The organism is Gallibacterium genomosp. 1, from assembly GCF_001678575.1.
Taxonomy (GTDB): Bacteria; Pseudomonadota; Gammaproteobacteria; order Enterobacterales; family Pasteurellaceae; genus Gallibacterium.
In genome coordinates this window covers 1-53,795 of record NZ_JTJP01000033.1, presented here as the reverse complement: position 1 = coordinate 53,795, position 53,795 = coordinate 1, and the positions used below count along the sequence as shown (strand labels likewise).

Below are 53,795 nucleotides of genomic sequence, written 5' to 3'. Positions count from 1 at the left end.
CGGTAATGCCCAGGTGTACGGTAATGCCGAGGTGTACGGTAATGCCGAGGTGTACGGTAATGCCGGGGTGTACGGTAATGCCGAGGTGTGCGGTAATGCCGAGGTGTGCGGTAATGCCGAGGTGTGCGATGATGCCGAGGTGTACGGTAATGCCAAGGTGTGCGGTAATGCCAAGGTGTACGGTAATGCCGAGGTGTTCGATGATGCCGAGGTGTGCGGTAATGCCAAGGTGTGCGGTAATGCCGAGGTGTGCGATGATGCCGAGGTGTACGGTAATGCCAAGGTGTGCGGTAATGCCAAGGTGTACGGTAATGCCAGGGTGTGCGAGAGATCTGATATTGTATGGTTTTCGAATGTTGGTACGGAGTACGGCACATTAACCGTATTTAAAACTAAGCAAGGAGTATTGTGGGTCACTAGAGGCTGTTTTAGTGGTTCTGTTGAAGAGTTTTTGAAAAAATCCGCAGAAGTACACGATGAAAAAACCAAAAGAGAATATCAGCTTTTGATCGAAGTGGCTAAATCCAGATTGGAGGAAACACAATGAGCACCTGGAAATACGACAGTGATGAAGATTACTATGAATCGCTCTCCATTAACCACGACGATCAAGAATATGACGGCGATGATGATGATTTTGATCCACGAGAATGTGATCGAGCAGCTGAGATGTGGGAAAGACAGTTTTTAGATAATTTTTATTACAGATAAGCCTAGATTTTTCTAGGCTTTTATTTTAGGAGCAAAAATGTGTGAATGTATTGATAGTTACAAGTTAAAACTAACTGAATATTTGATTCAACAAGGTGTTGAATTGATTGGAGGAATATCTCTTAACACAGTATTCCCAACCAAAAACTGGGAAATCATTGGAGAAAGAACGGTAGTGGAAGTTGAGTATGTTGAGAAAGTAACTTCAAAAAATGGGAAAGTGCGTGAAGTAAAACGCAAAACAAGAGTCATTAATGATTACTGCCCATTTTGTGGTAGCAAATACGAATAAAGGAGCAAAAAATGAAATTCACACTAGAGCCGATTTACCTTATTGCCGCATTAATCATCGCCGTTGTCTTAGGCATTAGTTGCCAACCGCAACCCGTCAAAGCACTGGAAAAAGACACGGATTATTACGACCACACGCTCAACCTTGAAACTACCTTAAGCGAGGAACAGCAACAATGGCAACAATGGGCAAAAGAAGAATGGGAAAAGGAACACGGCAATTTACAAACACCGCTCACACCGGCACACGAAGCGGAAATTAGAGTGCGATTAGCGGAGGGGGTGAGATGATGGATATTTTTGAACAGCTTAATCAACAAGCGAAACAGCTTAACCGCCAACGGCTTGAAATGTTATTTCATCAACTCACGTTAGCTTTGCATCAGTATAAAACGGATCCACAGTGGAATAACTACTTTACTGAGCTTTTAGCTCATTACGAATATAACGACATTGTCAACGCAATACACCACTTACCAATTGATGAACAAGAGCGAGAGGGATTGTTACATCTACTAGAGATTAATCAATTCCACCTCGTGCAAGAAAACGAAATCGCAGACCACAGAACCTTTAACCAATTCAAATAAGAGGATAATAATATGGCACTTAAAATCATTTCATCAAAACAATCTATCGAAGTAAAAAACATCACTATCTGTATCTATGCTCCCCCAGCTTATGGAAAAACATCAACCGCATTTACAGCAAAAAATCCACTGCTGCTAGACTTCGATAATGGAGCATATCGTTCTCAATTCCGTAAAGATACGGTACAGATTGAATCTTGGCAAGATATTACAGGCTTAACAGAAGAGGATTTAAAGCCTTACGATACCATTATTATTGATACCGTAGGTCGTGCGTTAGATATGATTACGGTTGATATTCTAAGAAGTAATCAAAAAGGAACAACTAGAAATGGTGGAACTGAATTAAGTCAACAAGGCTATGGCACACTTAAAAATAGGTTTATTTCGTGGTTAAAACTTCTCCGCTCTTTCGGTAAAGATGTCGTTTTACTTTCACATATGACTGAGGAAAGAAAAAATGATGAGTTTGTAGAACGTTTGGATATTCAAGGCGGAGCGAAAAACGAAGTTTATAAAGTGGCAGATTTAATGGGAAGATTAGTCTTAAATGGCAATCAAAAAGTTCTCGATTTTAACCCTAGCTCAACAGGCTTTGGTAAGAACCCAATAGGCTTACCTGTGATTGCTGTACCTAACTTTAAAGTTGAGCCTTTGTTCTTAGCGAATATTATCGAGCAAGTGAAAGCAGAATTAAATAAACAATCTGATGAAGCTATCAAGGAACAACAAGAACTTGATGAGGTGCACGCTAAATTCAGCGTTTTGTTAAATCCTGAAGAGTTTAACGAAATGATAGATCCAGATATGCCAACTTTACATAAGCAGCTATTAATGGATTATGCGAAAAAACAAGGAATTACTTTCAATAAAGAAAGCAAACAATTTGAAAAGGTCGCCGCATGATAAGAATCTCCGCAACAACATTAGAAGCCTACCGAAGATGGCTTGATAACGAAGATGCAACCATAGAAGATATGGTTGCTTATCTTGATAGAAAAATAGAACCTACTAAAGCAATGATGGCTGGCACTGCTTTTCATAAACTGCTTGAAACAAAACAGGGTAATCTAACAGTAGAAACAGTTGATGGTTTTACTTTTGATTTTAGCGAAATTGATAGTGATGTTTATATTCCAAAAATCAAAGAGTTTAAATTCACGGTTATGAGAAGAATTCTTGATGAAGATGTGACATTTGTTGGTGTTGTTGATGCGATGGATAGCAACACTGTTTTCGATCACAAGCTAACCTCATCAATAGATGTCGAAAAGAATTATGAGCCATCAATGCAATGGCGAGCGTATCTATCTTGGCTTAATTTAGATCATTTTACCTACAATCTTTTTAGACAGTATAACCCTGCTGCTACTCCTGATACCTTTCTGATTAAAGAAGCTGTTACTGTATCATTTCACAGATATGAAGATATGGATCTAGATGTTGAGAATATGGCAAAAAGTTTAATAATTTTTATTAAGGAGTACGCTCCACACCTAATTAATAGGGGGTAAATAATGGCAGGCGTAAATCGTGCAATTATATTAGGGAATTTAGGACAAAACCCTGAAATCCGCACAATGCAAAACGGCGATCTAGTAGCTAATATCAGCGTAGCAACTAGTGAGCGTTGGCAAGATAAACAGAGCGGAGAATGGCGTGAGAATGTGGAATGGCACAGGATTATATTATTTAGACGATTAGCGGAAATCGCCGAGCAATACCTTAAAAAAGGTTCAAAAGTCTATATTGAGGGCAAGCTCAAAACCCGAAAATGGCAAGACAAAAATGGGCAAGAACGCTACATCACAGAAATTCAAGGCGACAGCTTGCAGATGCTAGATAGCCGTCAAGAGGGGCAAAACGCACAGGCTAACGCACCGACACAACAAGCACAAGCCAACAAGCCGAATGCTTACGCACAAGCAAAAAACGGCACTTACACCCCACCGCCACCAGCTGATTTTGATGATGAGATGCCTTTTTAATGGAGGATAAAAATGAACACATTAAAGTTTTGTGACGTGACTTTAATTGATGGACATAGAGCGTGGATTAATTTTCATGAAATTGAATGTATTGAAGATTGCTATATTCGCTATGACGAAGAAACAGATAGTTTTATAGAAGGTCTTGACCGTACGTTTAAAAAAATAACTAAAGTTATAATGAAAAGTGGTCGTATCTATTATGTGGAATTTACTTTAGATAGTTTTGACGATAAGTTTTATATTTCAAAACATTACAATCATTTCAACCTAGATTTAGACAAAAGCGCCCTCAAATGAGGGCTTTTTTACGAGGAGAAAATGAACACAGACCTACTCAACGAGCGAGCAAAAACGCACGGCGATTTTACCAGCGGTGCAGAAACCTTTTATCACCTGATAAAACCGATCATCGAAAGCCAGCTTTTTGAACGCAACAAAGTCAAAGCCTACGCCGCCACAATGATTGCCGCCAAACTCACCCGAATTTGCAACGGTGATGAAACCTTCCCCGACCACTGGGACGACATTATCGGCTACGCTCAATTAGCCACCGGTAAGCAATTTGAACCACAGCAAGTGGTAAGTGTGCCGGTTGTGGATTATATAGAAAAGCCTAACCCAAACAGTTAGGCTTTTCCGAACAGTTGAGAAGTTATGAATGGGCTTGTTTAAGTAACAAAATTGCTTGTTCTAATATCTTTCCTTTTGAAATACCAAGCTCAACAGCAAGCCTATCTATTTCATCTGAAACAGATTGTGGAATTTTAAAAGACTTCGTTACAATGCCCCGCTTTGCCTCGCTACGAGCATTTATTTCGGTTCTTGACAATGCCATAATTATTCCCTATGATTTGAAGAACTGGGGGACTGGTACTCCCCCAGTAAGTTATCAGATTAATAAACTGGCAAAGACCAGAGTAATAAAACGATAACTAGGATAATACGGATTAACATATTATTATCCTCTTCGTTATCGTGAGGATTAAGCCTCACACTCACTTTCAAGCTATCCCTTGAAAGTGAGATTATTATAATGTATGTTTACATACAAGACAAGTAATATTTTAAGAAAGCCTGCAATGTTTATTGTGGGCTTTTTATTTGACACCGCCCAAACTTCGGATTAAGATAACCGTACTTACAACGTTCAGCGGTTTTCCGCACCCGATAGCATAGCGGTTTTTTTATCCCTAAAATCTACCTATACAGATCTGTATAGCTAGAAATTCAATATGATCGGGGCGAGAGAGCGATATACAATACATCTGAATAAGCTCCGCCGTCTGAACGCGGTAAGTTGACCCCCGATCACCCTACTTATTGATCGGAATAATTTAACTTAAATTCGTTCAGAGGCATAAAATGTCAAACTTACAAATCTTATCAAATCAAATTCGTAAAAATGGAAATCTATATTCATTAAACGATCTTCATATTGCTAGTGGTAGTGAAAACAAACATCGTCCAGCTTTATTCATTCGACTAGAAACAACCAAAGAACTCATTGCGGAAATGGAAAATGAAAACCAACCACGCAATACTATTTTGGTTGTAAAAAATGGCTTAGGTTCATACGCTTGCAAAGAGCTAGTTATCGCTTACGCTGCTTGGATAAGCCCAGCTTTTCATTTAGTTGTATTACGAGCTTTCTTAAACCAAATTGAATGTAAACCACAACAGATTGCGTTACCAGAACCAGAAAAAACAATCACCCTAAACTGGACGGAAAACGAACTTAAACGATTAGCCTCATTTTGGTGTGCCGCCTTTGAAATGCACCAAATGCTAAAACACATTGAACCAGGATTACGTACGATTGGTTCAAGTTTTGCCTCAACCGTTTATACTCAAGTTAGCGAATATCAATCTACACTTGACCTTATTCACGCACGACTTCAAGTAGATATTGATCCTTTGCAATATACAGACCCACAGAACGCACATTGGCAATATTGCTTAAACACAATCAATAACTACAAGCCGAGAGCGAAACTAATACCAGTTCGTAAATACAACTTCTAACTTAACCAACCGCCTTACCTTACTTTTTAGTGAGGCGGTTTATTGCACCCTAAATTCAGTAAATTGATTAAAGTTTAGTCATTGATTTGACAAAATTATCAAATCAAAAGGTGAAATTATGTTCAGAATTTTAATGATTATCGGCTTATTGTGGTGTGCGTATGAACTCGATTTAGGTTCAGACTGCGACGGGCATTATTGTGGAACAACTACGGATTTAATCACAAAAAACTAGGAGAAAAGAAAATGTTTTGGTTTAAAAATGCAATGATTTACCGCTTAACAAAAGCGATCGACTTCAGCAATCTATCGGCTCAGCTTGGCACTTGCGAATTTACGCCTTGCGGTAGTAGTGAGGCAAGTAAATTTGGCTGGATTGCACCACTTAGCACGAGTGAACAGCTCTGCTTTGAGGCTAACGGACAAATTTTACTTGTCGCCCAGCGAGAAGAAAAAATCTTGCCAAATTATGTGATAACCAAAGAACTTGCTAACCGAGTAAAAGCACTAGAAGAAAAAGAAGGGCGTAAACTCAAAAAAGTCGAAAGGCTGTCTATTAAAGATGATGTGGTTGCCTCTCTTTTGCCTCAAGCCTTTACCCGTAGCACCTACACCGCACTTTGGATTGATACGCAAAACCAGTTGATTTATGTGGACGCAGGATCAGCCAAAAAGGCAGAAGATGCGTTAGCGTTACTGCGCAAATCCCTAGGTTCTTTGCCTGTTATTCCACTTGCTTTTGCAAACGACCCAGCACTCACGATGACAAACTGGCTCAATGAAGCACCAGATTGGCTAACCGTGCTAGAAGAAGCGGAATTGATAGGAATAAAAGAAGATAGCGTAGCGAAATTTAAACGGCAAGATTTAGACAGCGAAGAAATTCGCGCTTTGCTTGAGGCGGGCAAATTGGTAACGAAAATCGCCCTAGAATGGGAAAATAATTTGAGTTTTGTGCTTTGTAATGACGACACACTAAAGCGCCTAAAATTTGCTGATGAAATCAAAGAGAAAAATGATGACATTGCAAAAGAAGACATCGCTCAACGCTTTGATGCGGATTTTTTATTGATGACGACAACGTTATCAACACTCACACAACGTTTGCTTGGTGAATTTGGTGGGGAAAAGGAAAAGATATGAATAAGGAAACCTTACACGTACGATACTTTATTTATCACGGCTTACGTTTTATTTCGGAAGATTGTCCCCTACTAAAAGAGCCGGGAGATATTAATTATGCACGTTGGGTTATGTTAATGCACGATGTTCCCGCCACCTTAAGTTTTGATATTGAAGAATATGTTAAACAATTCCCTTTGTATTGTATGTATGAGGGGATTAAACACAAGTTTATTAATGTTTCAAGATTAGGAGATGTATTTATTACTGATAATCTAGAAAGTACATCTTATAACAAACGAGTGTTAATTACCGATTTATATCAATTTTCAAAGGAGAAGTAATTATGTATTTAGACAGTTTTGGTACTGCAATAATGGCAGTATGTATTTTCATAGCAGTTGTTGCTTTTGGTCTAGGTGTGTTAGTAGGTTGGTTATTTTTGTAAGGATAAAGATATGAAACCATTTGATTTAGAAAAAGCATTAGCAGGTGATCCTGTTAAATTGAGAAATGGAAAAAAAGCACTTGTAGTAAATAAAGTCCCTACTTATATTGATGCAAATAATCCTTTAATAGGATATGTAGTAAATAAAGAACATGACAAAATTGAACCAATTACTTGGACATTAGAGGGGCGTTTTCATTCTCAATCAATTATTGATGCTTTTGACATCGTTGAGATGTGGGAAAAGCCAAGAATTATAAATGGGATTGAAGTTCCTCGAGCCGTAACCTTAGATACAGTGGAAAACGCTCAGCTATATTATTTTATTAGTCTTATTTCAAAAGATTTAGTATCTCAAATGGGTGTAGATACTTTTAACGAGCATTGCCGAGAGGCGATTAAACGAGGGTTAGTTTTTAAAACAAAAGAAGATGCTCAAAAAATGGCGAAAGCCCTATTAAACTACAAAGAGGGAAAGAAAATTGAGTGGTTTAATGCAAATGAAAAACAACCTGAACTTGATTCTAAAATTTTATATTATTCTGCAGAAAACGGAATGGGTGTCGGTATAGTTAAAGAAATTAACTATGACTTTATCAATGACGAAGGCAAACCATACAAATTACTTCTCATCTATGATGTAAGCGATGAGACAGAATTTATTACTTCTGCTGAATATTGGATACCAGTACCTCAGCCACCACAAGCCTAACCTAACCAGTTAGGCTTTTTTTTGGAATAAATTATGCAAAAACTCACCAAATCCAAAGCGAGGGTAAGAGCGTTTGGCGAGGTGTACACACCTCAAAAACTGGTGCAAAAAATGACCGCACTTTTACCCAAAGAGAGCTTTGAGCCTGAAAAGAAAATTCTCGAACCCAGCTGTGGCACGGGGAATTTTTTATATGACATCCTCAACCGCAAGCTATGCAAAATCCTCGTAGGCCCAAAGCGTCCTTATTACAAGGTGCTAAATATGTATCAAGCACTAGCGAGCGTGTATGGCGTAGATATTCAACTAGACAACGTGATCGAATGCCAACTTCGCCTCAAATCCCTATTTTACGAACGCCTCGCAATGCTGCACGTTAAGCCTTTTGAATATTTTGTCGATCACGTCTTAATTAACAACATCAGACGAGAAAACGCCCTTGAGGACGCATTCACCTTTATTGATGTCGAGATCGTTTTCAAAGATCGTGATATTGGTATTAAGGTAGAGAAAAATAGCTTTTTGCTTAGCGAATATGAATGCCATTTGCAACAGAACACCTTTCAACTTCAAGCCGTGCGATTGCTGGCGTTTGAAGATGATATTGGCATTACTCATAACACGCAATAATCTAACGCCCACTAGTGGGGCTTTTTGTTGGAAGGAATATAAATAACGATGAAAAACATATGCTATTGGTTATAGCAATGCTTTACCTATTGACACTAGTTGCCATTGTAGGACTGCCAGTAGCAATAGTTGTGTGGGTGATCAAATGGGTATGGGTAAGTTAATTGAAAAGTTTAAATGGAGATAATATGGATAGAATATTAAGACTAAAAGAAGTTAGCCAAAAAACAGGCTTACCAAGATCAACCATCTATGCAAAAATAAAGCAAGGGACTTTCCCGTCACAATTAAAACTAGGGCCTAGAGCGTCTGGGTGGCGAGAAAGCGAATTAGATTTATGGATTGAACAACGGCAATCAAATTTCTCTTGCTCCTAATAAACACGGCCTCACGGAAGCCTTTTCTACAAAATCCCCCCACCACTCAATATATTGACGCTTTTGCTTTTCGTACGTACTGCGATCATAAGCCGTACGGACTTTGTCGCCTTTAACGTGCGAAAGCAAAGCCTCAATAATTTCCACATTAAATTCATTTTCATTTAATGCCGTGCTGGCTATCGATCTAAATCCGTGAGCACATAAAATCCCTTGATAGCCCATTTTCCGCAACGCTTTATTAATGGTTTCACTACTCATATTTGTTGTTAAATTCCCGTTTTTAGGGAATACAAAATCACAATGCCCCGTAATTGGGCGCATTATGTTCAGAACATTTATTGCTTGTTTCGACAATGGAACAAGATGAGGGCGTTTCTTACCTTTCATCCTTTCTTTTGGAATAGCCCAAACTGCATTATCAAAATCGATTTCCTTCCACATTGTGCCTGCCGCCTCACTTGGTCTTACCATTGTGAGCAATTGCCATTCTAATAAGCAACGTGTTTGTAACTGGATATTGGCTTTATTGACAGCCTCTAAAAATTGAGGCAATTTATCAGGGTGAATAGAGGGGCGATGCTGTACCTCCCCACTAGGGAACAACTCTTGAATATTCGCTGTTGGATTAAACTGAATTAAGCCACCATTTACCGCAAAACGCATAATTTCATTCAGACCTCTAATGACCTTTTTTAACATCTCAAATTTCTTCTCATCAGCTAATTTTTGCAATTTCATTCTTGTAAAAGGTGCTGTGATTTCTGATATAGGCATATTCCCTAAGTGAGGAAATAAATGTAGCTCCAGCAATCGCCACTGATCTCTCATCGTGTCCGCTTCAACTTTAGACGATTTCATCTTTCGCCAATCTTGAGCCACACTGATTAACGTATTACTTTGATTAAAAACGGCTTGCTCTTTCTGCTTAAAAATATAATCCTGCGGATCTATACCTTTTGCTAGTAACGAGCGATATTCATCTCGCTTAGTACGAGCTTCTAACAATGATATTTCCGGATAACTTCCCAACGATATTAACTTACGCTTTTTAAGTAAATCGTAATAATTAAATCGCCATAGTTTAGAACCGTTAGTTTTAATCAACAAATACAGCCCCTGCCCATCTGATAGTGTATAATCCTTTTCTTTAGGTTTTGCCGTTGAAATTTTAGTATTATTTAACTGTATGATTTGTCTAGCCATTTTTGCCCTATAGTTATACAACTAAAAACTAAGTTATACGATATAAGCTCATTTTAGTTATATCGTAGTTATACGGTATAACTAATCGATAAAATCGGTATAACTAAATGTATAACTAAAATAGCTAGATTTCAATAGACATTTTTAGACCTTATTAGACACTAATTTTAAAATTAGTATTGAAAAATAAGGATTTTTAGACATTTTGGGATATTATCAGAGTATAGAATGGCGGTGAGAGAGGGATTCGAACCCTCGATAGAGTTTCCCCTATACACACTTTCCAGGCGTGCTCCTTCAACCACTCGGACATCTCACCATTTTGAGGATTTCATTCAGAAATTAGGTGCGCAATATATTCACTTTCCGACAAATCGTCAAGCATTTTCGGCAAAAATGACGACAACTGCTTAAAAAAGGGGCTGATTTTACTCAGCCCAAATGCTCTACTTATCTTTACTAGCAAAAAATCGAATAATTACAAACTCTTTTGCGAATTGAAATGATCAACCGCAACATCAAACCGTTCCGCAACATCTTTCGCCACCGGAGAAAATAATGATGAAGTAACGGTAACAACTGAGCAGGCTAAAAAGCCTGGAATAATTTCATAAAGATTGGCAATATCCGTCCAATTTAAAGTTTGCATTAATGGTTTCCACGCCACCACCGTTACTGCGCCGGCAATCATTCCCCATAATGCCGCATTGGAAGTGATATTACGGTTAAATAAAGACATTATCACCAATGGCCCGAATGAAGCCCCAAATCCTGCCCACGCATAGGAAACCAAGCCCATCACACGTGAATTCGGATCTTGAGCAATCGCAATCGCAATCACGGCAATAATTAACACCATAATACGCCCAACCCAAACCAGCTCTTTACTGGAAGCATTTTTGCGTAAAAAACCGTGATAAAAATCTTCGGTGAGTGCCGCCGAACACATTAAAAATTGAGCGGACAAAGTACTCATAATTGCGGCTAAAATGGCGGATAAGACAATGCCGACAATCCACGGATTAAAAATGGCTTTGGAAACTTCAATGAAAACGGACTCCGCAGAATCCAACATTACACCTTTCACTTCAAAATAAGCCAAACCGAAATAGCCCACTGCACAAGCACCGCCTAAACAAAGTAGCATCCACGTAATACCTATTACTCTTGCTTTTTCTAAGGCTTGTACAGAATTTGCAGCCATAAAACGCGCTAAAATATGTGGTTGTCCAAAATACCCTAATCCCCAAGAAAGTGCTGAAATTACACCAATACCAGAAACATTATACAACCAATTTGAATAAGGAATGCCTGTCTGCTCTGATTTTAATGTTAACGCTGCCGAAATTTCATTCCAACTGATATTCAGCAAAACGATAACTGGAGCCAGTAACAATGCAAAGATCATTAATGAAGCTTGAATTGTATCACTCCAAGAGATGGCTAAATATCCTCCGATAAAAGTATATGCAATAGTAGCTATAGCCCCAAAAATTAATGCCGTACCATAATCAATACCAAGCAGACTTTGGAACAATTTTGCACCCGCTACCACCCCCGAAGCGCAATAAATAGTAAAGAAAAAAAGAATAACAGATGAAGAGATGATTTTTAATGATTTAGCACGATAAGGAAAACGTGCTGCAAAAAACTCAGGCAACGTTAACGCATTACCATAATGTTCAGTGAAAACACGCAACCGTCCTGCGACAATACGATAGTTAAAATAAGCCCCTACCGTTAAACCAACAGCAATCCACGCTTCCGACAAACCAGTAATGAAAATAGCGCCGGGTAATCCGAGCAACAGCCAACCAGACATATCAGATGCACCAGCGGACATTGCTGTTACAAAACTTCCCATTTTGCGTCCACCCAAAATATAATCATTAAAATTTTTTGTCGAGTAATAAGCGTAAATGCCAATACCTAAAATTACAAACAGATATAAACCAAAAGCTGTGTAGATTTGATAATTCTGCATACTTTCCCCCTACTAATAGTGGTTATTGTTCTTCAATAGCCATCAGTGTCGCATTTCCACCTGCGGCTGCAATATTCTCACTATGTGAAAATTCGTGATATAACAACGTGATATCTTGATGTTGTGTCCAGTCATATAGACAGAAAATAAATGGATTATGCTCTGCTAATGCCACTCGTTTTTCTAGACTAATCGGCGAAACAAACACACCTTTTTGATAATATTCGTTCGGTTTACGTGCAGTTAAATCTGGTAAACTATATGTTAACAATAGATTATCTTCTTCCACTACCACTTTAAAACCGGAGCGTTGTAAATACTGATATGCCGACATCAAACGTGCGACATCGTCACCCAACAACAACACTGATGTTGTTTTATAATTAATTATATTCAATTCACCGGTAATGCTTGGCAATGTTTTCGGTACTTCAGCCAACGAAGAATAATATTGTGCGGTTCGAGTCAAACGCTGAACATATAATTCACCACCAGCTTTCGGCCCAGTTCCAGATAAACCGTGTCCACCAAATGGCTGCACACCAACTACCGCACCAACGATATTACGATTGATATAGAAATTACCGCATTGTAGATTGTCTTCGACCATTTTTATTGATTGCTGGATACGGCTATGGCAACCGCCGGTCAGCGCATAACCTTTCGCATTAATCTCTTGTAACAAAGCGGCAAGATCCTGCGGTTTATAACGTACAAAATGCAAAATCGGCCCGAAAACTTCGTGTGTAATCTGTTGCAATGAGCCAATCTCATAAATTGACGGCGCCACAAAATAGCCAGATGTCGGTGCAAACAATTCAAAATGGCGACGTGCGATTTTACGCACACTTGCTTGATAATCAAGTAGTTTTTGTTGAGCTTCTTGATCTATCACTGGTCCAATATCAGTATTAAGATATCTTGGATCGCCTATTACCAGTTCTTGCATTGCTTCTGTAAGCATTTGATATAAACGGTCGGCAATATCTTCTTGCACCAACAAAATACGCAAAGCGGAACAACGTTGCCCTGCTGAATCAAATGCTGAACTAAGTACATCTGTAATCACCTGTTCTAATAATGCAGAAGAATCTACTACCATCGTATTTAATCCACCAGTTTCTGCGATAAATACCGGATGATTTTCACGGGTAATCAACTGTTTATTAATTAAATGTGCTACCTCTGTTGAGCCGGTGAACATTACCCCGTTAAACGGCTGTGCAACCAATGCCGCACCTAAATCACCATTGCCCAATGTTAATTGTAATGCATCACGAGGAACGCCCGCTTGATGCAACAATCTCACCGCATAATAGGCAATAATTGAGGTTTGTTCAGCCGGCTTAGCCACTACACTATTTCCAGCAGCTAACGCTGCCGCGATTTGTCCTGTAAAAATTGCTAATGGGAAATTCCAAGGTGAAATACATAAAATAGTACCCAATGGCGGAGCTAACATCTTATTTTCTGATAATAATCGAATTTGCTCTGCATAGTAACGCAAGAAATCTATCGCCTCTCTTAACTCTCCTATCGCATTCGGCAACGTTTTACCGGCTTCCTCAATTGCTAATTTAATCAATAATCCGAAATTCTGTTGATAAAGATCAGCTGCTTTTTCTAAAATTTCAGCTCTTTCTTGTGCTGTTTTTTCGTTCCATTTACTCTGTTGTGCTGCACAGAAAACCTCTGTAGCGGATGAAGTGGACATAAAATCAGCTGTTGCTAATCTATCCGCTAATAGTGCTGGGTTAGTAACTTTATAGCTCTGTGAAACATCCGTATCTATTGCACAAAGAGAATGAACATCATCATATTCAGCTTTATTTAACGCCTGTTCCAATAACATCAAATCTATTTCATCATTTAAATTGAAACCTTGAGAATTTTTTCGTTTTGGGAATAATTCTGCTGGTAATTTAATCGCTTTATTCGGCAAACCATTAAATTTCTTTACCTTTTTCCAAGGCGCCTCAATTAACTCATCAATAGAAATATTGTCATCAATTAATTGATGTACAAAAGAAGAATTAGCTCCGTTTTCCAATAAACGACGCACTAAATAGGCTAGTAATGTTTGATGAGTCCCCACCGGCGCATAAACGCGAACACGACGGTTAAATTGTTGCGGACCAACAATGTTGTCATACAGCGTTTCGCCCATTCCGTGCAAACATTGAAATTCAAATTCTTTATCCTGACCCAATTCGTAAATGGTTGAGAGCGTCTGCACATTATGGGTTGCAAATTGTGGATAAATCACATCCTGCGCTGCCAGTAATTTTTTGGCACAGCTGATATAAGAAATATCACTATGCACTTTTCTGGTGTACAACGGAAAACCGGAAACGCCTTCCGTCTGTGCCCATTTAATTTCACTGTCCCAATATGCGCCTTTTACCAAACGCACCATCATTTTGCGTTGATAACGGCGATTCATTTCAATAATGTAATCCAACACAAACGGACAACGTTTTGAATAAGCCTGAACCACAAAGCCGATACCATCAAAGCCGGCCAAGTCAGGATCTTGCAACAGTTTTTCTAATAAATCTAAAGAAAGTTCAAGTCGGGAAGCCTCTTCCGCATCAATATTCAAACCGATATTGTACTGTTTTGCCAATAAAAACAGTTTTTTCAATCGAGGATAAAGTTCATCCATTACCCGCTGTTGTTGCGAACGGAAATAGCGTGGATGAATAGCGGACAGTTTCACCGACACGCCATTGGAATCATACAATGAGCGACCTGCCGATTGACGACCGACCGCATCAATCGCCTCCACATAATCTTGCATATATCGGTCGGCATCCGTCATTGTCATTGCCGCTTCGCCCAACATATCAAAAGAGAAACGGTAGCCCATTTTTTCTCGAGGAATAATGTTTTTTAATGCCTCTTCCATTGTTTCGCCGGTAACAAATTGATTGCCCAAAATGCCCATCGCTTTTTCAATCGCTAATTTCATTAGCGGCGCAGATAAACGAGAAAAACTTTTCATTAATGCCGAAGAGAGTGCTTCTTCACTCAAAGAAGCGCTGATTTTACTGCCTAAAAGCAGACCGTAACTGGCAGCATTGGTAAATAATGACCCCGATTTTTTAATATGAGAACGCCAATTACCAAGCTGTAATTTATCGTTAATCAATGCATATCTCGTTTCCGCATCCGGAATACGCAACAACGCCTCCGCCAGACACATCAAGGCAATACCCTCATCACAGCCTAAAGAAAATTCGTGCATCAAGGCATCAACGCCGTAATGTTTCTGTTTTTTGGCACGCACTTTCATAATCAGTTCGCGCGCAACATTATCGATACGATGTTGTTGTTGTTCATCAAAAGATAATGTGGCGAGCAAGCGTTGTACCGCTTCCTGCTCCGAACAGGCATAATGTTGACTGATTAATTGACGTAATTTTGATTTTTGGCTGAGATCATTGGCATATTGGTAATTCATTTTTGCTCCGCAAACACGTATTGTTAATTAACTGTTACGAATTTAAAGTAATCACCACAAATAATAAAGTGCATTTGTTTAAAACTGTGACACATTTCAAATAATTTATTAACAATAAATAAACATTTATTTTTATTATGACTTTTGTTGTGATTTCTTGATTTTAATGACCACTTTTTACCCACTTATTTAAACTTAGTTAAATATACCTTGACAAAGAAAGGTTTTTATCTACTAAATAAATGCGTTTTTCAATAAAAACGATGGCAAACACACACAACTTGGAGAAATTATGAAAAAATTAACTAAGCTATCACTTACCGTGTTGGCACTCTCTCTTTCTACCACTGCATTCGCTGCACCCAAAACATTAGTTTACTGTTTAGAAGCCTCCCCTTCAGCATTCAACCCACAATTAGTAACAGACGGCGCCTCCATTGATGCCAGCGGACAAGCCATTTATAACCGCTTAACCACTTTTGAACGTGGTAAAACTAATGTAATCCCGTCATTGGCAGAAAGTTGGGATATTTCAGATGACGGCAAAGTGTACACTTTCCATCTCCGTAAAGGCGTAAAATTCCAATCAAATAAACTCTTTAAACCAACTCGTGATTTTAACGCTGACGATGTGTTGTTCTCATTTAATCGTCAATTAGATAAAAATAATCCATATTACAAAGTTTCCGGCGGAACTTATGAATATTTTATCGGTATGGATATGCCGAATATCATTGATAAAATTGAAAAAATTGATGATTACACCGTTCGCTTTACTCTAAAAGCACCTAATGCACCGTTCCTTGCTAATGTCGCGATGGACTTTGCTTCTATTCTTTCAAAAGAGTATGCCGATAAAATGTTGGCTTTAGGCAAACCGGATGCAGTCGATACTCAACCAATCGGAACCGGACCATTTGAATTAGTGTCTTATCAAAAAGATGCGTTGATTCGTTATAAAGCCTTTTCTGACTACTGGGAAGGCAAAGCAAAAATTGATCGTCTTGTCTTTGCCATTACGCCGGATCCTTCCGTTCGTTATGCAAAATTGAAAAAAGGTGAATGCCACGTTATTCCTTATCCGAATCCGGCGGATATTGCCGATATGAAGAAAAACCCTGACATTACCGTTCACGAAAAAGCAGGGCTTAACATCGGTTATTTAAACTTTAATGTGACTAAACCGCCATTTGATAATGTTAAAGTACGTCAAGCATTAAGTTATGCGGTCAATAAACAAGCCATTATGGAGGCGGTTTATCAAGGAACAGGTCAAATTGCGAAAAACCCAATTCCACCAACAATGTGGTCTTACAACGATGATATTAAAGATTATGAATACGACCCTGAAAAAGCAAAACAACTTCTAAAAGAAGCTGGTTTTGAAAAAGGTTTCAGTACCGAACTTTGGGCAATGCCGGTTTCTCGACCATATAATCCGAATGCACGTCGTATGGCAGAAATGATTCAGGCTGACTGGAAAAAAGTCGGAGTTGATGCCAAAATCATCAGCTATGAATGGGGTGAATATTTGCAACGTATGCGTAAAGGTGAAGATCCAAGCGGTATGATGGGTTGGAACGGTGATAACGGTGATCCTGACAACTTCTTAGGAACATTATTAAGCTGCGCTGCGAAAGAGCAAGGTTCAAACTATGCTAAATTCTGCTATGAACCATTTGATAAATTAATTCGTGAAGCGGTGCAATCAACCGATTTAGCTAAACGTACTGAACTTTATAAGCAGGCACAAGTGATTTTCAAAGAACAGGCTCCTTGGATCACTATTGCACATTCAACTGTTTATGAGCCGACTCGTAAAGAAGTGAAGAATTACATTATTAACCCATTCTCACTTCATCCGTTTTATGGCGTTGACTTAGAATAATTACAATCGCTATATTATCACTTTTATAATGATAACAACTTTTCTTGCCATCACTTGATGGCAAGAATCTTTTAATTGTTTAATGAGAATCTTATGTTTCGATTTATTTTCAAACGGGTAGCGATGGTGATTCCAACATTTATCGGAATCACTTTACTCACTTTTGCTCTTATTCATCTTATTCCCGGTGATCCAATCGAAATTCGTATGGGAGAACGTGGTTTAAGTCCGGAAGTTCATCAGCAAATGATGCATCAATTGGGACTTGATAAACCTTTACCTGAACAATATTTCGATTATTTAAAAGGCATTGCTCACGGTGATTTCGGCATCTCTTTTAAAAACAATGTGCCGGTTTTAGATGAATTTCTGTCACTCTTTCCGGCAACAATCGAACTTGCCGTTTTCGCAATTTTATTTGCTGTTATTATCGGTATCCCTATCGGGATTTTAGCAGCGATTAAGCGAGGGTCGATATTTGATCACTCGGTAATGGCAATTTCCCTCACTGGCTATTCTATGCCGATTTTCTGGTGGGGATTATTATTGATGTTGTTGGTATCAGTACAATGGAATTTAACTCCTGTTTCCGGTCGCATTGATGCGGAATATTGGGTCGATTCTGTAACCGGCTTTATGTTGATTGACAGCTGGTTATCTGGAGAACCTGGAGCATTTAAATCAGCAGTTATGCATTTAATTCTCCCTTCTATTGTGCTTGGTACTATTCCACTAGCGGTTATTTCAAGAATGACTCGTTCTTCTATGTTGGAAGTACTTGGTGAAGATTATATCCGCACTGCTCGTGCCAAAGGGCTTTCTTCGATGCGTATTATTGTTGTTCACGCACTGCGTAATGCATTAATACCGGTCGTTACTGTAATTGGATTGATTGTTGGGCAATTATTGTCCGGTGCTATCCTTACTGAGACAATTTTTTCTTGGCCGGGAATCGGCAAATGGGTTATCGAAGCAATTCGTGCCAGAGATTATCCAGTAGTACAAAGTGCCGTGTTGATTATTGCCACTATCATTATCATCGTCAATTTATTGGTTGATCTGTTATATGGCGTGGTTAATCCCCGTATTAGATACCGTAAATAAGGATTTCATTTATGTCTACCCTTGAACTTACCGCACCAGCTCCGCGTTCACCGTTACAAGAGTTTTGGTTCAATTTCAGCAAAAACAAAGGAGCTGTGGTCGGTTTAGGATACATTATTATTATTTTTGTCATTAGCTTGTTTGCAGATGTAATTGCACCACACGATCCAATTATGCAGGTTCGTGATGCCTTCCTTCTTCCCCCTGCTTGGATTGACGGAGGAAATTGGAGCCATATTCTAGGAACAGATGACGTAGGAAGAGATATTCTTTCCCGTCTTATCTATGGTGCAAGATTATCTCTTTTCATTGGACTGTTAGTCGTTTCACTTTCTTTTATTTTAGGCGTTACTTTAGGTTTAATTGCCGGTTATTTCGGTGGTTTAGTCGATATGGTCATTATGCGAATTATCGATATTATGTTGGCATTACCTAGCCTTTTGCTTGCAATCGCAATTGTGGCAATTTTAGGTCCATCATTGCTCAATGCCTCATTTGCAATTGCTTTTGTATCGTTACCAAGTTACGTCCGTTTAACTCGCGCTTCGGTTTTAAATGAGATCAATCGAGATTACGTAACCGCTTCCCGTGTTGCTGGAGCAGGGATCTTACGTTTAATGTTTATTACCATTTTACCTAACTGTCTTGCACCATTAATTGTGCAGACATCAATGGGCTTCTCCAACGCTATTTTAGATATGGCAGCACTCGGTTTCCTTGGAATTGGAGCTCAACCACCAACACCGGAATGGGGAGCAATGCTGGCAGAAGCATTACAATTTGTTCAACGTGCTTGGTGGGTAGTCACTTTCCCCGGCTTAGCCATTCTTTTCACTGTGCTTGCCTTTAACCTAATGGGTGATGGCTTACGAGATGCACTTGATCCAAAATTGAAACAGTAGGAGTAATAATGTCGTTATTAACCATCAACAATTTATCTGTTCATTTTGGCGATAAAGATAAACCTTTTAAAGCAGTTGATCGTATCAGTTATCAAGTTGAACAGGGTGAAATTTTAGGAATTGTCGGAGAATCTGGTTCAGGAAAATCAGTGAGTTCGTTGGCAATTATGGGACTAATTGATTTTCCAGGACGCGTGAGTGCTGACCAATTACAATTTGATGGGCAGAACTTATTAAAACTGGATGAAAAACAGAAGCAAAAATTAGTCGGTGCTGATGTTGCAATGATCTTTCAAGACCCAATGACAAGTTTAAACCCTTGTTATACGGTAGGTTTCCAAATTATGGAAGCGCTCAAAGTACATCAAGGAGGAAGTCGCAGAGAACGTCGAGAGCGTACCCTTGAATTATTAAAATTGGTTGGCATTCCTGACCCAAAATCTCGCCTTGATGTTTATCCACATCAATTATCCGGCGGAATGAGTCAACGAGTGATGATCGCAATGGCAATCGCTTGCAAACCGAAATTATTAATTGCTGATGAACCAACTACTGCATTAGACGTAACAATTCAGGCACAAATTATTGATTTACTTTTAGAATTACAGCAAAAAGAGAATATGGCGTTGATTCTAATCACGCACGATTTAGCATTAGTTGCAGAAGCTGCTCATCGCATTATCGTAATGTATGCCGGTCAAGTAGTTGAAGAGGGTTTATCTGAAGATATTTTCCGTGAACCTAAGCATCCTTATACACAAGCATTATTACGCTCCTTGCCGGAGTTTGCCTCCGGAAAATCTCGTTTGCAATCATTGCCCGGTGTTGTTCCCGGAAAATATGATCGTCCACAAGGTTGTCTACTTAATCCTCGTTGTCCGTATGCTACGGATGAATGTCGCAAAAATGAACCACAACTACACAAACTAGGCAACCGTTTGGTCAAATGTCATACACCTCTTGATGTACAAGGAAATCCTCAAAATGTCTGATAAACAAATGATTACAAAAACAACGGCGAGTACGCCTTTATTGGAAGCGATTAATCTAAAAAAATATTATCCAGTAAAAAAAGGGCTTTTCACGCCTGTTCAATATGTAAAAGCACTTGACGGCATTTCATTCACATTACAGCAAGGAAAAACATTAGCGGTTGTTGGAGAATCCGGTTGTGGTAAATCAACATTGGGAAGATTACTAACAATGATTGAAAGTCCGACAGAAGGTGAACTCTATTATCAAGGGAAAAATTTTTTAGTTAAAGATAACGAGATCGTTAAATTACGCCGACAAAAAATTCAAATTGTGTTTCAAAACCCTTATGCATCTCTTAATCCACGTAAAAAAATTGGTACGATTCTAGATGAACCGTTAAAAATTAATACTAATCTAACAAAAGATCAGCGTAAAGCAGCGGTCTTATCAATTATGGATAAAGTGGGATTACGTCCGGAATTTTATGATCGTTATCCTCATATGTTTTCTGGGGGGCAACGTCAACGTATTGCCATTGCTCGTGGTTTAATGTTGAATCCCGATATTGTCGTGGCGGATGAACCTGTTTCTGCGCTGGATGTTTCTGTTCGAGCGCAAGTACTAAATTTGATGATGGAATTACAGGAAAACTTAGGTTTATCCTATGTTTTCATTTCTCACGATCTCTCTGTGGTAGAACACATTTCTGATGAAGTAATAGTGATGTATTTAGGTCGTTGTGTCGAACAAGGCACAACCGAACAAATTTTTGGCAACCCACGTCACCCATATACTAAAGCTTTACTCTCAGCGACACCGAGATTATCACCCGAATTAAGACGAGAACGAATCAAACTTTCCGGCGAATTACCTAGCCCATTAAATCCACCAAAAGGTTGTGCTTTCAATGCTCGCTGCCAGTTTGCCACAGAACAGTGTCGTCAACAACAACCGGAATTAAAAACCTATTCTGACGGAGTAAAAATTGCTTGCTTTATGGTTGATAACAATTAGGCGTTTACGCAAAAAATAAAAGGTCTATAATACGCGCATTCTAATTTATGTGTGTTTAAAAATGATCTCAAAACTTGTTTCTAAAGGGTTTATCTTTGGTTGTATCGGTGCCAGCTTTTATGGATTAAACCCTTTATTTACACTGCCTTTATATGAATTAGGGTTATCTCCCGACTCCGTATTATTCTATCGTTTTAGTGTTGCCAGCTTGATCCTTGCATTTATTATGCGGCAACAAAAAATATCTTTTTCACTCACTAAAGTAGAGTTGATTTCTGTTATTTTCGTTGGGGTAATGTTTGCCATTTCATCACTTACTCTCTTTATGAGTTATCAATTGATTGAAGCCGGTATTGCATCAACTATTTTATTTATCTATCCATTATTAGTAGCAGTGATGATGATAATGTTCTTCAAGGAACGTATTAATTTAATCACTATGCTTGCAATTACGCTCGTAATTTTTGGCGTATCTATGCTATACCAAGACAATGATGGTACCAGTCTTAATCCATTTGGTGTCTTGCTTGTCTTTATTTCAGCCTTGACTTACGCCATTTATATTATTGCAGTTGAAAAATCACCTTTGCATAATCTGCCAATCATTAAATTAACTTTTTACGGCTTGCTCTTCAGTGCATTGGTGTTTTTCCTCCGTTTGGATTTCGGCACACATTTGCAAGTAAATAATTCGTCACAATTTTTTATTAATATCATTGGCTTAGCGATTGTTCCGACCGTGCTTTCTTTGGTGTTGATGAATCAGTCTATTCAAATGATCGGTTCAACCACCGCTTCCATTATCGGCGCATTAGAACCGATTACGGCGCTACTAGTCGGCGTTTTAGTATTCCACGAACAGATGACTGTGCGGATTTTATTCGGCATCATCGCGATCCTTTCTGCGATTGTCTTAACCGTTTCAGGGAAAGAAATTTTACGTTTCTTCGGCGGTCGCCATCACCATTTTAGACATTAAAAAAAAGAGAGGTTGGTATCGCTACCAACCTCCTCAATGTTTACGTCCTTGCGACTTACATATCATTGAAAATGGTCGCCCCCTCTTCCGCCGAGCTGATGTTTTGTCTGAACAGTTTAAACAACTCCCGTCCGGAATATTGATACTCCGCACTCAAATCAATCTTCACTGCTTGACGTTCACTTAAATCAGTTAAACAGTTTAAGTGTCCATGTTCTGCATCAATTTCCAACAGATCGCCATTTTGCACATAAGCCAGCGCCCCTCCCTTAACTGATTCAGGTGTTAGATGGATGATTGAAGGCACTTTCCCCGATGCTCCGGACAAACGCCCATCCGTCACCAACGCCACTTTTAACCCTTGTTCCATTAAATTGCCTAAAATCGGCATTAACTGGTGCAATTCCGGCATTCCTCTTGCCGCCGGTCCGCTGTTACGCACCACAATCACTGCGTCTTGTGTCAATTTTCCTTGTTGATAAGCGTTCACAACGTCTTGTTGAGATTCAAACACCATAGCTGGTGCGGTTAATCGGCGTTTTTCCGGTTGTACCGCACTGATTTTAATCACACCTCGCCCAAGATTACCGGAAACTACCTTTAGCCCACCTTGTGTACTGAACACTTTTCCTTTCTCTGCAATCACATCTTTATCTGAAGTCTGTTCCACTTCCTGATAAACTAATTTCCCTTGTTGTAAGGTCGGCATAGTAAAATAATCCTGCATTGAACCATAAATCGGTGTAGCATCTAAATGCAATAATCCCTGTTCTGCCAGAAGTTTCAGCAATAACGGCACTCCACCTGCTTGATGAAATTGGTTTACATCTGCCGATCCGTTTGGATAAATTTTAGCCAAAAGTGGTACAGCATTCGACAAATCAGAAAAATCATCCCAATTCAGAATAAAACCTGCCGCCTTCGCTACAGCAATCATATGCATTGTGTGATTTGTACTTCCGCCCGAAGCCAATAATGCCACTAAACCATTGACCAAACTTTTCTCATCTAAAACTTTCGCGAGCGGTCTAAAATCACTACTACTTTGACTGATTTTCACCATATGACGGCTAACCATTTCTGTTAACAACGGTCGCATCGGGCTGTTCACCGGCACAAATGCTGCACCCGGCAACATTAATCCCATCGCCTCAAACACAAGCTGATTAGTATTTGCCGTACCATAAAACGTACAAGTTCCGTTGCTATGATAAGCAGCATTTTCCATCTGCTGTAACGCTTCTTTACCTAACTTTCCAGCTGCATACTGCTGACGAATAGCAACTTTTTCCTTATTTGATATTCCAGTTGTCATTGGACCAGTCGGCACAAATGCTGTCGGCAAATGACCATAAGACAATGCCCCCATTAATTGTCCCGGTGCAATTTTATCGCAAATACCTAATAACAATGTGGCATCGAAAGTATTATGACTTAAACCAATCACTGTACTTTGAGCTATGAGATCTCGAGAAAACAATGAAAGATCCATTCCCTCCTGTCCTTGCGTAATACCGTCACACATTGCCGGCACGCCTGCCGCTACCTGAGCAGAATGCCCCATTTGTTCTAATATCTGTTTGATTTGTGTTGGATACTCAAGATAAGGTGAATGTGCACTCAACATATCGTTATAAGCAGAAACAATTCCCACATTGATTTTTGTAAAATCCAAAATTGTCTGTTTCTGTGCAGGACAACAGGTTGCTACTGTATGTGCTAAATTACCACAACTAAGATGGGAGCGACTTTTTCCTCGTTGCAACTGATGTTCAATACGGGCTAAATAACGTTCTCGTGTGTGTCGACTGCGTTCCGCAATTCGTTTAGTTACTTGAGCAATAACAGAATTCATACTGCACCACCTATTCAGCTAAAAATGGCTTAATAGCAGTAGCACAACGATCTACTACCTGTTCAAAAGGTGCATTAATATCAATGTGAATCACATCCGTTTCATCGGCTTGTGGCGTTTCCAATGTTGCAAATTGACTTTTCAACATATCCACTTTCATATAATGACCTTGGCGTTGTTTCATTCTTGATAACACTAAATCAAAATCGCCCTCCAGAAAAATAAATTTCACATCTTCATTGCCCTGTCGGATTTGATCGCGATATTTCTTCTTCAAAGCGGAACAGATAATAATGCCTCGTTCAGATTTTTGTTCCAGACTGAATGCAGCATCTCGAATACGCTCCAACCAAGGAGCGCGATCTTCATCATTCAAAGGGTGTCCATCGCGCATTTTGATGATATTGGCACGTGGATGTAGATCATCTCCATCAATTAATTTCAGTCCTAATTGCTGACTAATTGCCGTACCAATACTTGTTTTTCCTGTACTCGAAACCCCCATTAAGATAAAACTTTTTCCTTTTTGTGCTGTCATTTTCATTCCCCTAGAAACAATCAATTCTTACTAAAATCCATCTACGATAACCACTTACCCCAAATACACTATAAAATTTAGAATTAAATGTTATCGGTAACAATTAAAGATTAAATCTATATTACCTATTTCGTCAATAACTGAAATTATTTTTCTTTGATTTAAGTCATTTTTTATTAAAAACCATTTATATTGATTATTTTATATTCTAAAAAACGAAATTATGCCAAAAAATGAGATCTAGATCTCATTTTAGGAAAAATTGTTTTTACAATTTTATTGTTATCGGTAACATATAAAATAATTAAAATGTTTAGTCTTTTTTAGGGAGAATTCTATGGCTCACGATGCAACTACACTGCTTTTAATTGCACTTGGTGCAATTATTGCTTTATTAATCTTAATTATACGTTTTAAAGTTCACGCTTTTGTGTCCTTAACATTGGTCAGTCTCTTAACTGCTCTTGTTACCGGTACGCCTTATACCAAAATCGTTCCGACAATGCTGAGTGGTTTCGGTAACACCTTAGCCTCTGTCGCTCTATTGGTAGGTTTAGGTGCAATGATTGGTCGTTTATTAGAAATCACCGGTGGTGCAAAAGTACTAGCAGATACCTTAATCAAAATTTTCGGCGAAAAACGCGCACCATTAGCGCTAGGCGTAACATCACTGCTTTTCGGTTTTCCAATCTTTTTCGATGCCGGATTAGTTGTAATGTTGCCAATTATTTTTAGTGTGGCAAAACGCTTTGGTGATTCTACTTTAAAATATGCTTTTCCTGCAGCCGGCGCTTTTGCTGTAATGCACGCTTTTCTACCACCACATCCAGGTCCGGTAGCTTCCGGTGAGTTACTTGGTGTAAATATGGGGCTATTAGTGATTATTGGTTTGCTTACTGCTATCCCAACTTGGTATATCGGTGCTTATCTCTATTCTCAATTTATCGGTAAACGTATTCACGTTGCATTACCAACCACCTTTTTAAGTAAAAATGTGGTTGCTGAAACTGTAAATTCTGAAGTACCAAGCTTTAGAAAAGTTTTATTTATCTTGCTATTACCGCTCTGTTTAATTTTCTTAGATACAGGGTTAAATACTTTAAGTACCATCAAAGTAATTGATGGCTCACAAACTTGGGTTGAAATTCTCAGAATGTTAGGGAAAACTCCTGTTGCTTTATTAATCACATTATTGGTTGCTATTATGTTATTAAAAGGTCAACGTACTAAGGAGCAAATTGAAAAACTTTGCGACAGTGCATTAGGGCCAATCTGCTCAATAGTATTGGTAACAGGTGCTGGTGGTATGTTCGGTGGCGTATTGCGTGCCAGCGGTATCGGCGATGTGTTAGCATCTACTTTATCCAATACCGGTTTGCCTGTTATTGTAGCCGCATTTGTAATTTCAGCCTGTTTACGCGTTGCTCAAGGTTCTGCAACCGTAGCATTAACCACTACCGCTGCTCTTATGGCACCAACTATTGCCGCAACGCCCGGATTAAGTCAATTCGATCTCTGTTTTATCGTGATCTCCATCGCTTCCGGTGCAACTGTGTTATCTCACGTTAATGACTCCGGCTTCTGGTTAATCAGTCGTTTCTTAGAGATGGACACCAAAACTACCTTTAAGACTTGGACTGTTTTGGAAACATTGTTGGGTGTTATCGGTTTTATAATCGTAGCTATCGCCAGCATTTTTCTCTAAGTTTATCAATCATTCACAGTTGGGCGATATGCCCAACTTTTTTCTTGATTCCCACTTTTCAGCCATCAAAAAAAGCGTAAAATGCATCGCTTATTTCCGTATTTGATTTCACAGGTATGATATGTTTTCGTACATATTCCCATTATTACTTTTAGTAATTTCTAACTGTTTTATGACATTAGCTTGGTATAGTCATTTAAAATTTCTACATAATGCGCCAATTTGGCAAGCTATAATTTTTGGTTGGTTTATCGCATTGTTGGAATACAGTTTTATGATTCCGGCAACACGTTATCTCGCAGCACAAGGTTTCTCTTTCGGACAAATGAAAATTACACAAGAAGTGATTACATTGCTTGTTTTTGTGCCATTTCTGATTTGGTTCTTTAAACAACCATTTAAATTGGATTATATCTGGGCTGGGCTTTGTCTGTTAGGTTGCGTCTATTTTGTATTCAGAAGTTAAAAACAGCCGTTTAATGGCTGTTTTTTATAAAATAATTTATTTTATTTAGTTTGCTTCTTGTTGTAGAGCTAATAACGGAATCACCAAATCTTCTTCATCCGCAAGATGACGATAAAGCAACTCACCGCTCTGTTTAATATTATTGATCAGCTGCTCGACCCATTTTTGCTGCGTTTGCGGTACGGGTGTTTGCCGTAAACGTAACAGATCACGATTGACTTCACTTAACCGTTCGGCAATCTGCTGATGATCGTTTTCCAACAGATCGAAACCGGTAGCTAACTTAGGCTGCTGCAAGCGCATTTTAGGAAAATGTTCATCATCCTCTAAACGATGATGTCCGTCCAAATGGCCGTAATGCAAATAGGCTTCGTGCAATAACCGTTGCCGGAACGTTTCCCAATCTAAGTGCTGATCCAAATATTGCTGTCCTAGATGATCTAACATTCCTTGTCCGAAACGTAAGCTATCGTGCATTCCTAACCAACCAGCAGCACCGCTAAAACTCGGCAACATCTGCCATTTTTCAGGTGGAAATTGCTGGAATAGAAAAAGTTGTTCATCTTGCAATAAACTGTTTGGATGAGATGGTTTATAAAGCATCGTTTTTTCTCCTTATTCAGGGCGGATGCCTTAGCAACCACCCATTTTATCAATTTTCAATTTGACCGAATTTACCGGCATTAAAATCGTTCACTGCTTGGCGAATCTCTTCAAAAGAGTTCATCACAAACGGACCATAACCTACAACAGGTTCTTCAATCGGTTCCCCTGCTAACAGCAGAATTTTCAGCTCTTCATCTGCGGCGGTAATGGTTACTTTGCCGGCACTTCTCTCAAAATTGACTAACTGTCCGGCACTCGCCTGCTCGTTATGATTAAAGATCGCTTTACCACGCAAAACCACCATAGAGAGAGATTGGCTTTCCGGTATTTCAATCTCAACTTCACGTCCGGCATTAATCACCATATCCCACACATTCATCTTAGTATAGGTTTTAGCCGCTCCTTGTGTACCTGCAAAATCTCCAGCAATAATCCGTGCATAACCTGCATTATCTGCAAACGCCACTACTGGAATATTTTCCTTAGCAAGATGTTGATAATGTGCTGGTACATTTTTATCCTTACGTGGTAAATTTACCCAAAGCTGTACCATCTCAAACATTCCGCCTTGACGACTAAAGGCTTCAGAATGAAATTCTTGATGAATAATTCCAGCACCAGCTGTCATCCATTGTACATCACCAGCTTTAATCACACCGCCACCACCGCTAGAATCACGATGTTCCACTTCCCCTTGATAAGCGATCGTTACCGTTTCAAAACCTTTATGCGGATGTTGCCCCACGCCACGAGGTGTCTGGCTGTTCGGTTCATAATATTGTGGTGCGGCATAATCCAACATCAAAAACGGATTTGTTCCACGATCTTCCCCCATATGACTGAATAACGGTTGAACCAAAAAGCCATCTCCGACCCAATGTGCTTGATTTTCTTGATAAATATTTTTAACTTTTCTCATTTTGCTATCCTTTATTCTTTCATTCTCTGTTTAAATCATCATTCCGTTGCGTTGCGCTAAACGTAATTTCTGTGGCGTAATATCATTACCTTCGCTATCCACCACCGTAACTGTTGCCAAAATATTAGTTAGCTGTCCACGGATTTTCTCTAAATAACGTTGGCGTAACATTTCTCTTTCTGAAATTTCATCCACTGTTAAACCTTCATTCTTTGCTTTATGTGCTAACTGATTAATTCTATCCAATTCTGAAATTTGCATTATTACCCTCCTTTATCATTTCATCCCTTGAATTTATGCGGTGCATTATACAAACTTAATTTATTTTTCGTAAGTACACACATTTTTTATACCTTTAAATTAAAATAATTTATTAATTTTCATATAGTTATAAAAACAAAACTGTTATTTTTAAAATTAATATGAAAAATAAATGGACTTTTTTTATAAAATTTTTTCGCTATAATAACGCCGTTTTTTTCAGACAAGCAGAGGAAACAATGCAAGCGACAGACAAAAATATTACCGAACATCAACAATGCCCGGTAAATACCACTCTGGAGATTATCGGTGGCAAATGGAAAGTGATTATTCTGTATCACCTTTTCCAAGGGACGCAACGTTTCAATGAATTGCGCCGATTGATTCCGAATATCACGCAGCGAATGCTGACATTGCAACTGAGAGAAATGGAAAATGACGGCATTTTGCATCGTGAGGTTTATCCGGAAATTCCGCCGAAAGTGGAATATTCACTGACAGAATTTGGGCAAACCCTACTGCCGGTGATTAAAGCAATGCACAAATGGGGAAACAAATATGAAAAAACCTGCCTACAACGCCATCAACAGGAAAATTAATTTATGATAAAACGTTATCTTGCTACAAAACCGATGGTGGCGCGCGACCATCAACAACATCACCGTGTCGCCACGCCGTTAGAGTTATATTTTGATCTGGTATTTGTGATCGCTATCGCTGCCACGGCAAGCGGTTTGCATCACGCACTCGCCGCCCATCACCTACTGCAAGGGGTGGCTACTTTCTCTTTTTGCTTCTTCACCGTGTGGTGGGCGTGGATGAATTTCACTTGGTTTGCCTCCGCCTACGATACCGATGATACTGCCTATCGTATCGTGACTATGGTGCAAATGTTCGGGGCATTGATTTTAGCCGTCAGCATTAATGAAGTGTTTCATAACGGTTCAATGAAAAATATGTTATGGGGCTTTGTGATTATGCGTTTAGCGCAAGCCTATCAGTGGTTCAGAGCGGCAAAGAATGATCCAACCCGAAAAGCAACCTGCCAACGTTATGGCTACGGTTTGATTATCACCCAAATTTTATGGGCGATTGTCGTGTTCGTCTTAACCGATTATGCCTATTATCTGCTGCCGTTAATGATGCTGATTGAACTCTCTGTGCCTTTGTGGGCAGAACGAAAAGAGGCAACCAGTTGGCATCCGCATCACATTGCGGAACGTTATGGCTTATTGGCGATTATTCTGCTTGGTGAAGGCTTGCTCGGCATTACCAACGCCATCACGCCATTATTGCGTAGCGAAATTTCATTGCTGACCGAAGCCTTGCCGCTCGGTTTAGGCATTTCTGCCATTATGTTCTCACTTTGGTGGCTCTATTTTAAAATGCCGTTTGCACAATTATTAGAACAACGGCGCACGTTCAAAGCGGCGTTTTTCTTCGGCTATGGTCATTATTTTGTCTTTATCGCCTTAGCCGCTGTCGGTTCGGCATTGGAATTGGTGGCGGATACCGTTACGCAATTAAACAGCACCACTGCCGCTGAACACCCTGTATCACCGCTGTTTGCGATGGCAACCTTAACCACCGCAATCGCCGTTTATTTAACCTCACTCACCTTTATCCGCCGCCGCTTAAGCGAACAACGGCACTATAATTTGATTAGTTACTGGTTAGGTATTATGGCGACATTCCTCGCCATTGACGCCGTTTATTGTGGTCTGGATCTGGTGTGGGCAATCTGGTTCACTGTGATCGCACCGGTGGTGATGATTTTAATCCATCAAAAAGGCGATCAATAATCCCAATGCCAAACCAAGTTATCAATAATGCGTGAGTTTGCTTCACGCATTATTTCTAGTCTTTAAGGCAATTTCGCGATAATGGCATAACCACTGCTTAGCCCTGAGATGCTATAAGCGGTGTTTGCGTCAATAAAAGCAGATTGCCCTTGCGTTAAGGTAAGTTGTTGCTGCGCATTGTGTAAGCTGATTTCGCCTTGCATTACCAACAAAATTTCTGCACTTTCCGACTTCAAGTTGCATTGATAATCGGCAGCAAAGTTAATATTACTTAACGCAAAATCTCGACTTGGTGTTTGATAAGTGCTGTAACCATTCTCTTTGCTTGCCGCTGCAATCACCTTTGGCACAATTTCTGTGCAATCGACAATTTTTAACAGTTCCGGAATATCAACATATTTCGGCGTTAAACCACCACGAATCACATTATCGGAACTCGCCATTAATTCGATATTCTGTCCGCGTAAATAGGCGTGCGGAATACCGGCATCTTGGAAAATGCCTTCCCCCTTTTTCAGATAAACAATGTTCATTAAGTAGAAACTTAACAAGCCGGCATCCAGTTTATCTACGGAAATCGCCATCGCTTCCAAAGCATATAACAGCCAATAATCCGGATTATCGAGCGTTAATTCGTTATTGTGATATGCCGCTTGATTATGCTGAATAATCGGCAATAGCCATTGTGCTAATTGTGTTTGTGAGGACTGCATTACCTCTGCATAAAAATCTTTTAAAGATTGTTGTTCCAATTTTTCCGCTAAAACCACCAAAGACGGTCGTGCATACAGGGTCTTTAAAATCGCACTTTTGCTTTTGAAGCCGTGTAATAACCAAAAATCAGATAACGCAATCATCATTTCCGGTTTATGGTTGTCATCTTTATAACTGCGTTTCGGATCTTTCAGATCAATGCCTTGTGCATTTTCGCGTGCAAAACCTTGTTCCGCCTCTTTTTTGGTTGGGTGCAGCTGAATAGACAAAGGTTTGACCACATCCAATATCTTCAATAGATAAGGCAATCTATCACCGAATTGCTGTTGCGATTTTTCACCTAACACCGCCGGATGCGCAGCAATATAATGATCAAGCCCTTGTTGCTGTCCGTTCACTTCGATACTGGAAACGGCACTTGGATGCGTACCGAGCCACCATTCTGCATAAATTTGTTGATCCGGCTGTTGTTGTAATAATTGCGGAATAAAGGTTTTTCCACCCCAAATATAGTGTTGTGCCTTTCCGTTTAGGCGATAAAACATAATTTATTTTCCTCCAATCGGCTGGGTAATTCTTCCGCTTTGCACTAAAAACTGTAAAACAGTGGCAATATCATCAACATTCTCAATGTAAACCGGTAAGGCTTTATCATTTTTTAAAACTATTTGTAAAAAGCCATTTTCACTGATATTTATCGCATTAATATGTTGATAGGGAATATAAATATTATTTAAAAAAAAGCCATCTTGTTTTAGTAAAAATACTGGATAACGCACAAAAAAGTGATAAATCAATAAAATTGACAACATTACTAATAAGTAAATTGTCATTTGCTCAAGCCCCCGTGGCACTGCCTGATAAACAGATAACCAAATCAGCCCCAGCATTACCAACCCTTCGATTTTCTGTCTACGCAATAGTCGTATTTTCAGTGCTGTTTTGCCATAGCACTTCGCCATTAAGAATTGATCATAAATGGCGAACAGAAAGTAGAGAATAATCAAAGTGAATAATATGGCGTTAATCAACATAGCTATTTCTATCCGTTCTAACAGAAATTTATTATTTATCTAAACAGAAAGTGGGCAAAGCCCACTTCCGCCGAATAGTGATAAGGTGGACAACTGCCCACCTTTATCGATTAGCCTAAAATTCCAGTGGCTGCGCCAATAATACCGATAATGAAAATGCCGATAATGATCCAAAGTGCGTTTACACGGTTACGCAATAACCACATACAGGCAAAGGTAAACAGCAACGGTAATAATCCCGGCATTAAGCTGTCGAGTATTGACTGAACAGTGGTAATTTCAATAGTTCCATCTTGTTTTTCAATAGTAGAAACTACGAGTGGCACATTAATAGTTGTCCATTTCTGCACCAACGCTCCCATAATAAACAGACCAAGAATAGAAGCTCCTTCGGTTAATTTTTGCAATAAACCGCCACTCATATCTTTAACCACATCCAAACCTTTTTTATAGCCATACGTTACACCATAGTAACGAGTTGCCAAACGAACTAGGTTAAATAATACGAAAAAGAGTAATGGCCCTAAAATACTACCGCTTAATGCCAAACCTGCCCCTAATGCGGCAAATACCGGACGTGCAGTTCCCCAATAAATCGGATCACCCACACCTGCCAATGGTCCCATTAAACCAACCTTAATCCCGTTGATTGCTGAATCTTCAATCGGCTTACCATTAGCACGTTCTTCTTCCATCGCAATAGTTACACCTAATACCGGTGCTGCTACGAAAGGTTGTGTATTGAAGAATTCCAAATGACGTTTAATCGCATCTTTACGCTCTTGAGAATTCGGATCAGGATATAAACGTTTAATCACCGGCACCATTGAAAATGCAAAACCTAACGCTTGCATACGCTCAAAGTTCCAAGATCCTTGGAAAAGATTTGAACGAAGTACGACTTTATTTAAATCGCTTTGGGTTACTTTTTTAGTTTCAGTTGTCATCTCTGCTTTCCCCATTAATCTAATCTGTTGTCAAGATCGTCATTACTGCTTGATACTACTTGCACCACTTGCTTACTTTGATTGTATTTAGGGTGAAGTTGGATATAAAGAATTGCCATAATTGTACCAAGTACACCAAGTGCCACTAAGTTGAAGTCTGTGAACGCTGCTACCACGAAACCGGCATAGAAGAACGGCATTAAGTGACCGGCACGCATCATATTGATAACCATTGCATAACCGACCACGGCGATAATACCACCGGCGATTTTTAATCCGGTTGTTACGACCGGCGGAATCGCACTTAATAAAGATTGAACAGTGTCTGTACCGGCTGTCAATGCCACGAGCAATGCCGGAATAGCAATACGCATCGCTTGTAAAAGCAATGCACTGCAGTGTACCCAGTCTAAACGGTTTAAGTTACCGTCTTTTACGGATTTATCTGCAAGGTGTTGGAAACCGACGGTAATCGCACGCACCACATAGGTTAATACCTGACCGGCAGCTGCAAGCGGAATCGCAATCGCAATCCCGGTGGTAATTTCTTGACCGCCAACGATAACCAAAATGGTAGAAACCACAGAAGCCAACGCCGCATCCGGTGCAAGTGCTGCGCCGATATTCATCCAACCTAATGCCAATAATTCCAACGAACCACCAACGATAATACCGGTTTTGATATCGCCCAATACTAAACCGATTAAGGTACAAGCGATTAAAGGACGGTGAGTCTGAAACTCATCCAAGATCGATCCCATCCCTGAAATACAGGAGATGATGAAGATCAAAATAATTTGAATACTAGAAAGTTCCATAATATTTTCCTTCAGTTAAGTATTAAATAAGGTTGCTTTTTTTCAATAAATCGATCATATCTTCTTTACGATCATTCGATACTTTACGCACATCAAGTTCAACATTTAAATCAGCCAACTTTTTAAATGCGGCAATATCTTTCTCATCGACCGAAACGGCACTGGTAATCTGTTTTTTACCTTCACGATAAGCCATACCACCAATGTTGACCGATTTAATATCCAACCCTGACTCAACTAAAAAGAGAGCATCGGTCGGATTAGTAAACAACAACATCACGCGATCATCGTTATATTCAGGGTTATTATAAACACGCACCATTTTCGCCACATTAACAACGTGTGCACTCACTCCCGGAGGCGCAGCCTGTTTCAACATTGTTTTACGCACATCGTCTTTATCGACTTCATCATTGACCACGATAATACGATTCACTTTGCTCTCTTTTGTCCAACGTGTTGCCACTTGGCCGTGGATTAAACGGTCATCAATACGCGCAAGGCCGATTGCCATATGTTTACCGGCTGTTGCAACTTGCGGTTGAGGCGCTGCCACTGGCTGAGGTTGAGGTTGCGCCGGCGCTGCTGCCGGAGCCGGTTCAGGTTTGCTTTCCTGCTGTGGTTTTTGTTCCAATTTTAATGCACGAACACCACCACGACCGGTTTCTAAAGCAATTTCTGCCAACTCTTCTAAAGAAGGATCATCATCACGCGCCATAAAGGTTTCCACCAACATCGGCACGTTAACACCGGTTACCACTTCCATATTGTCTTTGCCGTCCGCAACACGGTTTGCTGCATTGAACGGACTGCCACCCCAAGTATCAACTAGGAATAACACTTGATCACAACCGGAAAGTTCATTCGCCAATTTATCCTGATATTTACCAATGATCGTTTCTTGGTTCTCACCCGGAACAAATTCAATAAAAGCGACATTTTCTTGCTCTCCGATCAACATCTCTGTTGTACGAAGTAATTGCTCGGCTGCGACACCATGCGTTGCTATGATAATAGCAATACTCATAGGAGCTCCTTATTTAATTTAATGAATAGATAAAATTTCAAATAGAGTAAAAACGCCGGCAATTTTAAAGAAATTTTGCTAAAAGAGATATAACACAGATCACAAAATTGAGAAAAAGATTAGAATTTATTGCCTTATTTTATAGACTTTTGTTCAATATCATTTTTTTACCCGAAGATGTAAAAAGTATGTTTCTCCTTTGTGAATTAAATTTATTTAAAATGGTAAAATAAATATCAAAAAGAGTTTTTTTAAAGCCATAAAAAAATCTCCTGCCCTTCCGGAACAGGAGATTTTTTACTAAAAGCCGATTATAGTGAAATCACTGCAAAAATAGTCAATACAGAATAAAGTACTGCTAATCCGTAGAAAATCACTCCACCTGCAGGGATATGCACTTTAAAATCGTGCAACCCTAAATGGATACGGTGAATACCACACCAAGTTGGAAAAATTAACAATACTAAAATTGCCAATTTACCAATCCAAGTATGTGCAAATGCAACAATATTGTCCGGTGAAACTAATCCAAATGGGAGTAGAAAACCTAAAATGAGGACTAATACAGGAAAAAATACCGCACTAATTGCACCACCTGCACCGAACAGTAACCAAACGACAGGTTCGTTTGAACGTTTTGGAGTTTCTTTGTTCATTTTCTGTTTCCTATACTAAAATTAAAGCAATAATACTTACTACTAAGGTAATTGCCCAGAAAACCTTGGTAACCATTTTCACATTAATACGTTCATTATTCACAATGATATTCATCATTTGTGGTGCCATATTAAAGAATGTGAATGTGTTAAGTAACACTGCACCAAGAGTAATAATATTCAGAATAACTACCACCGGATTTTGTAAGAAGTTCACAAAATTACTATCGAAAGTACCGTTACCTAAACAAGTCAAACCGTAGAATAATTCTAAACAGAACCAAATGGTTGGCACTGATGTACTTTCACGCAAGACATAGAATTTGTAAAAGTCTAACTTTTTCCACCAAGTCGCTTTGACTTCACGCACATACTTTTTGCGTTTACTTGTTGCTACTGTTGTCATTCTACTTTCTCCTTATTTTTGCATTTTTAACATTGCAAAAACGTAGTCTTTCGCACTTTCAATTTTACCTTGGTTAACCGCTGAAGCAGGACCAACGTGTTTTGGACACACTTCTGAACAGTAACCAACGAAAGTACAACTCCAAACCCCATTTTTACCGTTAAGGATCTTCATACGTTCTTCTTTACCGTGGTCACGATTATCTAAGTTATAACGGTGAGCCAATGTAATTGCACCCGGACCAACGAATTCAGGATTCAAGCCGAATTGCGGACACGCTGCATAGCATAAACCACAGTTGATACACATTGAGAATGTACGATATTTTTCCAACTCTGCCGGAGTTTGTTTTGTTCTTGACTTCGCCAATTCTGAAGAAGGTTGTGGAACATTCTTCAACTCCGGAGCTTTGTTGCCAATGATATATGGCTTAATTGATTCAAGGCTTTCGATAAAGTGGCTCAAATCAACAACAAGATCGCGTTCAATTGGGAAATTCGCTAATGGTTCAATACGCATATGACCACTAAAATCACGCAAGAAAGTCTTACACGCTAAGCTAGGACGACCATTTACCATCATCCCACAAGAACCACAGATCGCCATACGACAAGACCAACGATAAGAAAGATCCGGATCAAGTTTATCTTTAATATAACCCAACGCATCAAGTAATGAGGTTTGGCTATCATATGGAACCTGATAAGATTTTAAATGCGGTTCGTTATCTACTTCCGGATTATAACGTAGAATTTCAACCGTCATTGTTTGTAATGCGTTCGCCATTATTTTGCCCCTTCTTTTGCTGCTTTTTCTGCGGCTTCTGCTTCCGCACCGTAAACACGTTTTGCTGGTTGCGATTTAGTAATCTTCACATCGCTGTATTCAATAGTCGGCACTCCACCCTCTTTATAGAATGCAAGCGTATGTTTCAAGTAATTCACATCATCACGTTCTGTATAGTCTAAACGTTGGTGAGCACCACGAGATTCTTTACGATCAAGTGCTGAACAAGCGATAGATTGTGCTACATCAAGGATATAACCTAATTCAATAGTATAAAGCACATCTGTGTTATATACGCTTGAACGGTCAGCAACACGGATACGTTTATAACGTTCTTTCAACTCTTGGATTTTATCTACAGTTTTTTGCATACTGTCTTGCGTACGATAAATACCGCAACCCTCTTCCATAGAGTTGCCCATTTCATCACGAATTGCAGACCAAGATTCTGTACCTTCCTGATCTAACAAGGCATCAAGACGTTTAATCACATCCTGTGCTTGCGCATCAATTACAGATTGATTTGCTGGTTTTGCTTCAACCGCACGTTGAGCAGCTTGTTCGCCAGCAACACGTCCTAATACAAGCAATTCAGCAAGTGAGTTAGAACCTAAACGGTTAGCACCGTGCAAACCAGAAGAAGCACATTCACCCACAGCAAATAAACCTTTAATACGAGTTTCACATTGAGGATCAACTTCAATACCACCCATTGTATAGTGAACAACTGGACGTACAGGAATAGGCGCTTTAACCGGATCAACACCTTCATATGCTTGTGCTAACTCACAAATAAACGGTAGACGTTCGTGTAAGTATTTTTCACCAAGATGTCTTAAATCAAGGTGAACCACATCAACGCCTTTTGCGGTCTTCAAAGTGTTACCTTTTTGCAACTCTTGCCAGAATGCTTGTGAAACTTTATCACGAGGACCAAGTTCCATATATTTATTTTGAGGTTTTCCGATTGGGGTTTCAGGACCTAGGCCATAATCCTGCAAATAACGATAGCCATCTTTATTGACCAAGATACCACCTTCACCACGGCAACCTTCAGTCATCAAAATACCGGTATTAGGTAATCCAGTAGGATGATATTGAACAAATTCCATATCACGTAACGGCACACCGTGACGATAAGCCATAGAAAGACCATCACCTGTTACAATACCGCCATTAGTATTAAAGCGGAATGCACGGCAACCACCACCAGTTGCGATAATGACTGCATTGGCATTGATTTGAACCATTGTGCCTTCCATCATATTCATTGCAACGACACCGCGTGCGTGACCATCATCAACAAGAATATCAAGCACAAAATGCTCATCAAAACGCTGAATTTGAGGGAATTGAATAGAAGTTTGGAATAAAGTGTGAAGTAAGTGGAAACCGGTTTTATCGGCTGCGAACCAAGTTCTTTCGATTTTCATACCACCGAAACGACGTACATTCACATCACCATCCGGACGACGACTCCAAGGGCATCCCCAACGTTCCAACTGTGTCATTTCAATTGGAGAATGCTCTACGAAATATTCCACTACATCCTGCTCACAAAGCCAGTCACCACCAGCAACAGTGTCATGAAAATGTTTATCATATGAGTCTTCATCTTTAATAACTGCCGCAGCACCACCTTCAGCAGCAACAGTATGACTACGCATTGGATAAACTTTTGAAATTAGAGCAATTTTAAGGTTAGGGTTTGCTTCTGCGGCTGCGATTGCTGAACGCAAGCCACCACCACCGGCACCAACAATTGCAATATCGACATTAACAGTCTGCACGATATCCTCCAAGGTTACGTTATTTAGAATAGAAGTAAAAAGTGCCATTATTGTGCCATTATTTGGTCGGTAGGTAATTATTTTTTTACAGATTTTTAATAAAAAAAGTCAGTTTCGTGATCTACCTCAAAAAAGTTATGTAGCTGGACAACAATTATGAGGTATACAAAGAAACTGTTGTTAGAACAAGATTTAAACAGAATAAAAAATAGGAAAGATTTTGTTTTCTGAAAATTTATTCAATGAACAAAACACAAAATATTAACATTTTTGAAATAAAAAACTGTTTTATAGTACGAGAAATTAACGAAGAAGGCGACAATTTTGTCGCCCGAATACTCTTTTACAGCTACATCCAAGCATTATTACGAATAATACCAACTGCAATACCCTCAATTTCTACATTTTCTTGGCTGAGATCGACTACAATTGGAGAAAGTTCGCTATTTTCCGGATGTAGATAAAGCATATTCCCCTTACGTTCAAAGCGTTTTACCGTTACATTTTCACCGATACGTGCAACAACCACTTGCCCATTTCTCACATCCTTTGTGCTGTGTACAGCTAATAAATCGCCGTCTAAAATTCCAATATCTTTCATCGACATTCCTTGCACTTTCAACAAAAAGTCTGCTTTCGGCTTAAACATATTCACATCTACCTGATACATCGCTTCAATATGCTCTTCTGCCAAAATTGGCTCTCCGGCAGCCACTCGCCCAACCAATGGCAACCCCTCCTGTTCATCGTTTGCCGATTCCACCTCACCAATTAATCTTATTCCACGTGAAGTGCCAGATACTATTTCAATAACACCTTTTCTGGCTAAAGCTTTTAAATGCTCTTCCGCCGCATTGGCAGAACGGAAACCAAGCTGCTTAGCTATTTCCGCACGAGTCGGTGGCATTCCTGTTTGTTCTAAATGCTGTTTTACAAAATCAAAAACCTGTTGTTGACGTGCTGTCAGTGCTTTATTACTTTTTATCGCCATAATCTCATTCTCTGTGCTTTTATACAGTATTACCTGTCATTATATACAGCCTCTCTCTGATTGCAAAGTAATTTATCAAGCACCGTTCTTTTATGCATTGCTTGATCTGACGCTCACTTTTAATAATAAATTTATGCTACACTTACGCCGTTTTTTATTAAAAATCAAAATAAAGGAATTCAAATGGCTTTTTTTCTTAATTTTTATCGAAAATTATTAAGCTTGCCACTATCTATTTTGGTCAAGAGTAATTCAATCCCCAATAATCCAATCGAAGAATTACATCTCAATATTAATGAACCCCTAATTTATGTTCTTCCCTACACTTCTCAAACAGACTTACTTATTTTTCAGAAAAACTGTCTTTCTTTAGGTTTGCCTGATCCATTAGAGATGAATGAAATTAATGGAAAACAATTGCCTCGCTATGTTTTTCTCGATGAGGGACGTCGTTTCTTTAAATCAAAAACAGTAAAAAAAGAAACAGAACAAATTTTTTCTCAATATCTAGAACAGCACCGCAATTTAGCAGATCTTGACGTGCAATTAATTCCAGTTTCTGTGCTATGGGGACGCTCACCCGGCTATGAAGATAAATCCGGTTTACCGAAACTGCGTTTGCTTAACGGTATCGAAAAGTTTGCAACAATTTTATGGTTTGGTCGTGATAATTTTGTTCGTTTTTCACAAGCGGTCTCTTTACGTTATATGGTGAATAATTTCGGTTCCGATCAAAAAATGGCACAAAAATTAGCGCGGGTTGCTCGTATCCATTTCTCAAAACAGCGCATTTCCGCTACCGGTCCACGTTTACTAAATCGTTCCGCTATGTTTGCTAAATTACTAAGCAATGAAAAGATTATAAAGGCAATTGCAGACGAAGCAGAAAATAAGAAAATTTCACCCGAGAAAGCTCGTCAGGAAGCTGAAAAAATTCTACAGGAAATCGCCTCCAACTTTAATTACAGCAGCTTACGCGTAGCTGATCGTTTCTTGCGTTGGTTATGGAATCGCCTTTATCAAGGAATTAATGTTGAACACGCAGATCGTGTACGAAAACTGGCTTTAGAAGGACACGAAATTGTTTATGTCCCTTGCCATCGTAGCCATATCGACTATTTATTACTCTCCTATGTACTCTATCATCAAGGTTTAGTACCACCACATATTGCTGCCGGCATTAATTTAAATTTCTGGCCTGTAGGCTCAATATTCCGTAGCTGGGGTGCATTTTTTATTCGTCGAACATTCAAAGGCAATCGTCTTTATTCCACTATTTTTAGAGAATATTTGGCAGAATTATTCCATCGTGGTTATTCCGTTGAGTTTTTTATTGAAGGTGGGCGTTCTCGTACCGGACGTTTATTAGCCCCCAAAACTGGGATGATGTCAATGACATTACAAGCATTGCAAAGCGGCCAACAAACACGACCAATCTCAATCGTACCAGTTTATATCGGTTATGAACACGTACTCGAAGTTGACACTTACGCAAAAGAGCTTCGTGGTGCTGAGAAAGAAAAAGAAAATGCCGGATTAGTGTTGCGCGTTATCAAGAAATTACGCAATCTCGGTAAAGGTTATGTGAATTTTGCCGAGCCGATTACGCTCAACAATTATTTAAACCAGTACTATCCTGATTGGCGTAGCCATAATGCAGATGATAAAAATCGTCCAGAATGGTTTAATGATGCAGTTTCTCGCGTTTCTAATCAAGTAATGGTTAATATTAATCGCGCAGCTGCAGTAAATGCGATGAATTTGACAGTTTCTATCTTACTTTCTTCACGCCAACGTGCGTTATCCAAAGAGTTATTAATTGAACAGATTGATTCCTGCTTACAATTATTACGCAATACCTGTTACGATGATGATATTATTTTGCCTAACGAAAACGGTGAAAGCATATTACAACACGTTTTAAATTTAGATCGTGTCGGCATTTTAATCGAAAAAGATAATTTCGGTGAAATAGTTAGACTAGAACGCAACTCCGCAGTTTTGATGACATATTACCGTAATAATATTCAACATTTATTTGTGTTGCCTTCATTTATTGCTAGCTTAGTATTACATCACGAAGCGATAGAATTAAATCTTGTCTTAGAGGCAGTAAAAAAATTCTATCCATTCTTGGCAAATGAACTATTCTTAAATATTCCTGAAGAGAGATTGCAGAAATATTTATTATCGATTATTGATGAATTATGCCGACAAGAAATCTTAAAACGCCACGAAAATATTTTGACTATTAATAAAAAACGCGGGCGTTCATTGCAGCTTCTAGCCGCTGGTGTACGTGAAATTTTACAACGTTACTTTATTACATTAAGCCTGCTTAAAGCTGAGCCAAATAAAACTAGAACAGAATTAGAAAAAGAGAGTCAATCCATTGCTCAACGTTTATCTGTACTACACGGTATCAATGCTCCCGAATTCTTTGATAAAGCAGTATTTTCTGCTTTTATTAATGGATTAAAACAGAACGGATATTTTGATACAGAGGGTAATGTTAATAATGAGAAATTGGATCAGTTACTTTCTATTTTACACAAAATAATTTCACTAGAAATTGATATTACTATTCAAGGTGCTATCGAGAAATAGTCGTTTTTATAAATTAGATCAGCCTGCTATATAGAAGTAGGCTGATTTTTTATATTCTTATTCTGCATTTATTTCTCTAACTTAATTTTTCACCAAACTATTAACATTTAGACTCTATCACTTTTCAATTCAACAAAATAACAGGCATAAAAAAACCGCCGTTTGGCGGTTTTTAATTATTGAGGAATATATATAGAACCTAATTATTTAGAGATATGAGCTACTAAATCAAGAACTTTGTTAGAGTAACCTGTTTCGTTATCATACCAAGAAACAACTTTAACGTAAGTATCTGTTAATTGGATACCTGCTTTCGCATCGAAGATAGAAGTTAATGCACAACCGTTGAAGTCTGTTGAAACAACATCATCTTCTGTATAACCTAAAACGCCTTTTAATTCTTCTTCAGAAGCACGTTTCATTTCTGCACAGATTTCTGCATAAGTTGCAGGTTTTTCTAAGTTTACTGTTAAATCAACAACAGATACGTTTGGAGTAGGAACACGGAATGCCATACCGGTTAATTTACCGTTTAATGCAGGAATTACTTTACCTACAGCTTTTGCCGCACCGGTTGAAGATGGGATGATGTTTTGAGCTGCACCACGACCACCACGCCAATCTTTCGCAGATGGGCCATCAACAGTTTTTTGAGTTGCTGTAGTTGCGTGAACGGTAGTCATTAAACCGTCTTTGATACCCCATTTGTCATTTAATACTTTAGCAATTGGTGCCAAGCAGTTTGTTGTACAAGATGCATTTGAAACGATATCTTGACCTGCATAGCTATCGAAGTTAACACCATTTACAAACATTGGAGTGCTGTCTTTTGAAGGACCAGTCATAACAACTTTCTTCGCACCAGCGGTGATATGTTTACGTGCTGTTTCGTCTGTTAAAAATAAGCCTGTTGCTTCAACAACAACATCAACACCGATTTCGTTCCATTTTAAGTTAGCAGGATCACGTTCTGCAGTAACGCGAATAGTTTTACCGTTTACTACTAAATGACCGTCTTTAACTTCAACTGTACCGTCAAAACGACCGTGAGTTGAATCATATTTCAACATATAAGCCATATAATCAACATCGATTAAGTCATTGATACCAACAACTTCAACATCGTCACGATGTTGTGCAGCACGGAAAACGATACGACCGATACGACCAAAACCATTAATACCAATTTTAATTGCCATAGTATTTTTACCTATATTTAATGTTAAACAAAATTGAATTTAAACACGGACTATTAACATCACCAATATCCCGTGTTCAAGCTGGGCAAATTATAACACAAACTTGTTTTTAACGAAAATCCGCTAGCCCTCGGATGAAAGATAACACATCACTTTTTTGTGATCTACATCAAATTTTATTCATTAAAGTCTTCCGGTAAATGTTGCTGCATTGATGACCAAATAAGACCACTTTCAATACCATATTGTCTAATACAAGGACGAACCTGCTCCAATTCACCGCTTTGGCAAATTTTATGCAACTGATGGTAAAATTTTAATGCTAACGCTCGCCCTGTTGGATTGGAAAAATAGAAACGTCCGACTCGCTCATATAAACTCTTTAAACTGTTTAAAATCAGCCCATATACTGGATTTTTTGATGCAAATGCTAATTTTCTAAATAATTCATAATCAAACGTTGTATAGTCTTCAGCATTATCTTTTAATGCTGCTAACGGTTTAAACACTTCCAAAGATTCTTCTTTAGCAATTCGGAATGCCTTACAGATATAAATAGCGGAGATATTAGTCCTTGCCGACAAAATATTAGCAATAATTGTCGGCACACGTGTACCGTCCAGCTTAATCAAAGCTTCTAGAATATTCAATCCTGAAGTTTCCCAAATATTATTTACTCTCGTTGGTTTACCATGTTGGATACTTAACCAACCATCTCTCGCTAAACGTTGTAAAACCTCACGCAACGTTGTTCTGGTTACTCCAATTTTATCTGCCAGTTCTCTTTCTGCCGGTAAGTCAGTTCCCGGTGGAAAATGGTTATTCCAAATACTACGAATGATATACTCTTCCGCCAAACCGGCAGGACTTTGTGCTTTGATGATATCGTTCTGTGTTACCATTAATTATTCCTTCGTCTGTTTTCATATCTTTTACATCAGTCTATTTTCCAACGTTTTTATAACAGCTCTATACTTAAAAGAGATGAAATAGTGAAAATTTTTGATCCTTCACAAATAAAATGAATATCGGATGAAATGAACTTGCAAGATTGTATTACAATCTTGCTCGTTGTACATTGAAAAAATTCAATATTCTTTGATCAAAAAAACTTACAGTCTATGGAGATGACGTTATGGCGTATTTGCAAGCTGGTATGCAAAACTTTTTAGGAAAAAGCCCAAATTGGTATAAATTACTTATTATCGGTTTTTTATTGATAAATCCGATTGTTTTTTACATTGATCCTTTTACCGCAGGTTGGATCTTAGTTGCTGAGTTTATCTTTACGCTCGCAATGGCATTAAAATGTTATCCCTTACAACCAGGTGGTTTACTAGCATTAGAGGCCGTAATTATAGGAATGACTACACCGGAACATATTAAGCACGAAATTATGGCTAACTTTGAAGTTATTATGTTATTGATGTTTATGGTTGCCGGTATTTATTTTATGAAACAATTGTTACTGTTTCTATTTACTAAACTTCTTCTTGCTATTCGCTCCAAACTTGTTCTTTCCTTAGCTTTCTGTATGAGTTCCGCATTTTTATCCGCTTTTCTTGATGCACTTACCGTTGTCGCCGTAGTTATCAGCGTCTGTATGGGGTTCTATGGGGTTTATCACAAAGTCGCCTCCGGTAATAAGTTTGATGATTCCACCGATATTACCAATGACGATAAAATCACCAACGCAAAAAATACATTGGAAGAGTTTCGTGCATTTTTACGTAGTTTAATGATGCACGCTAGTGTCGGTACTGCTTTAGGTGGTGTAATGACAATGGTAGGCGAACCACAGAATTTAATTATCGCTGAACAAGCTGGCTGGAATTTTAGTGAATTCTTCTTCCGTATGGCTCCAGTTACCCTTCCAGTTCTTCTTTGCGGTTTATTAACCTGCCTTGCATTAGAGAAATTTAAATTATTCGGCTATGGCGCACATTTGCCACGTCGTGTCTGGTTAGTGTTAGCAATTTTAGATCGTAGTCAAAGCGAAAAAATGACCAATAATGATCGTCTGAAATTAATCGTTCAAGCAATTATTGCTGTTTGGCTAATTATCGGTTTAGCATTTCACCTTGCAGCCGTTGGATTAATTGGTTTAACTATTATTATTTTAGCGACCTCTCTTTGCGGAGTTACCGATGAACATACTATTGGGCGCGCGTTCCAAGAGTCATTACCGTTTACTGCTTTGTTAGTGGTATTTTTCACAGTTGTTGCCGTCATTATCGATCAACATCTTTTCGGTGGCATCATTCAATTCGTATTAAGTGCTAGTGAAAGCTCACAACTTATGTTGTTCTATATCTTCAATGGTCTGCTTTCGTCTATTTCAGATAATGTATTCGTCGGCACTGTCTATATTAATGAAGCAAAAGCAGCTTTAGAAGCCGGCAAAATTTCATTAACACAATTTGAGTCTATTGCTGTTGCAATCAATACCGGAACTAACTTACCTTCAGTGGCAACACCAAACGGTCAAGCTGCATTCTTATTCTTATTAACTTCATCATTTGCCCCATTAATTCGTTTATCTTATGGTAGAATGGTGATTATGGCATTACCTTATACCATTGTGTTATCTATCGTTGGTCTTATTGGTGTAGAATTTTTCTTACCGGAACTTGCTTCATTATTTACACAATGGGGTTTAATCCCAGTATCGCATATTCCACCGGTTCACTAGAAGGATAAATAATGTTCGTACTCTTTAAATCTTGGTCTTTAACTCGCACAGCTTGGTTTATTATGGCGTTATCAGGTGTCGCATTAGAGGGGGCAGCACTCTATTTTCAGTACGGTCTGGGGTTACATCCTTGTGTAATGTGTATTTATGAACGCGTTGCATTATTTGCAATTATTATAGGTGCATTAATTGGTGCCATTTATCCGTCTGTATTGGTTTGTCGACTTCTCGGTATTGCTGTCGGTTTATGGGGAGCGGTTAAAGGATTGATGATCGCTATCGAACACGTCGATTATCAATTCAATCCCGCACCTTGGAAACAGTGCGAATTCAAACCTGATTTCCCACATACATTGCCGTTAGATCAGTGGTTTCCACATATTTTTCAGGCAAGTGGCTCCTGTAGTGATATCACTTGGAAATTCCTTGGCTATACAATGCCACAATGGTTAATTGCTATATTTGTTATCTATATTGTTATTTGGTTAATCGTGGCATTATCTCAATTCAAACGCCACCCTTTTTCTCGTCAACGTCAATTATTCAGATAAGAGTGAATAAAAAAGGATAATTATTTGATATTTATCCTTTTTTCTTATTTTTCAGATAAAGGTTAAAAATATGGTTGATATTCGTCATTCACTACAAAAATATATTGATTGGGTTATTCGGCTTGGGCGTTTACGTTTTTCAATTTTAGGGATTACTATCCTAGCGGTATTTGCACTTTGTACGCAAATTCTCTTAAGCCTCTTCATCATTGGCACTATAGATTGGATGGATATCATTCGTTCTATTACATTCGGCTTAATTTCAGCACCTTTTGTGATCTATTTTTTTAATGTGATTGTGGAAAAACTAGAGCTGTCACGCCAACATTTGCACGAATCAAATTTAGAATTATCTAATACTTTAACTTTGTTGGAACAAGAAATTAGTGCTAAAAATAAAGCCCAAATTGCACTACAACAAAAAGCAGATTTCTTACGTTCTTTTATTGATGCCTCTCCTGATTTAGTTTTTTCTCGTGCAGAAAATGGGCAATTATTAGAATGTAACCGTGCAATGGAGTTATTGACAGGAAAAAGTGAGGCAGAATTAAAAACCTTAGAGATCGAACAAACATTTTCTGTTGATATTGCAAAATATGTACGAGCAACTGATCGAGCTGTCTTGGATAATAATTATGGAATGACTTACGAGCAATGGTTTAAATATCCTAATGGCAAACTGGCCTGTTTTGAAATCCGCAAAGTACCTTATTATGATCGCATTAATAAACAGCACTGTTTATTGGGTTTTGGGCGAGATATTACAGAACATAAACGTTATCAGGAAACCATTGAAAAAGCGAGCCGTGATAAGTCCACACTAATGGCAACTATTAGCCACGAATTGCGCACCCCTCTTAACGGTATAATAGGTTTGAGTAGAATTCTGTTAGATAGCCAATTAAATGAGGAGCAGCGTAATTATCTGCATACCATCAATGTAAGTGCGGTTTCACTCGGGCATATTTTTAGCGATATCATTGATTTAGAAAAATTAGATACTCGTCGAATTCAACTTTATAAGAAAGAAACCAACGTAATGCATTTATTGAGCGATATTAATAATTTTGCAACTTTTATGACCAATCAAAAAAATCTCAGTTTTAAGCTTGAATATGATCAAAATTTGCCAAATTTATTGTTGTTAGATTATGCTCGTATTTCACAAATTCTATGGAATTTAATTAATAATGCTGTGAAATTTACGCCTTCCGGCGGTCTGACATTACGATTTTCACGTTTGGATCAAAATACTTATAGCTTTGCGCTAACCGATACTGGCATCGGTATTCCTCAATCCGAATTGAAAAAGATCTTTGCAATGTATTATCAAGTTCGTACCGCTAATCAAAAAGCACTTGGCAGCGGTATCGGTCTATCGATTTCCAAACGTATTGCTAAATTAATGAACGGTGATCTCACTGTTGTTAGCGAACTGGGCAAAGGTTCAACCTTCACATTCACATTTAAAGCAGAACAAGCACATAAATTGCCGAAAATCTCCTCTACTCCAGAACTACAAAATCTATCTGTATTGCTGGTTGAAGATATTGAAATCAACATCATTGTTGCTAAATCTGTTTTAGAAAAACTGGGTTATCAAGTAGACATTGCAATGAACGGTAAAGAGGCAATTCATAAAATTGAAAATAATCAATATGATCTAGTTTTCCTTGATATTCATCTACCTGATATGACAGGATTTGAAATTGCAGATTATCTACATCAGCAATATGAAGATGAAAAATTCGATTATTTACCGCCTCTGGTCGCATTAACAGCAAATGTCGTTTCCAATAAACAAGATTATCTGAAACACGGAATGGATGATGTGTTACAAAAACCGTTGTCACTCGATGCTTTAAATAAATGTTTATTGCAACTATTTAATCTACAACCAGAAAATTCCAGCGCCAAAGAAAAACAGGAAAACTCTTACGAAGTGGAAACTATACCTTCTGTACAGGATAAACAGTGGCCTCAACTTGATTTGTCCATTCTTGATGAGCTTTATGAAATTCTTGGCAAACAAGCAATTCAAAATAATTTAAAGCTTTTTGTCGCAACAATGCCAGAATATCTACAGCAACTTATGCAAGAGTATCAACGCTATTTGAGTGATCCGCAGAAGAAATTACAGCTTACTGAAACTGCACACAAAATGAAAGGAGCTGCCGCTTCAGTCGGATTAAAACAGCTACAACAAGTTTGTAAAGCAATTCAAGACGGAGATAGTAGTGATTGGCAAATATGTCTTGCTAATCGTATTGAACAATTAAAGTCTTGGCAACAACACGTAGCAAGTTTACAACGCTGGCTGGATAGCAAATAATGGTACAAAACTTAATTTTTTTGCACGGATTTCTTGGCAGCAGTAAAGATTGGGAAAATGTTATTAAGCATCTACCCTATTATCATTGTTACTGTTTAGATTTACCTTCACACGGTCAAAATAGGCAAAATATGGCAGATTTTGACCAATGCTCCGAATGGTTATCCAATAAAATTCATCACTTAATCGGAAATCAACCTTATCATTTAATCGGCTACTCGTTAGGTGGTCGTTTAGCTGCCTACTTTGCTACACAAACACAATTTGCACATCATCATTTGCAACAAGTCTTTCTGGAAGGAGCAAATTTAGGTTTAGATACCGAACAGGAAAAACAACAACGTTGGCAAAATGACATAAAGTGGACAACACGATTTGCATCAGAAAATATTGAAACAGTGCTTAAAGATTGGTATCAACAAGCAGTTTTTTCGGATTTAACGGCTTTGCAACGCCAACAATTAATTGCAATTCGCAAACATAATAACGGTAGCGATTTGGCAAAAATGTTAAATGCAACATCATTAGCCAAACAACCTAATCTTTGGCAACAAATTCAAACTCAGCCACAAAAATTTCACTATATTTGTGGAGAAAATGATAAAAAATTTAAACTGTTGGCTGAAAAACATCAATTAAACCTAACATTAATTGCTAAAGTTGGGCATAATGCGCATATTCATCAACCGGCAGCATTTGCCGAGTGTTTAATCACCCTATTCAATCAATAAAAAAGGAAATTTTATGTTATATCCAAGTGAAGACTTTTTATACGCTCCTGTTGAATGGCAAAATTGTAGCGAAGGTTATAGCGATATTTTGTATCACAAATCAAAAGATGGTATTGCTAAAATTACAATTAATCGCCCTGAAGTACGTAATGCTTTCCGCCCACAAACCGTAAAAGAGATGATTAAAGCCTTTTCTGACGCTCGTTTTGATGAAAAAATAGGCGTTATTGTTTTAACCGGTCAAGGTGAGAAAGCCTTCTGCTCCGGCGGTGATCAAAAAGTACGTGGTGATTACGGTGGTTATAAAGATGATCAGGGCGTTCATCATTTGAATGTGCTTGATTTCCAACGCGATATTCGCACTTGCCCGAAACCGGTAGTGGCAATGGTAGCAGGTTATGCGATTGGCGGCGGTCACGTTCTACATATGATGTGCGATCTAACCATCGCAGCCGATAATGCTATTTTTGGTCAAACCGGTCCTCGCGTCGGTTCTTTTGATGGTGGCTGGGGTGCTTCTTATATGGCTCGCATTGTTGGTCAGAAAAAAGCTCGTGAAATCTGGTTCTTATGCCGTCAATATAATGCAAAAGAGGCTCTGGATATGGGGTTAGTCAACACCGTCATCCCTTATGCCGATTTAGAAAAAGAGACTGTGCGTTGGTGTCGTGAAATGTTGCAAAACAGCCCTATTGCATTACGTTGTTTGAAAGCGGCATTAAATGCAGATTGTGACGGTCAAGCCGGCTTGCAGGAATTGGCAGGCAATGCCACAATGCTGTTCTATATGACCGAAGAGGGACAAGAAGGCAGAAATGCCTTTAATGAAAAACGTCAACCAGACTTCAGCAAATTTAAACGTAATCCTTAATTTCCCGTGGTCAGCATTCGCTGACCATTTCTTTTCCATCTAGAGGCAATCAACTATGGCAATCCGAAATTACTTATCTTTCACACCACAATTAGGCAAAGATGTTTATGTCGATGAAGCGGCTACCGTTATTGGTAAAGTTTGGCTTGATGATAGCGTTTCCGTTTGGCCTGGAGCTGTCTTGCGTGGTGATGTGAATGATATTCGCATTGGCGCACGCAGCAATATACAGGATCTCTGTGTACTGCATACTACTCGATCCACTACAGAACATCCTAAGGGTTCTCCTTTGAAAATCGGAGAAGATGTTACTGTCGGTCATAGTGTTACTTTACACGGTTGTACTATAGGAAATCGAGTTTTAGTCGGAATGGGTAGCATTATTTTAGATGATGCTGTCATTGAAGATGACGTTATCATTGGCGCCGGTAGTTTAGTCCCACCGCGAAAGCACCTAACTAGCGGTTATCTCTATCTTGGCTCTCCTGTCAAAATGATTCGTCCATTAACTGAAGAAGAACGCAAATTCTTACGAATTTCCGCACAAAATTATATTGATACAGCGGCGGACTTTCTTAGTATGAAATAACAAAAACAAAAAAGACCGAATATTCATTCACTATTCGGTCTTCCTCTAAATTTTTCAAATTCAATTAACGTTATTGTAATAACGAAATATCTGCAATTTTAAAGAACAGATCTCGCAAGTTTTTCAATAAGGCTAAACGATTTTGACGAAGTTTTTCATCTTCAGCATTTACCATTACATTATCAAAGAAACTATCAACGCTTTCTCGCAAATCAGCCAAACGGCTCAATACAGTTTGATAATCGCCTTTTTCAAATAATGGTTGCAACTCACGTTGCAATTCCAATACACGTTCCGCTAAATTGATCTCTTGAGGTTCACAGCACAATGAGAGATCAATATTTTCTGGCAACACGCCATCAACTTTGGAAAGGATATTTTGTACACGTTTATTTGCTGCAGCTAGTGCCTGAGCTGCATCTAAAGTACGAAAATGATTAACTGCTTTCACACGAGCATCAAAATCAGCAGGTTTAGTCGGACGGCAAGCCAACACCGCCTGAATTACATCCACCGCAATGCCCTCTTCCTGATACCAAGCACGGAAACGTCCAAGGATGAAATCCACCACGTCTTCAACTACATTGGCATTGCTTAATTTATCACCATATAAAGCGGCTGCTCTCTGTGCCAAATCTACTAAATCAAGTGGTAAATTTTTCTCAACGATAATTCGCAACACGCCCAACGCTGCACGGCGTAAAGCGAATGGGTCTTTGTCTCCTTTCGGATGCTGACCGATGCCAAAAATTCCCGTTAGCGTATCCAATTTATCCGCCAATGCCACCGAACAAGCAACCAATGAATGTGGCAATTCATCGCCCGCAAAACGTGGCATATATTGCTCATTCAATGCCACTGCCACTTCTTCATCTTCCCCATCGTGGCGGGCATAGTGCATTCCCATTACGCCTTGCGTATCAGTAAATTCAAACACCATATTGGTCATTAAATCGCATTTTGACAGCAAGCCAGCACGCTCGGCTTTCGCCACGTCCGCCCCAATTTGGGCGGCAATTTTGCCACTGAGTTTTTCGATACGCTCAGTTTTATCAAATAATGTACCGAGTTGTTGTTGGAATAATACGGTTTTAAGGCGTGGAAGATTGTCTTCTAAACGCTGTTTTAAATCGGTTTTAAAGAAAAATTCTGCGTCCGTTAAACGTGGACGCACCACTTTTTCATTTCCTTCGATAACTGAAGATTGATCTTGCGGATTGATATTGGAAACGAAAATAAAATTAGGTAATAACTTACCGTTTTGATCATAAATAGGGAAATATTTCTGATCACCTTTCATTGTATAAACTAAAGCTTCCGCTGGCACAGCTAAAAAACGCTCCTCAAATTTTGCAGTCATCACCACTGGGAACTCAACTAATGAGGTTACTTCGTCAAGCAAATCATCCTCAATATCTGCAACGCCACCGATTTTTGCTGCTGCTTTTTCAGCGTCTTGGCGGATAATTGTTTTACGTTGTTCAAAATCAGCGATCACGCTGCCTTTTTTCTCTAAAATTTCAGGATATTGTTCGGCATTTTCAATGGTAAATTCTTGTTCGCCTAAGAAACGGTGTCCACGAATCGTTCTGCCACTCGCAACACCAAGAATGTCGCCCTCGATTAGCTCATCACCAAATAACAGGGTTACCGTATGCACAGGGCGGACGAATTGCTCGCTTTTATCACCCCAACGCATTGTTTTTGGAATTGGCAATTTCGCAAGGGCATTGCTGATAATGCCTAGCAGAAGATTTTTAGTCGGTTGCCCCTCAATCACAGCACGATGCACCAGCCATTCTCCTTTGTCCGTAGTCAAACGCTCCGCTTGATCCACGCTGATACCACAGCCTTTCGCCCAGCCCTCTGCCGCTTTGGTTGGCTTGCCCTCCGCGTCAAACGCCGCCGCAACCGCAGGCCCACGTTTTTCCACTTCTTTGCTCGGTTGTGCTTCCGCCAACCCCAACACTTTCACCGCTAAACGGCGAGGGCTAGCAAACCATTCAACCGCATCAAACGCCAAACCCGCTTGAGTGAGCTCTTGCTCTACGTTGTCTTTAAATGCCACCGCTAATTTTTTCAGAGCCTTCGGTGGTAGCTCTTCAGTGCCGATCTCGGCGAGGAAGGTTTTTGTCATGTTGTTTCTCTAAATCTAACTAAGTATTAATTCAGTAAAATTTGAATTATTTTGTACAAATAAAATGGTCTAAGAAACCAGCTTTTTCAGAGAGATTTACTAAAACTAGTTTCTCAACTTCTTGATCTGTAATAGCTCTTTTTATTTCCTCTTTTTGCTGTGCAGTATTAGCTGTAATCTCATAAGAATAATCGACTTTATCAAGTATTTTCTTATTATTCAATTTTGCTTTTATAAATAAAGTATAAAAAGTATTTTCATTTCTTAAATCATAGTAATTAGATGCGATATTCAGCAATATACCATTTTTAGATATGAAGTCTTGACATAATTTATTCTTGGAAAAATAAGTAGTT

At 38.9% G+C, this 53,795-nt stretch carries 55 protein-coding genes, 1 tRNA gene and 1 pseudogene; 33 read left to right on the top strand and 24 right to left on the bottom strand.

The window, feature by feature from the left end; genetic code table 11:
- From QV04_RS11645 to QV04_RS06850, 10 genes are all read left to right on the top strand, one after another.
- The coding region (locus QV04_RS11645) for a polymer-forming cytoskeletal protein (RefSeq protein WP_197494808.1) at positions 1-547 on the top strand (547 nt) is incomplete at its 5' end.
- Positions 544-711: a hypothetical protein gene (locus QV04_RS11505; RefSeq protein WP_156539718.1), complete on the top strand. Its 168-nt coding sequence runs from the start codon at positions 544-546 to the stop codon at positions 709-711. The genes QV04_RS11645 and QV04_RS11505, both read left to right, overlap by 4 nt.
- 37 nt (positions 712-748) lie before the next feature.
- The gene (locus QV04_RS06885; protein WP_065233341.1) at positions 749-1,003 is read left to right on the top strand and encodes a hypothetical protein; all 255 of its coding nucleotides are present in this window, start codon (positions 749-751) and stop codon (positions 1,001-1,003) included.
- 11 nt (positions 1,004-1,014) lie between these two features.
- Positions 1,015-1,293 carry a hypothetical protein gene (locus tag QV04_RS06880; RefSeq protein ID WP_065233340.1) on the top strand — a complete coding sequence of 93 codons (279 nt, stop codon included), beginning with the start codon at positions 1,015-1,017 and terminating at the stop codon, positions 1,291-1,293.
- Entirely contained in the window at positions 1,290-1,592 is a 303-nt protein-coding gene (locus tag QV04_RS06875) for a hypothetical protein (protein WP_065231316.1), read from the top strand. Before QV04_RS06880 ends, QV04_RS06875 begins: the two co-directional genes overlap by 4 nt.
- 12 nt (positions 1,593-1,604) lie before the next feature.
- Complete coding sequence (locus QV04_RS06870) at positions 1,605-2,498, top strand: ATP-binding protein (RefSeq protein WP_039173596.1); 894 nt, start codon at positions 1,605-1,607, stop codon at positions 2,496-2,498.
- The gene (locus QV04_RS06865) at positions 2,495-3,106 is read left to right on the top strand and encodes a hypothetical protein (RefSeq protein ID WP_065231317.1); all 612 of its coding nucleotides are present in this window, start codon (positions 2,495-2,497) and stop codon (positions 3,104-3,106) included. Before QV04_RS06870 ends, QV04_RS06865 begins: the two co-directional genes overlap by 4 nt.
- A gap of 3 nt (positions 3,107-3,109) precedes the next feature.
- On the top strand, positions 3,110-3,580 hold the full coding sequence (ssb, locus tag QV04_RS06860) for a single-stranded DNA-binding protein (protein WP_065231318.1): 471 nt from the start codon (positions 3,110-3,112) through the stop codon (positions 3,578-3,580).
- Positions 3,581-3,592: 12 nt separating this feature from the next.
- Positions 3,593-3,880: a hypothetical protein gene (locus tag QV04_RS06855; protein WP_065231319.1), complete on the top strand. Its 288-nt coding sequence runs from the start codon at positions 3,593-3,595 to the stop codon at positions 3,878-3,880.
- A gap of 21 nt (positions 3,881-3,901) precedes the next feature.
- Entirely contained in the window at positions 3,902-4,213 is a 312-nt protein-coding gene (locus tag QV04_RS06850) for a hypothetical protein (RefSeq protein ID WP_065231320.1), read from the top strand.
- A 22-nt stretch (positions 4,214-4,235) separates the two neighbouring features.
- On the opposite strand, the gene QV04_RS06845 is transcribed toward QV04_RS06850, so the two are convergent.
- Positions 4,236-4,418, bottom strand: coding sequence for a ribbon-helix-helix protein, CopG family (locus QV04_RS06845; protein WP_035688065.1), 183 nt, complete (start codon positions 4,416-4,418; stop codon positions 4,236-4,238).
- 527 nt (positions 4,419-4,945) lie between these two features.
- Here QV04_RS06845 and QV04_RS06840 point away from each other — a divergent pair.
- From QV04_RS06840 to QV04_RS06815, 6 genes are all read left to right on the top strand, one after another.
- Positions 4,946-5,605, top strand: a complete 660-nt coding sequence (locus QV04_RS06840; RefSeq protein ID WP_065231321.1) for a KilA-N domain-containing protein — start codon at positions 4,946-4,948, stop codon at positions 5,603-5,605.
- A 246-nt stretch (positions 5,606-5,851) separates the two neighbouring features.
- Positions 5,852-6,748: a recombination-associated protein RdgC gene (gene rdgC / locus QV04_RS06835; protein WP_065233339.1), complete on the top strand. Its 897-nt coding sequence runs from the start codon at positions 5,852-5,854 to the stop codon at positions 6,746-6,748.
- Positions 6,745-7,071, top strand: coding sequence for a hypothetical protein (locus QV04_RS06830; protein ID WP_065233338.1), 327 nt, complete (start codon positions 6,745-6,747; stop codon positions 7,069-7,071). The genes rdgC and QV04_RS06830 overlap by 4 nt, the downstream gene beginning before the upstream one ends.
- 114 nt (positions 7,072-7,185) lie before the next feature.
- Entirely contained in the window at positions 7,186-7,887 is a 702-nt protein-coding gene (locus tag QV04_RS06825) for a hypothetical protein (protein ID WP_065233337.1), read from the top strand.
- A 33-nt stretch (positions 7,888-7,920) separates the two neighbouring features.
- Positions 7,921-8,517, top strand: a complete 597-nt coding sequence (locus QV04_RS06820; protein WP_065233336.1) for an N-6 DNA methylase — start codon at positions 7,921-7,923, stop codon at positions 8,515-8,517.
- Between the two features lie 188 nt (positions 8,518-8,705).
- A complete protein-coding gene (locus QV04_RS06815) occupies positions 8,706-8,894 on the top strand; it encodes a helix-turn-helix transcriptional regulator (RefSeq protein WP_065233335.1) in 189 nt (62 codons plus the stop codon).
- On the opposite strand, the gene QV04_RS06810 is transcribed toward QV04_RS06815, so the two are convergent.
- From QV04_RS06810 to putA, 4 genes are all read right to left on the bottom strand, one after another.
- The gene (locus QV04_RS06810) at positions 8,874-10,100 is read right to left on the bottom strand and encodes an integrase arm-type DNA-binding domain-containing protein (protein ID WP_065233334.1); all 1,227 of its coding nucleotides are present in this window, start codon (positions 10,098-10,100) and stop codon (positions 8,874-8,876) included. The genes QV04_RS06815 and QV04_RS06810 overlap by 21 nt on opposite strands.
- 229 nt (positions 10,101-10,329) lie before the next feature.
- A tRNA-Ser gene (locus QV04_RS06805) sits at positions 10,330-10,419 on the bottom strand.
- A gap of 159 nt (positions 10,420-10,578) precedes the next feature.
- The gene (putP, locus tag QV04_RS06800) at positions 10,579-12,084 is read right to left on the bottom strand and encodes a sodium/proline symporter PutP (RefSeq protein ID WP_065233333.1); all 1,506 of its coding nucleotides are present in this window, start codon (positions 12,082-12,084) and stop codon (positions 10,579-10,581) included.
- Between the two features lie 22 nt (positions 12,085-12,106).
- On the bottom strand, positions 12,107-15,547 hold the full coding sequence (putA, locus tag QV04_RS06795; RefSeq protein WP_065233332.1) for a bifunctional proline dehydrogenase/L-glutamate gamma-semialdehyde dehydrogenase PutA: 3,441 nt from the start codon (positions 15,545-15,547) through the stop codon (positions 12,107-12,109).
- Between the two features lie 292 nt (positions 15,548-15,839).
- Here putA and QV04_RS06790 point away from each other — a divergent pair, with 292 nt between their 5' ends.
- The 6 genes from QV04_RS06790 (at position 15,840) to QV04_RS06765 (ending at position 22,409) form a co-directional block, all read left to right on the top strand.
- A complete protein-coding gene (locus tag QV04_RS06790; RefSeq protein WP_065230823.1) occupies positions 15,840-17,435 on the top strand; it encodes an ABC transporter substrate-binding protein in 1,596 nt (531 codons plus the stop codon).
- A 93-nt stretch (positions 17,436-17,528) separates the two neighbouring features.
- Entirely contained in the window at positions 17,529-18,539 is a 1,011-nt protein-coding gene (locus QV04_RS06785; RefSeq protein WP_039134646.1) for an ABC transporter permease subunit, read from the top strand.
- Between the two features lie 11 nt (positions 18,540-18,550).
- Entirely contained in the window at positions 18,551-19,441 is an 891-nt protein-coding gene (gene dppC / locus QV04_RS06780; protein ID WP_065230824.1) for a dipeptide ABC transporter permease DppC, read from the top strand.
- A gap of 8 nt (positions 19,442-19,449) precedes the next feature.
- Positions 19,450-20,433: a dipeptide ABC transporter ATP-binding protein gene (dppD, locus tag QV04_RS06775; RefSeq protein WP_065230825.1), complete on the top strand. Its 984-nt coding sequence runs from the start codon at positions 19,450-19,452 to the stop codon at positions 20,431-20,433.
- Positions 20,426-21,430 (top strand): peptide ABC transporter ATP-binding protein, encoded by a 1,005-nt coding sequence (locus QV04_RS06770; RefSeq protein ID WP_065230826.1) that lies wholly within the window; start codon positions 20,426-20,428, stop codon positions 21,428-21,430. The genes dppD and QV04_RS06770 overlap by 8 nt, the downstream gene beginning before the upstream one ends.
- A 61-nt stretch (positions 21,431-21,491) precedes the next feature.
- Positions 21,492-22,409, top strand: a complete 918-nt coding sequence (locus QV04_RS06765; protein ID WP_065230827.1) for an EamA family transporter — start codon at positions 21,492-21,494, stop codon at positions 22,407-22,409.
- Between the two features lie 55 nt (positions 22,410-22,464).
- Here QV04_RS06765 and edd read toward each other — a convergent pair whose 3' ends face one another.
- Both edd and QV04_RS06755 read right to left on the bottom strand, forming a co-directional pair.
- Positions 22,465-24,264, bottom strand: coding sequence for a phosphogluconate dehydratase (gene edd / locus QV04_RS06760; protein ID WP_065230828.1), 1,800 nt, complete (start codon positions 24,262-24,264; stop codon positions 22,465-22,467).
- A 10-nt stretch (positions 24,265-24,274) separates the two neighbouring features.
- Positions 24,275-24,802, bottom strand: a complete 528-nt coding sequence (locus tag QV04_RS06755) for a gluconokinase (RefSeq protein WP_065230829.1) — start codon at positions 24,800-24,802, stop codon at positions 24,275-24,277.
- Between the two features lie 337 nt (positions 24,803-25,139).
- Between QV04_RS06755 and QV04_RS06750 the strand changes: the two genes are divergently transcribed.
- Complete coding sequence (locus QV04_RS06750; protein ID WP_065230830.1) at positions 25,140-26,507, top strand: GntP family permease; 1,368 nt, start codon at positions 25,140-25,142, stop codon at positions 26,505-26,507.
- A gap of 121 nt (positions 26,508-26,628) precedes the next feature.
- Positions 26,629-26,973, top strand: coding sequence for a DMT family protein (locus QV04_RS06745; protein WP_065230831.1), 345 nt, complete (start codon positions 26,629-26,631; stop codon positions 26,971-26,973).
- 45 nt (positions 26,974-27,018) lie between these two features.
- On the opposite strand, the gene QV04_RS06740 is transcribed toward QV04_RS06745, so the two are convergent.
- The 3 genes from QV04_RS06740 to QV04_RS06730 are packed head-to-tail and all read right to left on the bottom strand — an operon-like array spanning position 27,019 to position 28,759.
- Positions 27,019-27,576, bottom strand: coding sequence for a hemerythrin domain-containing protein (locus QV04_RS06740; RefSeq protein WP_065230832.1), 558 nt, complete (start codon positions 27,574-27,576; stop codon positions 27,019-27,021).
- 49 nt (positions 27,577-27,625) lie between these two features.
- Complete coding sequence (locus QV04_RS06735) at positions 27,626-28,498, bottom strand: pirin family protein (protein ID WP_197494807.1); 873 nt, start codon at positions 28,496-28,498, stop codon at positions 27,626-27,628.
- A gap of 30 nt (positions 28,499-28,528) precedes the next feature.
- The gene (locus tag QV04_RS06730; RefSeq protein ID WP_039134675.1) at positions 28,529-28,759 is read right to left on the bottom strand and encodes a DUF896 domain-containing protein; all 231 of its coding nucleotides are present in this window, start codon (positions 28,757-28,759) and stop codon (positions 28,529-28,531) included.
- Between the two features lie 239 nt (positions 28,760-28,998).
- On the opposite strand from QV04_RS06730, the gene QV04_RS06725 reads away from it, so the two are divergent.
- Together QV04_RS06725 and QV04_RS06720 are read left to right on the top strand one after the other, a co-directional pair.
- A complete protein-coding gene (locus tag QV04_RS06725; protein ID WP_039134678.1) occupies positions 28,999-29,358 on the top strand; it encodes a winged helix-turn-helix transcriptional regulator in 360 nt (119 codons plus the stop codon).
- A gap of 3 nt (positions 29,359-29,361) precedes the next feature.
- The gene (locus tag QV04_RS06720; RefSeq protein ID WP_065230833.1) at positions 29,362-30,561 is read left to right on the top strand and encodes a low temperature requirement protein A; all 1,200 of its coding nucleotides are present in this window, start codon (positions 29,362-29,364) and stop codon (positions 30,559-30,561) included.
- 62 nt (positions 30,562-30,623) lie between these two features.
- Here QV04_RS06720 and manA read toward each other — a convergent pair whose 3' ends face one another.
- The 10 genes from manA to lexA form a co-directional block, all read right to left on the bottom strand.
- The gene (gene manA / locus QV04_RS06715; RefSeq protein WP_065230834.1) at positions 30,624-31,820 is read right to left on the bottom strand and encodes a mannose-6-phosphate isomerase, class I; all 1,197 of its coding nucleotides are present in this window, start codon (positions 31,818-31,820) and stop codon (positions 30,624-30,626) included.
- A gap of 3 nt (positions 31,821-31,823) precedes the next feature.
- Positions 31,824-32,309, bottom strand: a complete 486-nt coding sequence (locus QV04_RS06710; RefSeq protein ID WP_065230835.1) for a YobD family protein — start codon at positions 32,307-32,309, stop codon at positions 31,824-31,826.
- A gap of 110 nt (positions 32,310-32,419) precedes the next feature.
- Entirely contained in the window at positions 32,420-33,256 is an 837-nt protein-coding gene (locus QV04_RS06705) for a PTS mannose transporter subunit IID (RefSeq protein WP_039082749.1), read from the bottom strand.
- Positions 33,257-33,270: 14 nt separating this feature from the next.
- A complete protein-coding gene (locus QV04_RS06700) occupies positions 33,271-34,074 on the bottom strand; it encodes a PTS mannose/fructose/sorbose transporter subunit IIC (protein ID WP_065230836.1) in 804 nt (267 codons plus the stop codon).
- Positions 34,075-34,096: 22 nt separating this feature from the next.
- On the bottom strand, positions 34,097-35,101 hold the full coding sequence (manX, locus tag QV04_RS06695) for a PTS mannose transporter subunit IIAB (RefSeq protein WP_065230837.1): 1,005 nt from the start codon (positions 35,099-35,101) through the stop codon (positions 34,097-34,099).
- A 311-nt stretch (positions 35,102-35,412) separates the two neighbouring features.
- Complete coding sequence (gene frdD, locus QV04_RS06690) at positions 35,413-35,757, bottom strand: fumarate reductase subunit FrdD (RefSeq protein WP_039096573.1); 345 nt, start codon at positions 35,755-35,757, stop codon at positions 35,413-35,415.
- Between the two features lie 10 nt (positions 35,758-35,767).
- Positions 35,768-36,163, bottom strand: a complete 396-nt coding sequence (gene frdC, locus QV04_RS06685) for a fumarate reductase subunit FrdC (protein WP_013745578.1) — start codon at positions 36,161-36,163, stop codon at positions 35,768-35,770.
- Between the two features lie 12 nt (positions 36,164-36,175).
- Positions 36,176-36,949: a succinate dehydrogenase/fumarate reductase iron-sulfur subunit gene (locus QV04_RS06680; RefSeq protein WP_021461006.1), complete on the bottom strand. Its 774-nt coding sequence runs from the start codon at positions 36,947-36,949 to the stop codon at positions 36,176-36,178.
- Positions 36,949-38,739, bottom strand: a complete 1,791-nt coding sequence (frdA, locus tag QV04_RS06675) for a fumarate reductase (quinol) flavoprotein subunit (protein WP_039134758.1) — start codon at positions 38,737-38,739, stop codon at positions 36,949-36,951. The genes QV04_RS06680 and frdA overlap by 1 nt, the downstream gene beginning before the upstream one ends.
- 349 nt (positions 38,740-39,088) lie before the next feature.
- Entirely contained in the window at positions 39,089-39,724 is a 636-nt protein-coding gene (lexA, locus tag QV04_RS06670) for a transcriptional repressor LexA (protein ID WP_197494809.1), read from the bottom strand.
- 189 nt (positions 39,725-39,913) lie between these two features.
- On the opposite strand from lexA, the gene plsB reads away from it, so the two are divergent.
- The gene (gene plsB / locus QV04_RS06665) at positions 39,914-42,337 is read left to right on the top strand and encodes a glycerol-3-phosphate 1-O-acyltransferase PlsB (RefSeq protein ID WP_065230838.1); all 2,424 of its coding nucleotides are present in this window, start codon (positions 39,914-39,916) and stop codon (positions 42,335-42,337) included.
- Positions 42,338-42,540: 203 nt separating this feature from the next.
- On the opposite strand, the gene gapA is transcribed toward plsB, so the two are convergent.
- Both gapA and fadR read right to left on the bottom strand, forming a co-directional pair.
- A complete protein-coding gene (gapA, locus tag QV04_RS06660; protein WP_065230839.1) occupies positions 42,541-43,536 on the bottom strand; it encodes a glyceraldehyde-3-phosphate dehydrogenase in 996 nt (331 codons plus the stop codon).
- A gap of 176 nt (positions 43,537-43,712) precedes the next feature.
- Positions 43,713-44,438, bottom strand: a complete 726-nt coding sequence (gene fadR, locus QV04_RS06655) for a fatty acid metabolism transcriptional regulator FadR (protein ID WP_039134709.1) — start codon at positions 44,436-44,438, stop codon at positions 43,713-43,715.
- Positions 44,439-44,671: 233 nt separating this feature from the next.
- Between fadR and nhaB the strand changes: the two genes are divergently transcribed.
- From nhaB to QV04_RS06625, 6 genes are all read left to right on the top strand, one after another.
- Positions 44,672-46,228: a Na(+)/H(+) antiporter NhaB gene (gene nhaB / locus QV04_RS06650; RefSeq protein ID WP_039134713.1), complete on the top strand. Its 1,557-nt coding sequence runs from the start codon at positions 44,672-44,674 to the stop codon at positions 46,226-46,228.
- Positions 46,229-46,239: 11 nt separating this feature from the next.
- Complete coding sequence (dsbB, locus tag QV04_RS06645; protein ID WP_039134715.1) at positions 46,240-46,779, top strand: disulfide bond formation protein DsbB; 540 nt, start codon at positions 46,240-46,242, stop codon at positions 46,777-46,779.
- A 70-nt stretch (positions 46,780-46,849) separates the two neighbouring features.
- Complete coding sequence (locus QV04_RS06640; RefSeq protein ID WP_065230840.1) at positions 46,850-49,111, top strand: ATP-binding protein; 2,262 nt, start codon at positions 46,850-46,852, stop codon at positions 49,109-49,111.
- On the top strand, positions 49,111-49,842 hold the full coding sequence (gene menH, locus QV04_RS06635; RefSeq protein ID WP_065230841.1) for a 2-succinyl-6-hydroxy-2,4-cyclohexadiene-1-carboxylate synthase: 732 nt from the start codon (positions 49,111-49,113) through the stop codon (positions 49,840-49,842). Before QV04_RS06640 ends, menH begins: the two co-directional genes overlap by 1 nt.
- Before the next feature lie 13 nt (positions 49,843-49,855).
- Positions 49,856-50,713 (top strand): 1,4-dihydroxy-2-naphthoyl-CoA synthase, encoded by an 858-nt coding sequence (gene menB / locus QV04_RS06630; RefSeq protein WP_039134723.1) that lies wholly within the window; start codon positions 49,856-49,858, stop codon positions 50,711-50,713.
- Between the two features lie 55 nt (positions 50,714-50,768).
- Positions 50,769-51,302: a gamma carbonic anhydrase family protein gene (locus tag QV04_RS06625; RefSeq protein WP_039168059.1), complete on the top strand. Its 534-nt coding sequence runs from the start codon at positions 50,769-50,771 to the stop codon at positions 51,300-51,302.
- 70 nt (positions 51,303-51,372) lie between these two features.
- Here the strand turns inward: QV04_RS06625 and glyS are convergent, their stop codons facing one another.
- Both glyS and QV04_RS11640 read right to left on the bottom strand, forming a co-directional pair.
- Positions 51,373-53,439 (bottom strand): glycine--tRNA ligase subunit beta, encoded by a 2,067-nt coding sequence (glyS, locus tag QV04_RS06620; protein WP_065230842.1) that lies wholly within the window; start codon positions 53,437-53,439, stop codon positions 51,373-51,375.
- Positions 53,440-53,485: 46 nt separating this feature from the next.
- A pseudogene (locus QV04_RS11640) lies at positions 53,486-53,795 on the bottom strand (hypothetical protein); the annotation flags it as partial.

Bases quoted from the DNA above. Each gene is read 5' to 3' on its own strand.
- QV04_RS11505 (WP_156539718.1), top strand. From the start codon at position 544: ATGAGCACCTGGAAATACGACAGTGATGAAGATTACTATGAATCGCTC.
- QV04_RS06885 (WP_065233341.1), top strand. From the start codon at position 749: ATGTGTGAATGTATTGATAGTTACAAGTTAAAACTAACTGAATATTTG.
- QV04_RS06880 (WP_065233340.1), top strand. From the start codon at position 1,015: ATGAAATTCACACTAGAGCCGATTTACCTTATTGCCGCATTAATCATC.
- QV04_RS06875 (WP_065231316.1), top strand. From the start codon at position 1,290: ATGATGGATATTTTTGAACAGCTTAATCAACAAGCGAAACAGCTTAAC.
- QV04_RS06870 (WP_039173596.1), top strand. From the start codon at position 1,605: ATGGCACTTAAAATCATTTCATCAAAACAATCTATCGAAGTAAAAAAC.
- QV04_RS06865 (WP_065231317.1), top strand. From the start codon at position 2,495: ATGATAAGAATCTCCGCAACAACATTAGAAGCCTACCGAAGATGGCTT.
- ssb (WP_065231318.1), top strand. From the start codon at position 3,110: ATGGCAGGCGTAAATCGTGCAATTATATTAGGGAATTTAGGACAAAAC.
- QV04_RS06855 (WP_065231319.1), top strand. From the start codon at position 3,593: ATGAACACATTAAAGTTTTGTGACGTGACTTTAATTGATGGACATAGA.
- QV04_RS06850 (WP_065231320.1), top strand. From the start codon at position 3,902: ATGAACACAGACCTACTCAACGAGCGAGCAAAAACGCACGGCGATTTT.
- QV04_RS06845 (WP_035688065.1), bottom strand. From the start codon at position 4,418: ATGGCATTGTCAAGAACCGAAATAAATGCTCGTAGCGAGGCAAAGCGG.
- QV04_RS06840 (WP_065231321.1), top strand. From the start codon at position 4,946: ATGTCAAACTTACAAATCTTATCAAATCAAATTCGTAAAAATGGAAAT.
- rdgC (WP_065233339.1), top strand. From the start codon at position 5,852: ATGTTTTGGTTTAAAAATGCAATGATTTACCGCTTAACAAAAGCGATC.
- QV04_RS06830 (WP_065233338.1), top strand. From the start codon at position 6,745: ATGAATAAGGAAACCTTACACGTACGATACTTTATTTATCACGGCTTA.
- QV04_RS06825 (WP_065233337.1), top strand. From the start codon at position 7,186: ATGAAACCATTTGATTTAGAAAAAGCATTAGCAGGTGATCCTGTTAAA.
- QV04_RS06820 (WP_065233336.1), top strand. From the start codon at position 7,921: ATGCAAAAACTCACCAAATCCAAAGCGAGGGTAAGAGCGTTTGGCGAG.
- QV04_RS06815 (WP_065233335.1), top strand. From the start codon at position 8,706: ATGGATAGAATATTAAGACTAAAAGAAGTTAGCCAAAAAACAGGCTTA.
- QV04_RS06810 (WP_065233334.1), bottom strand. From the start codon at position 10,100: ATGGCTAGACAAATCATACAGTTAAATAATACTAAAATTTCAACGGCA.
- putP (WP_065233333.1), bottom strand. From the start codon at position 12,084: ATGCAGAATTATCAAATCTACACAGCTTTTGGTTTATATCTGTTTGTA.
- putA (WP_065233332.1), bottom strand. From the start codon at position 15,547: ATGAATTACCAATATGCCAATGATCTCAGCCAAAAATCAAAATTACGT.
- QV04_RS06790 (WP_065230823.1), top strand. From the start codon at position 15,840: ATGAAAAAATTAACTAAGCTATCACTTACCGTGTTGGCACTCTCTCTT.
- QV04_RS06785 (WP_039134646.1), top strand. From the start codon at position 17,529: ATGTTTCGATTTATTTTCAAACGGGTAGCGATGGTGATTCCAACATTT.
- dppC (WP_065230824.1), top strand. From the start codon at position 18,551: ATGTCTACCCTTGAACTTACCGCACCAGCTCCGCGTTCACCGTTACAA.
- dppD (WP_065230825.1), top strand. From the start codon at position 19,450: ATGTCGTTATTAACCATCAACAATTTATCTGTTCATTTTGGCGATAAA.
- QV04_RS06770 (WP_065230826.1), top strand. From the start codon at position 20,426: ATGTCTGATAAACAAATGATTACAAAAACAACGGCGAGTACGCCTTTA.
- QV04_RS06765 (WP_065230827.1), top strand. From the start codon at position 21,492: ATGATCTCAAAACTTGTTTCTAAAGGGTTTATCTTTGGTTGTATCGGT.
- edd (WP_065230828.1), bottom strand. From the start codon at position 24,264: ATGAATTCTGTTATTGCTCAAGTAACTAAACGAATTGCGGAACGCAGT.
- QV04_RS06755 (WP_065230829.1), bottom strand. From the start codon at position 24,802: ATGACAGCACAAAAAGGAAAAAGTTTTATCTTAATGGGGGTTTCGAGT.
- QV04_RS06750 (WP_065230830.1), top strand. From the start codon at position 25,140: ATGGCTCACGATGCAACTACACTGCTTTTAATTGCACTTGGTGCAATT.
- QV04_RS06745 (WP_065230831.1), top strand. From the start codon at position 26,629: ATGTTTTCGTACATATTCCCATTATTACTTTTAGTAATTTCTAACTGT.
- QV04_RS06740 (WP_065230832.1), bottom strand. From the start codon at position 27,576: ATGCTTTATAAACCATCTCATCCAAACAGTTTATTGCAAGATGAACAA.
- QV04_RS06735 (WP_197494807.1), bottom strand. From the start codon at position 28,498: ATGAGAAAAGTTAAAAATATTTATCAAGAAAATCAAGCACATTGGGTC.
- QV04_RS06730 (WP_039134675.1), bottom strand. From the start codon at position 28,759: ATGCAAATTTCAGAATTGGATAGAATTAATCAGTTAGCACATAAAGCA.
- QV04_RS06725 (WP_039134678.1), top strand. From the start codon at position 28,999: ATGCAAGCGACAGACAAAAATATTACCGAACATCAACAATGCCCGGTA.
- QV04_RS06720 (WP_065230833.1), top strand. From the start codon at position 29,362: ATGATAAAACGTTATCTTGCTACAAAACCGATGGTGGCGCGCGACCAT.
- manA (WP_065230834.1), bottom strand. From the start codon at position 31,820: ATGTTTTATCGCCTAAACGGAAAGGCACAACACTATATTTGGGGTGGA.
- QV04_RS06710 (WP_065230835.1), bottom strand. From the start codon at position 32,309: ATGTTGATTAACGCCATATTATTCACTTTGATTATTCTCTACTTTCTG.
- QV04_RS06705 (WP_039082749.1), bottom strand. From the start codon at position 33,256: ATGACAACTGAAACTAAAAAAGTAACCCAAAGCGATTTAAATAAAGTC.
- QV04_RS06700 (WP_065230836.1), bottom strand. From the start codon at position 34,074: ATGGAACTTTCTAGTATTCAAATTATTTTGATCTTCATCATCTCCTGT.
- manX (WP_065230837.1), bottom strand. From the start codon at position 35,101: ATGAGTATTGCTATTATCATAGCAACGCATGGTGTCGCAGCCGAGCAA.
- frdD (WP_039096573.1), bottom strand. From the start codon at position 35,757: ATGAACAAAGAAACTCCAAAACGTTCAAACGAACCTGTCGTTTGGTTA.
- frdC (WP_013745578.1), bottom strand. From the start codon at position 36,163: ATGACAACAGTAGCAACAAGTAAACGCAAAAAGTATGTGCGTGAAGTC.
- QV04_RS06680 (WP_021461006.1), bottom strand. From the start codon at position 36,949: ATGGCGAACGCATTACAAACAATGACGGTTGAAATTCTACGTTATAAT.
- plsB (WP_065230838.1), top strand. From the start codon at position 39,914: ATGGCTTTTTTTCTTAATTTTTATCGAAAATTATTAAGCTTGCCACTA.
- gapA (WP_065230839.1), bottom strand. From the start codon at position 43,536: ATGGCAATTAAAATTGGTATTAATGGTTTTGGTCGTATCGGTCGTATC.
- fadR (WP_039134709.1), bottom strand. From the start codon at position 44,438: ATGGTAACACAGAACGATATCATCAAAGCACAAAGTCCTGCCGGTTTG.
- nhaB (WP_039134713.1), top strand. From the start codon at position 44,672: ATGGCGTATTTGCAAGCTGGTATGCAAAACTTTTTAGGAAAAAGCCCA.
- dsbB (WP_039134715.1), top strand. From the start codon at position 46,240: ATGTTCGTACTCTTTAAATCTTGGTCTTTAACTCGCACAGCTTGGTTT.
- QV04_RS06640 (WP_065230840.1), top strand. From the start codon at position 46,850: ATGGTTGATATTCGTCATTCACTACAAAAATATATTGATTGGGTTATT.
- menH (WP_065230841.1), top strand. From the start codon at position 49,111: ATGGTACAAAACTTAATTTTTTTGCACGGATTTCTTGGCAGCAGTAAA.
- menB (WP_039134723.1), top strand. From the start codon at position 49,856: ATGTTATATCCAAGTGAAGACTTTTTATACGCTCCTGTTGAATGGCAA.
- QV04_RS06625 (WP_039168059.1), top strand. From the start codon at position 50,769: ATGGCAATCCGAAATTACTTATCTTTCACACCACAATTAGGCAAAGAT.
- glyS (WP_065230842.1), bottom strand. From the start codon at position 53,439: ATGACAAAAACCTTCCTCGCCGAGATCGGCACTGAAGAGCTACCACCG.